This window comes from Streptosporangium pseudovulgare (assembly GCF_014648055.1).
Taxonomy (GTDB): domain Bacteria; phylum Actinomycetota; class Actinomycetes; order Streptosporangiales; family Streptosporangiaceae; genus Streptosporangium; species Streptosporangium pseudovulgare.
The window spans coordinates 168,907-225,267 of sequence record NZ_BMQJ01000013.1 but is presented as its reverse complement, the minus strand read 5'-3'; the positions used below and the strand labels follow the sequence as shown (position 1 = coordinate 225,267).

Genomic DNA, 56,361 nt, shown 5'->3' with positions numbered 1-56,361 from the left:
TGGAAGGCGATGTGCTGATCAGATGCTGCGCACGACGCCTTGCAGACGGGTTGGGAACGGCTGCAGAGGCCCCGGCAGCACCTCTGACCTGCGGATGTCCGGGCCGGGCCGGGGCGTCGTCCCGCGCCGGGACTTCCTCGCCCCCGCATCCGCGACCGGCTTCAATACGGGCCATGGGTGTGTCGGCCCGGAGGGTCGTTGACACGGGTGATGGGCGGCCGTCCGCCGGGGGCGGCGCGGCGGCTCCCGCAAGGCCCGTCCGCCCCCGGCCGGCGGCCACCGGCGTCGCCCTGTCCGCGCGATGCCCGGCCGCCTCGTACGCTCAGGGACGATGATGGGCGAGACGGCACGCCCGTCCGGGGGCCGCACGGCGGGTGGGTCAGCGCTTGCGGATCTTCCAGACCTGCTCAGGGGCGTTGCCCCGGTAGCAGCGCCACTGAATGGCGATGGCCCCCTTGGTCGTGCTGCCCTCTCCGATCGCCAGGCATCGGCCGGAGGCCAGATTCCTGATCCGCGACGCCTTGATTTTCCAGACCTGCTCGGGCGCCTTACCCGAGTAACACGGCCACTGAATGGCCCGCTTGCCTTCCTGAGTGGTCCCGCGGGCGATCGCCATGCATTGTCCGGAGACCGCGTTCCGGAAATTAACGCCGCCTTCGGAATCCTTGACGACGTACCATCGCTGGCTCTTGGAACCGTTGCAGGGCCATTGAATGACCGGGGCCCCGTCCTTCTTCATCTCGGTTCCGGCCACGGTGAGGCACTGGCCGGACGCGCCGTTGACGAGGTTGACCCCCTTCACGGACGCGGCGTGCGCGGGAGCGGGCAGCAGAATGGCCGCCGCGCCGGCAGTCAGCGCTAACGCGCGAAAACGAGACACGTCATCCTCCATCTTCCTGATCAAGAATGAGCGGTCAGTGTAATGCGGCGGCTCACTACGCGGCCACCGTCGAAACCGTTCGCCGCTCACCACGAGTCGGTCCCGTGGTGATGGAGGTTCGGGTGCGGGACCACGGGTTCTCACCGGTTCGGCAAGACGAGATACGACGGCGGTGGCGTGCGGGTGATCCGGCCGGCTCGATGGGGCGCGTGCCGGGTGCAGGGAGCCTCACACACAGCGGAAGGCGCCCCGCGGCGCTCTGCGGCGCCCCGCGGCGCCGTCTCCTGCCCCGGCCGGCGCGGGGCACCGGTACGCGCCGGCCCGTCGGCTTGCATAGTCATGCAGTCCTATGTATATACTTCTACTCGTGTCCAAGGTGCTCACTTCTCTGCCTGTCGGTGAACGGGTCGGTATCGCCTTCTCCGGCGGCCTCGATACTTCTGTTGCGGTCGCGTGGATGCGCGAGAAGGGTGCGGTGCCATGCACCTATACCGCTGAGATCGGCCAGTACGACGAACCCGACATCGCCTCGGTGCCCGGGCGTGCCACCGCGTACGGCGCGGAGATCGCCCGGCTGGTCGACTGCCGGGCCGCCCTCGTGGAGGAAGGGCTCGCGGCCCTGGCCTGCGGGGCGTTCCACATCCGCTCCGGCGGCCGCGTCTACTTCAACACCACCCCGCTCGGGCGGGCCGTCACCGGCACCCTGCTGGTGCGCGCGATGCTCGAGGACGGCGTGCAGATCTGGGGCGACGGCTCCACCTTCAAGGGCAACGACATCGAGCGGTTCTACCGCTACGGCCTGCTTGCCAACCCTGCCCTGCGCATCTACAAGCCGTGGCTGGACGCCGACTTCGTCACCGAACTCGGCGGCCGCAAGGAGATGTCGGAGTGGCTGCTCGCCCACGACCTCCCCTACCGGGACAGCACCGAGAAGGCGTACTCCACCGACGCCAACATCTGGGGCGCGACCCACGAGGCCAAGGCGCTGGAGCACCTCGACGCGGGCATCGAGATCGTCGAGCCGATCATGGGCGTCCGGTTCTGGGACCTGTCCGTTGAGATCCCCACCGAGGACGTCACGATCGGCTTCGAGCAGGGCCGCCCGGTCACGATCAACGGCAAGGAGTTCGCCTCCCCCGTCGACCTGGTCCTGGAGGCCAACGCCATCGGCGGCCGGCACGGCATGGGCATGTCCGACCAGATCGAGAACCGGGTCATCGAGGCCAAGAGCCGGGGCGTCTACGAGGCGCCGGGGATGGCGCTGCTGTTCGCCGCCTACGAGCGACTGGTCAACGCGATCCACAACGAGGACACCCTCGCCAGCTACCACAACGAGGGCCGGCGGCTGGGCAGGCTGCTGTACGAGGGCCGCTGGCTGGACCCGCAGGCGCTGATGCTGCGCGAGTCGCTGCAGCGCTGGGTCGGCACGGCGATCACCGGCGAGGTGACCCTGCGGCTGCGCCGCGGCGACGATTACTCCATCCTGGACACCTCCGGGCCGGCGTTCAGCTACCACCCGGACAAGCTGTCGATGGAGCGGACCGAGGACTCCGCCTTCGGCCCGGTCGACCGCATCGGCCAGCTGACCATGCGCAACCTCGACATCGCCGACTCCCGCGCCAAGCTGGAGCAGTACGCCCGGCTCGGCATGGTCGGCAGCGGTCACCCGCAGCTGATCGGCGCCGCGCAGGCGGCCTCGACCGGGCTGATCGGCGCGATGTCCGAGGGCGGCGCCGAGGCGATCGCCTCCCGCGGCGAGGCCCCCGCCGACGAGGTGCTGCTCGACCAGGCCGCGATGGAGTCCGGCACCGACTGACCGGCCACGGCGCGGGGCGGCCTCTCCGGACACCGGGGAGGTCGCCCCCGCCGAACCGCCGCGCCCGGGGGCGTGGATCGTGACCGGCCCGGGCCCCCGCTTCCGGGCCGGCCGGTATGACGCCGGGCTCCGGACGCGGCCACGGACCACCAGCGGGTACGGATCACCGGCGGGTACGGACTACCAGCGGTTGCGGGCCTCCTCGGCCCAGCCGGTGAGGCCGTCGAGGTCCACCCAGGTGCCGTCGTCGGCCCGCGCCCGCCCCGAGAAGTGGCCGAAGCACTGGTGGGTCTCGCTGCCCACCAGGCCCAGCTCGGTGCGGGCCACCTTCTCGTGGAAGGGGTGGAACTCCACCTCCACCTGCGGGCCGGTGATCCGCCAGGGCCGCAGCCAGTCGGCCCGATCGTACGACCATTCCAGCTCGTCGCCGATCTTGTGCAGGCGGCCGTCGACGAACAGGGCGTTCTCCGTCGAACCGGTGCCGTCGGTCCACTTGCCGCCGAGCTGGATCGCCCGGCCGGGCCCGCTGCCGGCCGCCCAGTTCCACGTGACCGAGTACGGCCACTTGCCCCGGCCGTGGTCGAGCACGGCGAACGAGTCCGTCTCCTCGAAGGCGAACTCGTCCGACCCCAGCCGCAGCCGGCCGCGCGCCGGGCGGCCGACGTCCTTGACCGTGTACTGGAACCGGCCGCGCCCCCATGGCACCACCACGCCGAGCGACTCGTGGCCCTCCGGCAGCGGGACCTCCAGGTCGAGCTCGATGCCGGACGAGACGGCCCGGATCACGGTGCCGGAGACGCCCTCCTCGATGTCGATCGCCAGACCACCGCCCCGTACGGATGCCGTCCCGGCGCCGCTGCGGTCGGGGAAGACGGCGCCGCGGGCCAGCGGCACCACGACGTCCTTGGCGGTCTCGACCCGGGTGTCCCGGTCGAGCACGTACACCCCGTTCACCGCCGCGTAGTCCAGCGACGACGCGACCAGGCCGATGATGTGGCGCGGGGTGACGACGCCCCAGTACTCCCAGCGCTTGCGCCGCCCCCAGCCTCGCAGGTTGCCCCGGTGCAGCGGCCTCCGGGTCCAGCCGACCGCTTCGGCGTTGAGCCGCCCGTCGGCCAGGCACAGGTCGACGGGCGCGGTGATCTCTCGCTCATGGGTGGTCATGGGAGCCTGAGCCTTTTCGTGATCGAACGTACGAGGTCATCGGGGAGCTTGAGCACCGCCCGGTCGTAGGTGAGCAGGCCGTTGATCTCGTCCTCCACATCCGACAGCTGCGTGTAGACGGTCGCGCTCAGCCCGCGCGCGATGGCCGGGATGATCTGCTCCTCGTGCAGCCGGACGAACGCCTCGCCGAGCGCGTCCACCGTACGGTACCGGCGGTAGCCGAACTCCTTCTCGCCCCAGGTGTGTCCCACGGCCGGCAGGCTGTACCCGCCGTACTCGGACAGCACGAGCACCCGTCCGTCGGGCCGGGGCGGGCGGAACCGGCGGAAGTAGACGTGCAGGCTTCGCAGGTCGCCCGCGCCCTGGTCGTGCCAGCCGCTGGCGTGGTCGACCGTACGGGTCGGGTCGAGCCGGGCGAGCTCGGCGGCGATCCGCGCGGCGTCGAACTGGCCCCAGCCCTCGTTGAACGGCACCCACACCGCCAGGCTCACCACGTTGCGCAGGTGCTCGACCGTGGCGCGCATGTCGGTCTCGAAGGCCGTACGGCCCGCCGCGTCGGCCCGGCCGAACCGGTGGTGCCGGCGGTCGTCCAGCCGTACGAACGGGAGGACCGCGGGTGCGGTGATGACCCATGGACGGTACGGCTCACCGCCGTTGACCATGTCCTGCCAGACGAGCATGCCGAGCCGGTCGCAGTGGTGGTACCAGCGCAGCGGCTCGATCTTGATGTGCTTGCGCAGCATGGTGAAGCCGAGCCGCTTCATCGTGGCGATGTCGCGGATCATCGCCTCGTCGCTGGGCGGGGTGTAGAGACCGTCCGGCCAGTAGCCCTGGTCGAGCACGCCCGCGTGGAAGTACGGCCGGCCGTTCAGCAGCAGCCGGGGGACGCCGTCGGCGTCGGGTCCGACCGAGAAGGAGCGCATGCCGAAGTAGCCGCGCACCCGGTCCGTGCCGAGCGACACGGTGACGTCGTACAGGAAGGGGTCCTCGGGGCTCCAGGCGCGCACCTCGGGCAGGGGGACGCGGACCGGCCGCCCGGCCGGCGCCGTGACCCGCGCGACCGTCTCGCCTCCGGCCGAGATCTCGACGTGCGCCTCCCCGCCGGCCGCGTGGACCGTCACCTCCACGCAGGAGTCGTCGAGCAGCGGGGTCAGCGTGAGCCGTTCGACGTGGACCTCGGGCACGCACTCGGCCCAGACCGTCTGCCAGATGCCCGACTGCGCCGTGTACCAGATGCCGCCGCGCCGCAGACGCTGTTTGCCCCGCGGCCCGTTCCCGGTGTCGTCCTGGACGGCCACGACGAGGGTGTTCCCGGACGGGCGCAGCGCGTCGGTGACGTCGAACGAGAACGGCAGGTAGCCGCCGGTGTGACCGCCGGCCTCGACGTCGTTGACCCACACCCGGCAGGTCTGGTCGACCGCGCCGAAGTGCAGGATCACCCGGCCGCCGGCGAAGTCGGCCGGCAGGTCGAACGAGCGCCGGTACCAGAGGGTCTGCCCGGGGAGCAGCTGCCGGTTCACCCCGGACAGCGGCGCCTCCGGCGAGTACGGCACGACGATCTCGCCGTCGTACGTCTCGGGGGGATCGTCGCTGATCGCGTACCGCCAGCGGCCGTTGAGGTTGAGGTGGCTGTCCCGGACCAGCTGGGGCCGCGGGTACTCCGGAAGCGGGTCATCCGACACGCGTGAACCTCTTCAGTTCGCTGACTCCCTCGAACGGCCACGGCCGGGGCAGCCCGTGGCTCATCAGCAGGGCGCCGTGACGGATCTCCCCGGTGTCCTCGTCGCGGTAGCGGCCGTCCGGGTCCAGGCCCTTGAGCCGTAGGGGGGCCGTCGCGCGGACCAGCGTCGTCGGCCGCCAGGAGAGCACCACCACGTCCGCGTCGAGGGTGTACTGCACGGCCCAGTCGGCGAGGCGGTCCAGCCGGCCGCCGTGAACGACCGGGCGGATCTCCTTGTACCGCGCGACCAGGTGTCTCGCCTCCTCCAGGTCTTCCGGGCTCCACCGTCGCAGGTCGCCGCCGATGCCGAGCGCGCCCGCCATCGCGACGTGGAAGCGGAAGGCGAGCGGCGTCCGCCCGCCGGTGATCGCGTTCGGGCTGTCGGTCACCCAGGCGCCCATCGTGCAGGCCGGATACATCTGGCCGTAGCCGTGCTGGATCGCGATCCGCTGGGCGGCGTCGGTGTTGTCGGAAGTCCAGATCTGGTCGGTGCGGGCGATCATGCCGAGGTCCGCGCGGCCCCCGCCGCTCGCGCAGCCCTCGATCATCAGGTGCGGGTGGGCCGCGCGCAGCCGGTCGATCACGGCGTACACGTTCCGGATGTAGGGCACCCACACCTCGTCACCGGCCTCGGTGACCGGCCGGTTCATGTCCCACTTCAGGAACGCGACGTCGTCGCCGGTCACCAGCTCGTCGAGCCGGTCGTACGCCCAGTCGGCGACGTCGTCCCGGGAGAAGTCGAGCAGGAGCTGGTTGCGCACCTCGGTCGAGTGCCGGTTCGGCTGGCGCAGCACCCACTCGGGGCGCGTGCGGTAGAGCTCGCTGTCCGGGTTGACCGACTCCGGCTCCACCCACAGGCCGAACTGCATGCCGAGCCGCTTCACGTGCTCGACCAGCGGGGTGAGGCCGTCGGGGAAGCGTTCGGGGTTCGGCCACCAGTCGCCCAGGCCCGCCGTCTCACCCGTACGGCCGCCGAACCAGCCGTCGTCCATCACGAACAGCTCGACCCCGATGCCGGCGGCCAGCTCGGCCAGCTCCATCTGCTGCGCCTGGGAGATGTCGAACTGGGTCGCCTCCCACGAGTTGAAGACCACCGGCCGCACCCGGCGGGGTGCGGGCAGCACGTGGCGGCGGACGTGGTCGTGCCAGCGGTGACTGATCCCGCCGAACCCCTGGGCCGAATAGACGCCGGTGAACGCGGGCGTCTCCAGGGCTTCGCCCGGTCCGAGCCGCCAGGTCACGCCCTCGTGCCCGAACCCGCCGCTCCAGCCCGCGCGGCCGTCGTGGTCGCGTTCGACCGTGATGCGCCAGCTTCCGCTCCAGGCCAGCGCCGCGCTCCACACCTCGCCGTGGTCCTCGGTCGCGTCGCCCGCGTCGAGCATCACCCACGGGTTGGCGTGGTGGCCGCTGTGCCCGCGCCTGCTGGTCAGCACGGTCTCGGCCGTCGCCAGCGCCGTACGCCGGACCTGGAACTCCGCGCCCCATCCGCCGGTGACGTGGGTGAGCCGGTAGTCCTCGCGCTGCGGGACCGTCCAGGCCGCCGAGTCGCAGCGCGGGATCGTGATCGGCTCGTCCCCGGTGTTGCGCAGGGTCGTCCAGCGGTCGATCGCGTCGCTGCCGGACCTGACCCGGTAGTGCAGGTCGATCTCCAGCGGGTAGTGCCGGTCGGCCATCCTGATCACCAGGTGGGCGGCCGCACCTTCCCCGTCCCCGTCACCGCCGCCGGCGGTGCCGGTGTCGGTGTCGGTGTCGGTGTCGTGGCCGAGGTGCCGCCACTCGACGCCGCGTACGGCGTCGCCGTACCTGACCTGCAGGCCCGCCACGCCGAACCGCTCGCCGCCCTCGCCCGGCAGTTCCTCGCGTCCGGCGGGCAGCGCGCGGGCCTGGCCGGGCGTGAGCCGCGGTCCCCAGTGCGCGCAGCGCGGCGCGCCGTCCGGCCCGAGTCGCACGACGTACGCGCTGGACGGGGTGGTGAGCAGCCACGACCCGGGTTCCTCATAGGTGATCAAGACAGCCACACTCCGGTGTCGGGCGGCAGCAGGTCGCCGTCGAGCGGCCCGCTGGCGAGCAGCACGTCGTGGTGCCGGGTGAGCGGCACCGGTACGGGGCCGAAGTTCACCATCAGCGTGAACCCCGGGTCGCGGGCGAAGGCCAGCACGCCCGGAGGCGTGCCCAGCCAGGTCAGGTCGCCGTCGCCGAGCGCGGGGTGGTCACGCCGGATGGCGAGCGCGGCCCGGTAGAGGTTCAGCGTCGAACCGGGATCGGCCCGCTGCGCGGCCACGGTCAACCCCGCCCAGTCCTCCGGCTGCGGCAGCCACGTGCCCAGGGTGCCCAGGGTGCCCAGGGCGCCCGGGGAGCCTTCGGAGCCCGGGATGCCCACGGTGCCGAAGCCGTACGGCGCCGCCGTGCCGGACCAGGGCAGCGGCACGCGGCAGCCGTCCCTGCCCATGAACGTGCGCGACGTGCGCTCGAACATCGGGTCCCGCCGGGCCTCGTCCGGGATGGCGAGATGTTCCGGCAGGCCCAGCTCGTCCCCCTGGTAGATGTACGCCCCGCCGGGCAGGGCGAGCAGCAGCAGCGCGGCCGCGCGGGCCCGCCTGGTGCCCAGCGCGACGTCCACGTCCATCCGGCCCAGCAGCACCTCGGGGGTCGGCGCGCGGACCAGGTCCTGGTCGACGCCGAACCTGGTCACCATGCGCGGCACGTCGTGGTTGCCCAGCACCCACGGGATCGACCCGCCCGTCTCACGGGCCAGCCGGTGCGACTCGTCGATGACCGTGCGGAACTCCTCGGCCGACCACGGGGTCGGCATCAACCGGAAGTTGAACAGCTGGGCCAGCCCGTCTCCCGCCAGGTACGGCCTGGCCTGGTCGGCGTCGAACCACATCTCCGCCACGGTGCCCCGGTCGCCCGGATAGGAGTCGAGGATCTTCCGCCAGGAGCGGTAGAGCTCCAGCAGCTCCGGCTGGTGCTCGTAGGGCACGGCCGTCTGGCCCGGCGTGAGCGGGCCGCTCTGGCTGCCGGGGACGACGTCGGGCAGGCCGTCCTGCTTGAACAGCATGTTGGCCACGTCGATCCGGAACCCGGCCACGCCCCGGTCCAGCCAGAACCTCAGCACCCCCTCGAACATGGCGACCACGTCGGGGTGCCGCCAGTTCCAGTCGGGCTGGGCGGAGTCGAACAGGTGCAGGTACCACTGCCCGTCGGCCACCCGGGTCCAGGCCGGGCCGCCGAACACCGACTGCCAGTTGTTGGGCTCGTCGCGGAAGACGAACCGCTCACGCTCCGGACTGCCGGGACCGGCGGCCAGCGCCGCGCGGAACCACGGATGCTCGGCCGAGCAGTGGTTGGGGACGATGTCGACGATCACCTTGATGTCCTTCGCCGCGGCCCCCGCCACGAGCGCGTCGAAATCGGCCAGCGTGCCGTACCGGGGATCGACGTCGCAGTGGTCGGCCACGTCGTAGCCGCCGTCGGCCAGCGGCGAGGGATAGAACGGGCTCAGCCAGATCGCGTTCACCCCCAGGTCGGCCAGGTGGTCGAGCCGGGACAGCACTCCGGGCAGGTCCCCTTCGCCGTCGCCGTTCGCGTCGGCGAAGCTGCGCGGATAGACCTGGTAGACGACCGCGTCCCGCCACCACGCCCCCCGATCGTACGGGCGGGCGTCTCCGGCAGGCCTCCCGACGGCCGGATCGCTCTGGAACCGGCCCTTCGGGGACGGGAGTTCGGGAGATGGCGTTCCAGCGGTCGGGCTTTCGGCGAGCGGTCCCGCGGCGGACCGGTTCTCGGCCGGCGCTCCTTCAGCGGACCGGTTCTCAGCGGACACCGCGGATCCTCCAGATCAGACAGGCTCCGAGCGTGGCGAACCCGGCCGCCACGCCGTACATGAGCGGATAACCGCCGGCCGAGGTGACCAGCGGTGCGGCGATCACCGGGCCGAGCGTGTTGGACGCCGAGTTGGCCAGGCTCACGATGCCGAGGTCCTTGGCCCGGTCGGCGTCGGCGGGCAACAGCTGGGTGACCATCGCCTGGTCGACGGCGGTGAACATGCCGTAGCCCGCTCCGAGGAGCACGGACGCCGCGATGGCGGCGGGCCAGCTGGTCAGAAACGTCAGCACCAGCCCGGAGGCCGCCATCGTGAGGCCGCCGGCGCAGACGGCGGGCCTGCGGCTGCCGTACCGGTCGGACAGCCAGCCCGCCAGCAGGGTCGGCACGACGCTGCTCAACGTGAACACCGCCACGAGTGCCACGACGCCCTGCTCGACGGTCGAACCGGGGAAGAGCCGCTCGTAGTGGACCGCGTCCCGCAGGTAGTACTGCAGATAGCCGATCGCCATCGCGAGCGTGAGGGTGATCATGAGCCGGCTCACCCAGGCCCAGGCGAAGTCGGGATGCCTGCGCGGGCTCACCCACAGGCCGCGCAGGAAGGCCCGCAGGTCGAACGGCGCGGCCGTGCCGACCGCGGGCCCGGCGGCCGCGACGGCGGGCCCGGTGGTCACGGCGGCGGTTCCGGCTGCGGCTCCGGCTGCGGCTCCGGCTGCGGCTCCGGCTGCGGCTCCGGCTGCGGCTCCGGCTGCGGCTCCGGCTGCGGCGACGGCGGTTTCGGCGATGGCTCCGGCTGCGGCGGCGGAGACCTCCGCAGGCCCTTCCGCGGGTTCTTCCGCGGGTTCGCGGGTGAACAGGCCGAAGGGCAGCACGAGCAGCAGGACCAGGACCGCCATCGAGAGGAACGCGGCCTTCACCCCGGTCAGCAGGACGGTCGCCACCACCCCGCCCAGCAGCGGGCCGGCCAGCTGGCCCACGCCCGCCAGCGCCGACACCTTGCCGCGCTGACGGATCGGCACCTGGTCGGGCACGGTGGCGATGGCGGCGGCCAGGGCGGCGGTGAACGCCAGCTGGGCGACCGCCCAGCCGACGACCAGCCCGGCCAGCGACTCCTGCCAGGCGAGGAACGCCAGGGACGCGGCGCAGACCAGCGCGCCTCCCACGATCCACGGACGGCGCCGGCCGAACCGGGACCGGGTCCGATCGGACATGGCGCCGAAGAGCGGGTTCGCGATGATCGTGCAGACGGCGCCGACCGCGAACACGATCGCCAGCGACGCCTCCTTGTGCGCCGGATCGATGCGCGCCACATGGGAGGGCAGCAGGATCTGGTTGCCGACGGTCATCGCCATGATGACGCCCATCTGGGCGAGTGCCAGCAGTGTCATCCAGCCGGCGGAGACCCGTTTCACGGGCGTGGTGCGCACCTCGTGCATGTGTTTCCTTCGAGGCGAAACATGAGTGGGTGACACGTTAGAACATGACAGGGCGTTATGTTAAGACTGGATCGTGGAGAATCCCGGGATCCGGCGCCGACCGGTCCAGAAACGGAGCATCGACCGGGTCGAGCGCATCCTCGACGCCTGCGCCCACCTTCTGGACGAGGTGGGTCTCGACGCGCTGACCACCGTCGACGTCGCCAGGCGGGCCGGGGTGCCGAGTGGCACCATCTACCAGTTCTTCGACGGCAAACCCGGCATGCTGCGCGAGCTGGCGCTGCGAAACCTGGATCTGCTGCTGGTACGGCTACGCCACCGGGTGGCCGAGGAGGGGCCGCTCACCTGGCCGCGGGCGGCCGAGCTCGTGCTGGCCGTGACCGTCGAGATGCGCCGGACCGTCCCCGGTTACACGGTGGTCGACTTCGCCGACACCCGGCCCGGCGGGCAGACGTTCCTGCCGCCGGGCGAGTCGAAGGAAGGCGGGGACGTGCTGGCCGAGCGGCTCTACCACTTCGCCCTCGACGAGGCCGGGCTGCCACCGCTGCCCGACCCCTATCACGTCATGCGGCTGGCCATCCAGGCCACGGCCGCCGCTCTCCACCTCGCCTTCGCGGCCTCCCCCGACGGTGACCCCGTCATGATCGAGCAGGGCCGTACGCTGCTGCGCGCCTACTTCGCCGCCGTGTCCTCCGCCGGTTGAGAACCGGGACGGGAGCCCACGGGACGTCGGCGCGGTCAAGCGACGCGGCGTCCGGCGACGCGGCCGGCCACATCCCGTCGCCGGTGGCGGTGGCGGGGGCGGGGGCTCACCCGGAGGCCGCCGGGAGCTGCGCCCGGGTCAGGCGCGCGTACAGACCGCCGGTGGCGACCAGCGTCTCGTGGGTGCCGCTCTCCGCGATCCGGCCCCCGGCCAGCACCAGGATCAGGTCGGCGTCCCTGATCGTGCTCAGCCGGTGGGCGATCACGATGCGCGTCTGGGGCAGGGAGTCGAGGCCGGTGCTCAGCGCCGCCTCGGTGTCGGTGTCGAGGTGGCTGGTCGCCTCGTCCAGCAGCAGAATCTCCGGACGGGCCAGGATCGCCCGTGCCAGCGCGATGCGCTGGCGCTGGCCGCCGGACACTCCCCCGCCCTCGGTCAGCTGCGTGTGGTACCCCAGGGGCATGGCGGCGATGTCGTCGTGGACGCAGGCCAGCCGGGCCGCCTCCGCCACCTCGTGGAGGGAGGCGCCGGGGCTGCCCAGCGCGATGTTGTCCGCGATCGAGCCGGTGAACAGGGCGGGCTCCTGGGTGACCACCCCGAAGCGGCGCCGCAGCCGTCCGGGGTCCAGGCGGGAGACCGGCACGCCGTCGTGCAGGATCTCCCCCTCCGTGGGCGGGAACAGCCCCAGCAGGAGGCGGGCGAGGGTGGTCTTGCCGGACCCGGACCGGCCGACCAGCGCGACCTTCTGCCCGGGGGCGATCCGCAGGTCGATGCCGCGGACGATCCACGGGCTCTCCGGCGCGTAGCGGAAGCCGACGCCCCTCATCTCGATCACGCCCGGCCCTCCCCCGCCGCCGGTACGGCCGGCCGCGCCGGGTTCGGGGTCGGTCTCCCAGATGTCGGCGAGCCGTTCGGCCTGGGCGCGGGCGGTCTGCAGGCCCCGCAGGCTCGCGGTCAGCGACGCCAGCGGCGCCAGGGCCGCCGCGGCGAGGGCCAGCACCCCCAGCATGGCGCCCGCGGTGAGCCGGTGGCCGGCCACCTCCTGCGCGCCGGCCCACAGCAGGACCAGCGGGGCGGCGAACCGCAGCGCGGCCAGCGCGGTCTCCTGCGCGCCCTGGGCGAGCGCGCTGCGCCGTACCCGCCGGGTCTGCATGGCCAGCAGGCGCGTCCAGCGCTCCAGGACCTGGGCCTCCGCCCCCGACGACTTGATCGTCTCGATGCCCTTGACCGCCTCGATGAGCCGCCCCTGGGCGTCGTTGCGGGCCTCGTGCTCGCGGTGGACCAGGTCGCGGATCCGCTGCCGCCCGGTCAGGAGCACCAGGAACTGGGCCGCGGCCAGTACGGCGAGCAGCCCGCCGAGCAGCGGCGAGCGCACGGTGACCGCGACCAGGTAACCGGCGGCCAGCGGGGCGTCCAGCAGGGCGGACAGCACCTGACCGGTGAGGATGTCGCGCAGCAGGCCGGCCCCGGTGATCCGGGCGACCAGGTCGGCCGAGCCCCGGTGGGCGAAGAAGCCGAACGGCAGGGTGAGCAGCCGCCTGGCCAGCTCGTCCAGCAGGGCGGTGTCGGCCCGGGCGCGCAGCACGACCAGCGCCCAGGCCCGCAGGCCCCCGGCCACCAGGAAGGCGGCCGCCGCCGCGGCCGCGGCCAGGCCCAGCAGCGGCAGCAGGCCGGTCTCGCCGCGGCCCAGCACCCGGTCCACGACGGCCTCGGTGGCGGCGGGCAGGACGAGCCCGAGCCCCTGCAGCAGGAGGCTGAGCGCCACCAGGACGGCCAGCAGGCCCCGGTGGCGCAGCACGCCGAGGCGCGCGTACCGCGACCACCAGGATCGCCGTTCACCGAAGCGGCCCCGCCGGAAGTCCGGGCCGGGGGCGACGGTGAGGAGCACTCCGCTGTAGTCGCGCGCGAACTCCTCCGGGGTGAGCCGCAGCCGTCCGGCGCCCGGGTCGATCACCGTGATCCGGCCGCCGCCGGCCCGCTCCACCACCACGAAGTGCCTGGAGCGCCAGTGGGCGACGGCCGGCAGCGGCGCCTCGGGCACGTGCGCGGCCGGCAGCGCCAGGGCGCGGGTGGTCAGGCCGCGCGCCCGCGCGGCGCGGACCAGGGTGAGCGCGCTGACGCCGTCGCGGCCCACGCCCATCTCGCCGGACAGGACGCGCACGGAGGTGTGGTGCCCGTGCGCGCCGAGGACCATCGCGAGGCAGGCGGCCCCGCACTCGACCAGGCTGTGCTGGCGTACGACTGGAACCCGCATGGGACCGCAGTCTCCGCTCCGCGGCTGGCAATCGGCTTGCAGCCGACATGGGAACCCCGGATCCGCGGGGTCTTCCGGTGGATCGGAGGGACCGGACTGCAACCTTTCGCCCGGTGGGTCGCGTTGGGAACGGGCGAGAGGAGATCACATTGGATCGTCATGACGGCTTCCGCGAGTTCGTGCTCGCCCGCCAGCAGGCGCTGATGCGGACCGCGTACCTGCTCGTGGGAGACGCCCATCTCGCCGAGGACCTGTTGCAGAGCGTGCTGGTCAGGATCGCGGGCAAGTGGCCCGGGCTGGCCCGGGACGGCAACCCCGAGGCGTACACGCGCCGGGCCCTGGTGAACCAGTACATCTCATGGCGGCGCCGGCCGCGGCCGGAGGCGCCGAGCGCCGACCCGCCCGAGCACGGCGTCTCCCACGACGAGGAGACGCTCGACCGGATCATGCTGCGCCAGGCGCTGGCCAAGCTGACACGCAAGCAGCGGGCCGTGATCGTGCTGCGTTTCTGGGAGGACCTCACCGAGGCGCAGACGGCTGAGGCGCTCGGCTGCTCGGTCGGCAACGTCAAGAGCCAGACCCACCACGCGCTGGCCCGTCTGCGTGCGCTCGCACCCGAGCTGGCCGGCCCCGACTCCCTTTCCGACCTTCAGGAGGTGGCGCGATGACGAGACTGCGCAGGGCGTTGAACGGCGTCGCCGAGGAGGCGCCCATGGTGGACCTGGCCGACCTGGCCCTGGCGGGCCACCGGCGCCGGCGGCGCGTCACGGCGCTGCTGGCCGCCGCCACGGTGGTCACGGTGGCGGCGGGCGCGACGACGGCCGCCGTGGCGTCGATCCGGTCCGACGGCGTGGCCGCGGCGCGGCAGACGGAGGCCGCCGCGGCACCGCTCCGGTCCCACGACGCGGCCGCGACGCCGCAGCCGGAGGCCGCCGTGCCCGACCTGCCCGGGGGCCGGGTCGGACCGCTCGCCTACGCCTACCCGACGCCCTGCGAGGTCGACCGGGAGCGGAAGACGGTCGACTGCGCGGCCGTCGAGTGGCGGGTGGTCACCCGCTCCGGCACGACCTACCGGTTGCCGCAGGCCCTCGCCTTCAACGACCGGGCACGCCGTGTCCCCGTCGCGATCAGCCGGGACGGGCGCATGCTCGCCTACTACAGCCGGCACGCCCAGGCACATGTGGTGCGCGACCTGGTGGACGGCTCGGAGGTGACGTCTCCCGTGACGGTGAAGGAGGAGCGCATCGGCATCGGCTCCATGCTCGTGGTCTCCGACGACGGCCGTCACGTGGCGTTCGACCCGCGAGAGGGCAGCAAGGAACCCGGGCTGCTGATCGACGTGCGCACCGGGAAGACCGTCCGGATACCCGGCAAGTACGAACCGGTCAGCATCAAAGACGGCGTCGCCGAGCTGGTCCGGTACGTCAAGACCGATCTGTGGCTGATGCCCGTCACCGGCGGGGGCAGGCCGGTGCGCTTCGCCGGCACGTACATCATATTCAGCGAGCTCGCCCCGGACGGCCGTACGGTCGCCGCCGTCGAGATGAAGGACTTCAGGAAGAGAAGGTTCACCCTGCTCGACACCGCCGGCGGGCGCGCGCCGCGGAAGGTGACCGTCCGCGGTCTGCCGGAGAAGGCGGGCGTCATCGGCACCGGCCCCTGGCGGAGCGGATCGGAGCTCACGCTTTTCGCGCTGGACGCGAAGGGCACGCACGTCTACGGCGTCGACATCGGCACCGGGCGGGCCCGCCGACTGGCCGATCATCCGGGCAAGCCCGGGGGATTCCTGGTCCTGCCCGGGGTCGCGAGCGGCTGAGCGCGCGGCTCCCGGCCGCGTCCGCGGCGGGTACGGCACGCTTTCGTCAGGCTGACTTGACGTCAAGCCAGCCTGACGAAATACTCGGAACCATGACTCCCGAGGAACTCGAACGCCGGTTCACGCTGCTGAACGCGGTCGCGCGGTACGACGCGCTGCGCACCCGCGAAGCCCTCGCGTCGCCGCCGGAGGAGGACGACGACCCCGAGACCGCACCGCTCGACCCGGCCACGGCTCCCCTGGCGCGGGAGGAGGCGCTGGAGCTGCTCGCGCTCGGCGAGGTGATCGCCCGCAAGGCGGGCCAGGGACGCCAGCTCACGGTGCGGTCGGCCCGCCGGGTCGGCGCCTCGTGGTCGCAGATCGGCGCCGCGCTGGGGGCCACGAAGCAGGCCGCCTGGGAGGCGCACAACCGGTGGATCGACGAGCAGGCCCGCCAGGGGGACGACGGCCACTGGGGCTGGAGCGACGACGAGGCGGCGGCCGCCCGCGCGCTCGCCGGCGACCCCGCGGACGAGGAGACCCCGGGTGGGCGCGCGCGGCGGAGCGGCGCCATCGCTTGTCAGGATGTCCCTGACGCTCTAGAGTCGCGATCAACCGTCAGGAAAAACCTGACAACCGTCGCCCCGGAGGACCGCATGACCGCTCCATCCCTGGCCGACGAGCGGATCTGCTGCTCGTTCTGCGCGAAGCCGAAGACCGACGTGGACAAGGTGATCGCCGGCCCCGGCGTCTACATCTGCAACGAGTGCGTGGGGCTGTGCAACGCCATCCTCGACACGCCGGCCGAGCCGTCGGCGGACGCCGAGATCCCCTGGCCGGACCGCATGACCGACGAGCAGATCCTCGAGTTCCTGCCGCGCGTCGCCACCGTGAGCGCCCAGGTCGACGCGAGCCTGCGGGTCTGGGTGGACCGGCTGCGCGACCGGGGCGTCACCTGGTCCAGGATCGGCGCCGCCCTGGACATGACCCGGCAGTCGGCCTGGGAGAGGTTCTCCGGAGAGGACTGAGGACGTCACACGCGTGGAGGCTCCCGCCGTCCACGCCGCACCGGGCCACGCCCCCGCCGTCCCGGCGGGGGCGTGGCCGTTTCCGGCTGCGGGGCGAGCGCTCCGCCCCGTCGGCGGACTACGGCTGCGACGCCTCGGAGGTCAGCCGCCGGGCCTGCTCGCGGCCCACTTCGGCGGTCCGGTGGAGATAGTCGGCGATGATCTCCAACTGCTCGTCGGTGTAGCGCTCCAGCACCGCGCCGAACGCCCGGCCCGGGGTGTCCCACGCCTCCTCAAGCCGCCCGGCCGCGTCGGGGGTCAGGGCGACGAGGGCGCGCCTGCGGTCGTTCGGGTCGGGAAGACGCCGCACGAAGCCCGCCTTCTCCAGGCGGTCCACCAGCCGGGACGCCGATCCTGACGCCAGCCCGGTGAGCCGGGCGATCTCCCCGGTCGTCACCGGCCCGGGCTCCAGGTCGAGCAGCGCGATGCACTGCACGTCGGTGGGGTGCAGCCCGATCCGGTCGGCCATCGCCTGGTTGAACAGCGTGTAGGCGGCGTAGTGCCGCTGACTCTCCCCCACGACGCGTGCGAGCAACTCCGATCGGTTTGACACCCGGCACCTCCATGCCCCACATTTATCTTCGTCACGAAGACTATTCGTCACACAGACTCTTCTCAACGAAGAGTCTGCGTCGCGTCGCATTCTATGCGCTTCCCGAAAAGGGACACGCATGTCCTCACTCCCCGGCACCGGGCCCGCCGCCCGGCTCTCCGGGGACGGCGACGCGCCGCCCCCGTCCGCCGCGGCCTCGTGCGGCCCACGCCGCGCACGACCCCGGCGCACCGTCACCGAAAGGAACCACCGAGATGACCGTTCTCGTCACAGGGAGCCGCGGCGCCGTCGCCCGGACCCTCGCCGGCCTGCTGCGTGAGCGCGGCCTCACCGTCCGCGCGGCGTCCAGCCGGCCCGACGGCCCGGACACCGTCCGGTGCGACCTCACCGACCCGTCCACCTTCGCCGCCGCGCTCAAGGGCGTGACCTCGGTCTTCCTGTACGCCGAGCCGTCGCACGCCGACTCGTTCGCCGAGGAGGCCGCCCACGCCGGCGTCGAGCACATCGTGCTGCTGTCGTCCTCCTCGGTCCTCGTCCCGAACACCGAGGACAACCCGCTGGCGAAGTCCCACCTGGACGCGGAGAGGGCGCTCGACGCCTCCCCCATCCGCTCGACGTCGCTGCGGCCGGGCTCGTTCGCGGGCAACGCGCTCGCGTGGAGCTGGAGCCTGCGGTCGGGCCGGCCGATCAGCCTGCCCTTCCCCGGATCCCACAGCGACCCGATCCACGAGGCCGACGTCGCCGAGGCCGCCCTCGCCGTACTCACCGATCCCGGCCTGGGCGGGCGCCCGTACACCCTGACCGGCCCGGAGTCGCTCACCTTCGCCGAGCAGATCGACATCCTGAGCCGGGTGACCGGCCGGCCCATCCCCTTCCGGCAGGTCACCCGCGAGGAGTGGAAGCAGGAGACGGCCGAGCACATCCCCGCCTCCTACGCCGACCCGCTGCTGGACTGGTGGCAGTCCAACGACGGACGCCCCGTCGAGCTCACCCGGGCCGTGCCGGAGCTGACCGGCCACCCCGCGCGCACCTTCGCCACCTGGGCCCGGGACCACGCCGGCGACTTCCTGGCGGACCACCCGTCGCCCGGGAGGTAGGACGCCCGGCGCCGGCCTGCTGATCGGGCTGCTGATCGGGCTGCTGATCGCCGCGGTGACCGCGTACCGCAACGCGGTCGCCTCCGCGCAGCCGGAGACGGCCCGGCCACGGGCGGCGCGCACGGTCGAGGCTAGCCTCTCGTGAGCCGGGCCAGCCGGTCCCAGGCCGGGGACGTGGCTCCGTGCTGGGACTGCGCGGCCAGTCGCGCGATGGCCGGGTTGTGGACAGGGCCGGTCTCGGACCGGCTGGGATGCTCGGTGAACCAGTTCCGGGTACGGTCCGCGAGGGCGGGAAGGCGGGGATCGTCAGGCGACCAGCCGTAAGCGGCGTCATGGTCGAGATAGAGGGCACGGAACTCGGGATCGGTCAGGAGCTCGCGCTTCTCGGTGACCCACAGGCAGGCGTCCTCGGGCGAGGCCGTTTGCATGAGGATCCAGCCGTCGCGTTCCACACGGATCGCACGCTCGCTGACGCCGAGTTCGCGCAGGTCGTCGAGATAGGCGGCGACCTCGGGAGCGACGAAGAGCCGATCACCGCCGCGCAGCTGGGCGAGTTGGTCACGGGTTCGCCGCAGCTGCGCGATGCGTTCCTCGAGGTCGTGATCGATCTCGGCGATGGCTGCGACGAGCGTGTCCGGGTCGGCTCCGAGGAGGTCTTTGACGCGGGCCAGTGGCACGCCCGCGTGTGCCAAGGTCCTGATCTTGACGAGCTTGATGGCATGCTCGGCGGTGTAGCGCCGGTAGCCGGACGAGTCGCGGTCGGGCTCGGGCAGCAGACCGCGCTCGTGATAGTGGCGGATGGCTTTGATGGTCACTCCGGCGTAGTCCGCGAGCTGGCCGATCGTAAGCATGCCGGATATCCTTCCACCCCGGCGGGCAATGGTCAGACCCGGCGGGTCAGGCGGCCGCCGCCGTTGCGGAAGCACGCCTGGCCATCGCGGATGTCGTGGTAGGAGACGAGCAGCAGCCGCAGGTATCCGTCGAACACCTCCAGCGGGTAGCCTGCGGGCGCGAACAGGCCCGGCCGGATCGGCACGTAGCGCTGCGGCGGGCCGGAGGTCACGCCGCCGGTGAACTCGGTGAAGATCCGCTCCTGTGACTCGTCCGCCGGTTCGTAGGTCGTGCGCTCCTCGAGCAGGCCGTCGACGATGCTGACGTCGATGCGGAGCTGGTTGGAGCGGTAGATGCCCATATACGGGGTGAGGTCGACATCTTGCTCCGTTTCGGTGACCAGCCTGGGGATCCGGACACCGAGGTGCTCGCTCAGCAACCACCGCAGGATCTGGTCCTGCAGCATGATCGCCCCCGGGTTGTTGCCGTAGGCGGCGAAGACCAGGTCGTGCTCGGGGAGCACGCACAGGATGGAGACACCACCGGGTGAGGCGCCCGACATGGCCAGGACGGTCGTGTCGCCGAACGGGTACAGCACCCAGCCCAGGCCCATCGGCGGGGTGTTCGGGCTCTGTGTGTCGTACGAGACCCGCTGCATCAGGGCGGTCGACTCGGCCGACAGGACGCGCGTGCCGGAGGGGGACACACCACCCGCGAGGTGGGTGCGCCCGAAGGCGAGCAGGTCGGCGATGGTGCCGATCGGCGTGCCGCCGGCCGGTCCCCAGGTGTCGGGCAGCGTGAACATGTTCGTGGGCTTGGCCGTCATGGTCTCGGGGTCCAGGAAGTGGCCGATCGCCGTGCTGCGGAGGATGGCCTGCTCGGCGGAGGTGCTGGAGTTCCGCATGCCGACCGGTCCGTAGATGTCGCGTGCGAGCAGGTCGTGGAAGGGCAGGCCGGTCACCTCTTCCAGCAGGCGGCCCGCGACGATCATGCCACCGTTGGAGTAGCTGAGCTGCTCGCCGGGCTCGAACAGGGTGCCGCAGTTGCTCGCGAGGCCGGTGACGTAGGCCTTCAGGGCGTCGTGGCCCTTGGCGTCGGGGAAGAACAGGTCGGCGTCGATGCCGTTGGTGTGTGAGATCAGGTGCCGGACCAGGATCTTGTCCGCCGCGCCCGGTGCGGTCAGGGCGAAGTCGGGAAGATGCTTCACCACCGGCGTGTCGAGGTCCAGCAGCCCGCGGTCGACCTGCCGCAGGACCAGCGTGGTGGTCAGGACCTTGGTGACGGAGCCGAGCAGGAATCCGGTGTCGTCGAGCATCGGTGCACCGGTGGCGACGTTCGCGGTGCCCTGGGCGACGACGATCTGCTCTCCGGCGTGGTAGACGCCGGCGACGAACCCGGGGACGTTGTCGGACTCGCAGTAGGCGGCGGCCTGCTCACGGATCCGGGCCGCGACGGTGTGCAGTGCGTTGTCGTTCATGCAGAGCATCGTCGGACCCTGCCCCTGGGGCAGGGTCAAGCCCCGCGACACGGAGAATCAGCGGGCTTCTCCGGCCGTCGGTGCGAACGCCGATGACAGGCCCGGCCATCGGCGCCTCCTGATCAACGAGTTGTCCGTCATGGAGACCGGCCCGGTCGGCAGGATCCGGATCAAGCCGGCCTCGGGCATACGGGCATACGCGAAGGCATGCTCCTGGCCCGGAAGAACGGCGGGCTCAGGGCACAGCCCGTGCGACCGGCGCGGGGTCCGCGCCTCCGGGGAGGACGGGCGAGGCGGTGGGAGCGACGGCCTCCGGTCCGCGCGTGCGTGTTTAGGCGGCCCTTCCCCGGAAAGGTGCGTCGGACTCCGGGGAATCCGCGCGGGCGCCGTCCGATGCCGGTCGCCTCTCCCCGAGGGAGGCGACCGGCATCGGACTTCGCCCGTGGCGCTCCGGGGCCGGGGGCGTCTCGACGAGTCCCCTGTCCCGAACAGGGCTTCGCGGCCTTCCCCTAGAGTGCTTACGTCCCCTGCGCGCGCCCGGGGTCCCCGGCCCGGCGGCGCGTGCCGACCCCCGCCCAAGGGCCCGCGGGCCCGACCGAGGAGCCACCGTGACCGATCCGGCCCCCATGTCCCTGCAGCAGGAGATCGCCCGGGATCTCCACGTGAGCGCGTCCTTCGACGCGCAGCAGGAGATCGAGCACCGGGTGGCCTTCCTCGCCGCGCAGCTGACCTCCACGGGCCTGCGCGCGCTGGTGCTGGGCATCAGCGGCGGGGTGGACTCCACGGCCGCGGGCCGGCTGTGCCAGCTCGCCGTCGAACGGGTCCGCGCCGCCGGGCACGAGGCGACGTTCTACGCGATGCGGCTGCCGTACGGTGACCAGGCCGACGAGAAGGACGCGCAGCTGGCGCTGGAGTTCATCGAGCCCGACCGGGTCCTGACCGTCGATGTGAAGCCCGCCAGCGACGCCGCGCTGGAGGCGCTGCTGGCCGGTGACATGGTCTTCCGCGACGCCCATCAGCAGGACTTCGTGCACGGCAACATCAAGGCGCGGCAGCGCATGATCGTTCAGTTCGCGGTGGCGGGCGCGTACGAGGGGCTGGTCGTGGGAACCGACCACGCCGCCGAGGCCGTCTCCGGCTTCTTCACCAAGTTCGGTGACGGCGCGGCCGACGTGGTGCCGCTCGCCGGTCTCACCAAGCGGCGGGTGCGGGCCGTGGCGCAGTCCCTGGGCGCGCCGCCGGAGCTGGTCGGCAAGGTCCCGACCGCGGACCTGGAGACGCTGAGCCCGGGCAGGCCCGACGAGGAGGCGCTCGGCGTCACCTACGACGACATCGACGACTTCCTGGAGGGCAGGCCGGTCGACGGGACCGCCTTCGAGACGATCGTCCGCCGCTACCGGCTCACCGAGCACAAGCGGCGGCCGCCGATCGCCCCCTGAGCCGGTCCCCCGGCGGACACGGGCCGTGGCCGTGCCCGCCGGGGCCGTCATCGGGAGCGCCGCCGTGTGACTCAGGCCGGAGGCGCCCCTTTCGCCCCTTTCGCGCCGTCCTCCGTTCTTCGCCGGCGCCGCCCCCGGAGCCGGGCCGGGGGCTTCGCGCGCCTGACCACGCGGTGCGCCGGACGCCGTGCCGAAGGCGGACCACGCCGCCGCCGAACCACCGCTCGTCCGGCGGCTCCAGGTCGGCGCGCCCCCGTCCGGGAAGGACGCGTGGCCGCCGCCGGTGATCGCCGGTCCGGCGAAGAGCCGGCACCCGTCGACCGGCCCGGCCCGCAGCGCCTGCGCGGCCAGAACGGCGGCCGGTCCGGGACCGTGTGCGCGGTCTCCCGGTAGGCCGTCGTCTCGTGCGTCGGGCGGCCGTAGCGGTACGTGCCGGTCGAGCGCGCGCCCTCGTCGATGAATTCGTGCGGCTCCTCCTCGGGGGCGCCCCGGCCGAAGCGGCCGTCCAGATCACTCACGCAGCCGTCGAGCGACACGCTCATCGAGCAGATCAGCCTGCCCGTCGCGGGCCTCCTCGCCGGATCACCCGGGTCGTCGCCGTGCCCGTCGCGCGCTTCCCCGACCGGCGGCTCTCCGTCCTCGCACCGGGACCGGCCGGCGGCTCATCGCCTCCGCGGTGTGGTCCCGGCCACCGTACGGCCTCACCGCGGGAGCCGCCCCGGCTCCGCACGATCGTCCCGCGCGGGAGGGGGCGGCGTTGACGGGCGTGCCACCGAATGCCTATCCTCACATCCCTAGGAAAAAACTAGGAACATTAGTTTCAGTCGACCATCTCTAGGAAAAGAGCGGAGTGCCATGGTGCGGGCCGGGTTGACGGCGGAGCGGGTGACGCTCGCCGCCGCCGAACTGGCGGACGAGGTCGGGCTCGACCACCTGACCATGTCGGCGGTGGCGCGGCGGCTCGGGGTCAAGGACGCCAGCCTTTACGCGCACGTCCGCGGCTTGGAGGACCTGCGCGGGCGGATCGCCCTGCTGGGGGCGGACGAGAAGACCATCCGCATCGCGGAGGCCACCGCCGGGCGGGCCGGCAAGGACGCGCTGGTGGCCTACGCCGACGCCTGGCGGACCTACGCCCACGACCACCCGGGCCGCTACACCGCGACGCAGATCCCGATGGAGATCGACCCCGAGCTCCTGGCCCGGGCCCCCGGGCCGCGCCGCGCGATCGAGCTGACCTACAGCATGCTGCGCGCCTACGCGCTGACCGAGCCCGACCTGACCGACGCGGTCCGGCTGATGCGCAGCACGCTGCACGGCTTCGTCAGCCTGGAGGCCGCGGGCGGGTTCGCGCACGCGCGCCCGGCGCAGGAGTCCTGGGTCCGCTGCCTGGACGCCCTGCACTCGCTCCTGAAGCACTGGCCCGCACCCGACGAAGGAGACCCGCGATGACTCCCCCCACTATCGGCCGCCTGCGCGTGGACGGCGCGACCCTGCACTACGAGGTGCGCGGCGAGGGCCCGCTCCTGCTGCTGATCCCCGGCGGCACGGGCGGCGCGGCGTCCTTCGACGACGTCGCCGACGACCTGGCCGCCGACCGCACGGTCGTCTCCTACGACCCGCGCGGCCTGTCCCGCAGCCCGCTGGACGACCCGGAGGCGCCGCAGCACGTCGCCCGGCACGCCGACGACGCGCTCCGGCTGCTGGACCTGCTGTCTCCGGAGGCGCCCGCCCGCGTGGCCGGCTGCAGCTCGGGGGCGATCGTCGCGCTGCACCTGCTGGCCACCCGCCCCGACCGGGTCGAACGCGTCGTGGCGCACGAGCCGCCGGTGGTGGAGGTGCTGCCGGACGCCGCCGAGCACCGCGCCATGCTCGCCCGCGTCCAGGACACCTTCCGCAGGGAGGGGCTGATGCCCGCGGCGGCCGTTTTCGCGGCCGGCCTCAGGCCGCCCGGCGCCGCACCCACCGCGACTCCGGCGACCCCGCAGGCCCCGCAGGCCCCGCAGGCCCCGCAGGCCGCCGGGCTGACGCCGCGGGCGGCGGCCCGCGTCGAGCGGACGATGGCCGACATGCCTTACTTCCTCGGACGCGTCGTGCCGGGTTTCATGGCCTACACCCCTGACGTGGAGCGCCTGGCGGCCCTGTCGGACCGGCTCGTGCTCGCGGGCGGAGCCGACTCGCGCGGCGAACTGCCCCACCGCTGCGCCGCCTTCCTGGCCGAACGGCTCGGCACCGAGTTCGTCCGTTTCCCCGGCGGGCACACTGGCCTCAGCACGCACCCCGCCGAGTTCGGTGAGCTGCTGCGCAAGCTGCTGGCCGGCTGAGTCCCGTCGGGCGCGGCGCGTTCCCCGGCCATGGCGCGCCCGGCTCGGCCTGGCCTGGCTCGGCCTGGCCGGGCCGGGCCGGGCCGCCCTGTTGTCCAGTGGACAATAAACTGCCGGTCATGGCACCCAGACGCAGGCGCGCCCCGGAGGAGTCACGTGCCGAGCTGCTGGCGGCGGCCGCCGAGCTGATCAGGCAGCGGGGTCCGGACAACGTCAGCCTGCGGCAGATCGCCGAGGCCGCCGGTGTCGCCCACGGGCTCGTGTCCCACTATTTCGGCACCTATGCCGCCCTGGTGCGGGAGGTGCTGCGCGTCGAGAACGACCGCATCGAGTCGCGGGTGCGCGAACGCATCCGCGCCGAGGACGGCGTGCCACTGGCGGCGTCGATCATGGACGTGGTGTTCGACACCCTGGCGGACGAGCGTTACCTTCGCCTGTTCGTCTGGGCCGAGATGCACGCCGACTACCGGGGCGCCGCACGACTGGAGCTGGTGGAGCTGATCGACACGATCGAGGCCGGGATACGCGACGCCCTCGCGGGGCGGCCCGCGCCGAGCCGGTCGCGCGTCGAGGCGGTCGTGCTGGTCGGGCTGTCGGCCGCGTACGGGTTCGCCATCGGCGGCCGGTCGTGGCTGGCGGGCCTGGGCCACGACCCCGACGACCCGGCGCATGCGGCGGAGTTCCGCGTCCAGCTCGCACGGATGATGGCCGCCCACATGGTGGAGGAGTCCGGGCTGGAGCCGGCCGGCCGAGTTGTTCTCCATCCGGAGAATAAGATGGTCCCGCCACGCCGATCACACGAATAGGACCGCGAGCATGTCCGAGCACCCCCATCTCACCTCGGCCCAGCAGGTGCGCCCCTCCGACGAGGACCGCGACCAGGTGGCCCGGCGACTCCAGCAGGCCGCCGCCGTGGGCCGGGTCGAGCTGACCGAACTGGACCAGCGGCTGAGCGAGATCTACCAGGCCCGGACCCGGGACGAGCTCGCGCACGCCGCGCGAGGACTGCCCGAGCCGGCCCGCACGGACACGCTGGTGGTGCACGACGAACCCGGCTCCCGCTTCGCCTTCAGCGTGTTCGGCTGGTTCAGCCGCAGGGGCCGCTGGGTCGCCCCGCGCGTGTTCACGTCGTTGTCGATGTTCGGCGGCGGTGAGATCGACCTGCGCGACGCCCGCTTCGCCGCGCAGGAGATCCAGGTGCGCGCCTTCGCCCTGTGGGGGTACACGGAGGTCGTCGTGCCCGACGACGTGGAGGTCGAGGTCAAGGGCTTCGGCCTGTTCGGCGCGTTCGACCGGAGCGCCGTCCGCAGCAGGCGGGGGGCGCCACGGGTCGTCGTCAGCGGTCTCGCCCTGTTCGGCGGCGTCGGCACGAAGACCAAGGCGGCGCGCAAGGCGGCGCCCGGCCGTGACTGACGGCGGCGTCGTTCCCGGTCGGCGCGTCGCCTCCGGCAGGCGGAATACGGCGGGCGGCCACGAGCCCCGAAAGCCGCTGCGGCCCGTCGGCGGCATGCGCGGCCGCCGGCCGGATCGGGCCGGTGACGCCCCGGGCCGCGTCAGCGCGCCGCGGAGCTGGACCTGACGACGAGGGAGGGCGACACGACGAGCCGCTCGCGCTCACCGGTGCCCGGCGTGTCGATCCGCCGCAGCAGCACCTCGATGCTGTGCCGGCCCACCGCGGCGAAGTCCTGCCGGATCGTGGTGAGCGGGGGCGAGAAGAACTCCGCCTCGGGGATGTCATCGAAGCCCACGACGCTGATCTGCTCGGGGACCCGCACCCCCTCCTCGGTGAGCGCCCGCAGCAGGCCGAGCGACATCTGGTCGTTGGCCACGAACACCGCCGTCACCCCGCCGACCCCGGCCAGCCTCCGGCCCGCCTCGTACCCCGAGCGGGGGCTCCAGTCACCGACCAGCGGCTCGGGCACCGTACGGCCGGCCTCCTCCAGGGCGGCCCGCCAGCCCTCGGTCCGGCCCTCGCTCTCCAGCCAGTCGGCCGGACCGGCGACGTGCCAGACCGTCTCGTGGCCCAGCTCCAGCAGGTGCCGGGTGGCGAGCCTGGCGCCCTCGGCCTGGTCGATGCAGACCACGGGCACGTCGGTCATGTGCGAGCCCTCGACGGCCACCGCGGGCAGCCCCGGCGGCAGGCTCTCCAGGGCGCGGGCCGCCGAACGCTGCGGCGCGACGACCACGACGCCGTCGACGCCCTGCTCGGCGAGGTAGTCGATGGCGTCGCCGACGCTGGAGGCGTCGATCGACTTCAGGCTCACGATGCTGACGAAGTACCCGGCGGTCCTGGCGGCCTGCTCGATGCCGTAGACGGTGCTGGCCGGGCCGTACAGGGTGGTGTCGAAGCTGACCACGCCGAGCGTCCGCGAGCTCCTGGTGACCAGGGCACGGGCGGCGAGGTTGCGGCGGTAGCCGAGCCGGTCGATCGCCTCCAGCACCCGGGTGCGGGTGGCCGGCCGGACGTTGGGGTGGTCGTTGAGCACCCGCGAGACCGTCTGGTGCGACACACCGGCCTCCCTGGCGACGTCGGCCATGATCGGTGGGCGGTGCCCGAGGGGCGGTGCCACGGTCTCTCCTTTCGGCCGGTCACCCGGGTCAGCGAGCGGTTCCGGCCCGGCGTTTGGTCCAGACGTCGAACGCGACGGCGGCCAGCAGGACGGCGCCCTTGACGAGCATGACCCGCTCACTGGGTGAGCCGATCAGGGACATGCCGTTGTTGATGACCGCCATGATGAGACCGCCGGTGATCGCCCCGGCGACCTTGCCGACGCCGCCCTGTACGGCGGCGCCGCCGATGAAGGCCGCGGCGATCGCGTCGAGCTCGAAGCTGCCGCCCGCCGTCGGACCGGCCTGGTTGAGCCGGCCGGCGAAGATGACGCCGGCGACGGCCGACAGCACCCCCATATTAACGAAGATCCAGAAGACGACCTGCTTGACCTTGACCCCGGACATGACGGCCGCGTGCAGGTTGCCGCCGATGGCGTAGATCCGGCGGCCGAAGACCGTACGGCCGGCCAGCAGCGAGTAGCCGAGCACCAGCGCCGCCAGCAGCACCAGCACCCAGGGCAGGTTCTTGAACCGGGCGAGCTGCACGACCAGGAAGAGGATCAGCGCCGCCCCGGCCGCCATCTTCAGGGCGAACAGCGGCACCGGGTCCACGGCCTGGCCGTAGCCGGCGCGCGAGCGGCGGGTACGCCACTGCGCCACGACCATGCCGGCGACGGCGAGCAGACCGACCAGCAGGCTGAACAGGTCGGCGCCGCCCAGCGGGCCGAGGCCGACGTTGCCGAGGTAGCCGTCGGTGAAGCCGTTGGCGAGGGTGCGGACCGCGTCGGGGAACGGGCCGATGCCCTGGTTGCCCAGCACGGTCAGGGTGAGCGCGCGGAACAGCAGCATGCCGGCGAGCGTCACGATGAACGCCGGGATGCCGAAGTAGGCGATCCAGAACCCCTGCCAGGCGCCGACGAGGCCGCCGGCCACCAGCGTGACCGCCAGCGCCGCCGGCCACGGCAGGCCCATGTCGACCATGAGCACCGCGGCCAGGGCGCCGGTCACCGCGACCACCGAGCCCACCGACAGGTCGATGTGCCCGGCGATGATGATCAAGATCATCCCGATGGCGAGGATGAGGACGTAGGAGTTCTGGACGATGATGTTGGAGATGTTCTGCGGCTGGAGCAGAGCGCCGTCGGTGAGCACCGAGAACAGCGCGATGATCAGCGCGAAGGCGATGTAGATGCCGCTGGAGCGCAGGTTGAGCGACAGCCCGCCCAGCGACACCCGTCCCGGCCGCCGCGGCTCCCCCGGATCCCCGGCCCCTGCCCCGGTCCCGGCCGCCACCTCGGCGGGGGTGATGCTGCTCATGGGGGCTACTCCTGTCCCTTGGTCATCAGGTGCATGAGACGTTCCTGCGTGGCCTCCCGGCGCGGCACCTCACCGGTGACGCGGCCCTCGCAGAGGGTGTAGATGCGGTCGCACAGGCCCAGCAGCTCCGGCAGCTCCGAGGAGATCACCAGGATCGCCCGGCCCTGGTCGGCCAGCCGGTTGATGATCGTGTAGATCTCGTACTTGGCGCCGACGTCGATGCCCCGGGTCGGCTCGTCGAGGATCAGCACGTCGGGCTCGGTGAGGATCCACTTGGACAGCACGACCTTCTGCTGGTTGCCGCCGCTGAGCTTGCCGACCACGCTGGACACGCCGGGGGCCTTGATGTTCATGCTCCGGCGGTACTCCTCGGCGACCCGGTACTCCTCGCGCTCGTCGACCCAGCCGCGGCGCGCCAGCCCGGCCAGTCCCGCGGCGGAGACGTTGCGCCTGATGTCGTCGATGAGGTTGAGGCCGTAGCGCTTGCGGTCCTCGGTGGCGTAGGCCAGGCCGTGCTCGATGGCGTCCTGGACGGTCCGGATCCGGACGGGCCTGCCGTCCTTGAAGATCCTGCCGGAGATGTCGGTGCCGTAGGCCCGCCCGAACACGCTCATCGCCAGCTCCGTACGGCCCGCGCCCATCAGCCCGGCCAGGCCGACGATCTCACCCCGGCGCAGGGTGAGGCTCGCGCCGTCGACCACCTTGCGGCCGGGCTGGGTGGGGCTGTGCACCGTCCAGTCCTCGATGCGCAGCGCCTCCTCGCCGATGGACGGCTCGTGGGGCGGGAAGCGGTTGTCCAGGGCGCGGCCGACCATCCCGGCGATGATGCGGTCCTCGGTGACGTGGCCGCCCGCCATGTCGAGCGTCTCGATCGTCCGCCCGTCGCGGATGACGGTGACGGAGTCGGCGACCGCGGTCACCTCGTTGAGCTTGTGGGAGATGATGACGCAGGTGATGCCCTCCTCCCGCAGGCCCCGCAGCAGGTCCAGCAGGTGCGCGGAGTCCTCGTCGTTGAGCGCGGCGGTCGGCTCGTCGAGGATGAGCAGTCTCACCCGCTTCGACAGCGCCTTGGCGATCTCGACGAGCTGCTGCTTGCCCACGCCGATGTCGGCGACCGGCGTCACCGGGTTCTCGCGCAGGCCGACCCGCCGCATCAGCTCGGCGGCCTCGTGGTTGGTGCGGTTCCAGTCGATGATCCCGTGCCTGGACCGCTCGTTGCCGAGGAAGATGTTCTCGGCGATCGACAGCTGCGGGCTGAGCGCCAGCTCCTGGTGGATGATGACGATGCCCGCGCGTTCGCTGTCGCGGATGCCGCCGAACTCGCAGCGGGCGCCGTCGAAGACGACCTCGCCCTCGTAGTCGCCGTGCGGGTGGACCCCGGACAGCACCTTCATCAGCGTCGACTTGCCGGCGCCGTTCTCGCCGCAGATCGCGTGGATCTCGCCCCGCCGCACCGACAGGGTGACGTCCTGCAGCGCCCTGACACCGGGGAAGGTCTTGGTGATCCCGCTCATCCGCAGGATCTGGTCGGTCATCTGGTCGGCCATCGTGGGAAGGAAACCCCTCGGTCCCGGCGCCCGGGGCCGCGGAGGGCCCCGGGCGCGGCCTTCGTCAATTGAGCTGGTCTTCGGTGTAGTAGCCGCCGCCGACGATGACGTCCTTGTAGTTGTCCTTGTCGACGATCACCGGGTCGAGGAGGTAGGAGGGGACGACCTTGTCGCCGTTGTCGTAGTCCTCGGTGTTGTTCACCTCGGGCTTGCCGCCCTTGAGGACGGCGTCGGCCATCTTGACGGTCGTCTCGGCGAGCTTGCGGGTGTCCTTGAAGATGGTGGAGTACTGCTCGCCGGCGATGATCGACTTCACCGAGGCCAGCTCGGCGTCCTGGCCGGTCACGACCGGGTACGCCTGGCCGCCGGTGCCGTAGCCGTTGCTCTTGAGCGCCGACAGGATGCCGATGGACAGGCCGTCGTAGGGCGACAGCACGCCGTCGACCCTGGTGTCGCCGGTGTAGGTCTTGGTGAGGATGTCCTCCATGCGCCGCTGCGCGGTGGCGGGGTCCCAGCGCAGGATCGCGGCGGTCTTGAAGTCGGTCTGGCCGCTCCTGACCGTCAGCGTGCCGTCGTCGATCTTCGGCTTGAGCACCGACATGGCGCCGTTCCAGAAGAAGGTGGCGTTGTTGTCGTCGGGCGAGCCGCCGAACAACTCGACGTTGAACGGGCCCTTCTTGCCGTCCTCGACGCCGAGCCCCTTCAGCAGCGAGGTGGCCTGCTGGACGCCGACCTTGAAGTTGTCGAAGGTGGCGTAGTAGTCGACGTTGGGGCTGTTGCGGATCAGGCGGTCGTAGGCGATGACCGGGATCTTGTTGTCGGCGGCCTGCTGCAGCTGGGAGGTCAGCGCGGTGCCGTCGATGGAGGCGACGATCAGCAGCTTGGCGCCCTTGGTGATCTGGTTCTCGATCTGGTTGGCCTGGGTGGGGATGTCGTTCTCGGCGTACTGCAGGTCGACCTTGTAGCCGAGTTTCTCCAGCTGCGACCTGACGTTGTCACCGTCGTGGATCCAGCGCTCGGAGGACTTGGTGGGCATGGTGACGCCGATCAGCGCGCCGGCGGCCCCGCCCGCGACGGAGGCCTGGGCGTCCACCGTCTTCTGACTGGAGCCGCAGGCCGTCATCGTGGCGGCGAGCGCGACGGCGGACAGCGCGCCCGCGATTCGTCCCAACCTCATCGTGCACATCTCCTTGCGGATCGGGGGGTCATCCGGAGGGTCACGGCAGCGCTCGTTCCGACCGCCACCGAGGCATATGAAGCGCTAAACAGTCACATAACGTGATGACCGGAATGAAAGGCGTGTTCGCTGTGCCGATTGTTATCGCTAACAAAGGTGGTGTCAATGCCTCCGGCCAACCTCCCGGAAACCCGCCCGTAACGCTCCCGCCCGCTCCGCCCGCCGGTGGCGGCGGGCGGAGCGGGCGGGAACCGGGCGTCCGGCGCCGCGACGGACGGGACGGGAGCCGCGCCGGGGCGAGGTCAGCCGAGGACGGGGAAGTTGCTGCGGATGACGCCGCGCGGGTCGTGGCGGTGCTTGATCTCGCGCAGCCGCTCCAGCGTGGCGGGGGTGAAGGCGTCGGCCGCGCTCTCGCGGGGGCCCAGGAAGGTGAAGGGCTTGCGTCCGCTGACGGGCAGGGCCTCGGCGAGGGCGCGCTGCCTGGCGGTGACGGCCTGGGCGGTGGCCGGGTCGGCGGGGATGCCGAACAGGTAGAGCGCGTACGGTTCGCTCAGCGGGCCGTGCGGGCTGTCGGAGGGGCGGGCGAACGCACCGCCCAGGTGGCGGATCTGCGCGCTCAGCAGCGGGGTGATCGGGTCGGCCAGCAGCGTCTTGGCCGCGGCGTCGTCGAGGCCGGTGAGCAGTTCGGCGCGCGACAGACCCGGGCCGGGGTCGGTGGGTTCGGCGGTGATGGAGCCGATCTCGGCGACCGACATGACGCGCCGGCCGTCCGACAGCGGCCGGGGCAGCCGCTCCAGGGGAGCGAGGAGGTCGCGGGCCTCGTCTTCGCCGCCGAGGTGGGTGACGTCGACGGCGACCATGGGGTCGGCGCCGGGGAAGTGCAGCAGGTCCAGCCAGGCGGTCAGCTCCTCGGGCGCGGTGGCGGTGATCCGCCGGTAGGCCTCCAGGACGGCCGGGGCGTGCTCGGCGGTCCACAGCATCCGCCCGCCGTACAGGTGCGGTGCGGGGTGCAGGGTCAGCTCCAGGGCGGTGACGATCGCGAAGTCGCCGCCCGCGCCGCGCAGCGCCCAGAACAGGTCGGAGTCGTCGGTGGCGGTGACGCGCCGTGAGCGGCCGTCGGCGTCGATGACGTCGAGGGCGGTGACGCTGTCGGCGATCCAGCCGTGGGCGCGGCCGAACCAGCTCAGCCCGCCGCCGAGGGCGGCGCCGGTGACGCTGACGACCGGGGAGCTGCCGGGCAGGCCGGTCAGTCCGTGCGGCGCGGCGGCGGCCTGCAGGCGGCCGGAGGGAACGCCGGCGCCGACGCGGGCGCGGCGGGCGGCCGGGTCGATCCGCAGGGTGTCCAGCCGGGTGGTGCGCAGCAGGATCAGCCCGTCGGTGCGGCCGGTGGCGCCGTGCCCGTTCGGCTGCGCCGTCACGCCCAGTCCGGTGGCGCGGGCGTGGCGGACCAGCGCGGCGACGTCATCGGCGTCGGCGGCCTCGGCCACGGCCGCCACCGGCTGCTCGATCGCCAGGTTCCACGGGCGGCGGGCGGCGTCGAAGCCGGGGTCGCCGGGCAGCCAGACCCGGCCGCGGACGACGGAGCGCAGGGCGGTCAGGGAGTCCATGGTCTTTCTTCCTCGCACATCAGGGGGTTCTTGAACGGCTCCACTCTCGGCCGGGGCGGGCGGGTGATCAATGCGGTCCTGTGCAAGGATCGTGAAGCCCCGGTTAACGATGGGAGGATCATGCTGGAGCGGCACGAGGTGGAGGCGTTCCTCACCCTCGCCGAGGAGCTGCACTTCGGCCGGACCGCCGAGCGGCTGCGCGTGTCCACCGCCCGGATCAGCCAGACGATCGCCAAGCTGGAGCGCCGTACCGGCGTCCCGCTGTTCGCCCGCACCAGCCGCCGCGTGGAGCTGACGGCGGCGGGACGGCGGCTGTACGAGGGCGTGCGTCCCGCCTGGGACCAGATCACCGACGCGTTCGAGCAGGCGGTCGCGAGCGGTCGCGGCCTGACGGGCACGCTGCGGGTCGCCTTCGTCGGCGCGGCGGGCGGGCAGCTGCTGGTCGGGGCCGCCGAGCTGTTCCGGCGGCGCCGGCCCGACTGCGACGTCCTGCTCCGCGAGGCGCAGATGACCGACCTCATGCCCTGGCTGCGCGACGATGAGATCGACGTCGCCCTGGCCACCTTCCCCGTCGACGAACCCGGCATCGCCACCGGGCCGGTCCTGGTGTCGGAGGCGCGCATGCTCGCCGTCCCCGCCCGGCATCCCTTCGCCCGCCGCGCCTCGGTCAGCCTGGAGGACCTGGCCCGGGTCACGCTGCTCCAGCTCCCGGCCACGCTGCCCGAGTCGCTGCGCCGCGACCGCACCCCGCACACCACACCGTCCGGACGGCCGATCGCCCCCGGCCCCCAGGCCGCCACGTTCAACGAGGCGCTCACCCTCGTCGGCGCCGGCCGCGGCGTCTTCCCGGTCGGCGCGCAGGCCGGGCGCTACTACGTCCGTCCCGACGTCGCCTACGTCCCCTTCGAGGACGCCCCGCCGCTGCGGTGGGGCCTGCTGTGGCGCGCCGACAACGCCACCGCCCGTCTCCGCGCCTTCGCCGAGGCCGCCCACGACCTCGCCGGCACCGCCTGAGGACGCCCCGCGGGTTCGGCCACGTCGCCGCGGGTAACGGGGATGACACGGGCGGGTGCGGCGGCGCGCCGCCGAAGACGGGAGGAACGCGTGAGGCAAGGGCCGGTGACCTCCGCCGTGAGGGCGGGACTCGCGGCGGTCTTCGGGACGGCGGCGCGGATCCGCCGCGGCCGGCCCCTGCATCCGGTGGGGCTGCTCTTCGACGCCGCGCTCCACCTGCACGGGGCGCCGAGTCCCAGGGGCGCGGCGTTCCTGGACGAGGCGATGGAGCTGCACGGAATCGCCCGGCTGTCACGGTCGGCGGGCCTCCCCCATCCGTCGCCGGACGTGCTGGGCCTGGCCGTACGGTGGCGGCAGCCGACGCCCGGTGGCACCGCCGGCGCGGAGGACCGGGCCGGCACGGAGAACCGGGCCGGCACGGAGAACCGGGCCGGCACGGAGAACCGGGCCGGTGCGGAGGGCGCCGGGAAGGCCGCGAGCGGCGTGGAAGCCGCCCCGGGAACCACCGCCGAGCTGCTGCTGGCCACCACCGGGCGCACCGTGCCCGGCCGCCGGCTGCTGCGGCCCGCCGTCCGGTGGGCGCCGGGCCTGTACGGCTCGCTGCTGCCGTACGGCGCGGGTGGCGGCAGGGTGCTGCTCGGCGCGGTCGCGCGGCCCTCCTGGGCCTCCCCCGCCCGGCTCGGCGCGCTGGCCCGCGTCGCCGCCGCGCGTCCGCTGATGTTCGACCTGGTGGTGGCCTCCCCCACCGGGCCGTGGGAGCGCTTCGGTGTGCTGGAGCTGACCGGGCCGGCCCGCACGGACGCCGACGAGCCGGTCCGCTTCGACCCGCTCAGGCACCCGATCACCGGGCTGGAACCGGCCGGGTGGATCCAGCGGGTGCGCGAGGGCGCCTACGCCGCCGCGCAACGGGTGCCCGACGCCGAGTCGGTGGGCCTCAGTGGTCGCAGGGTCCGGAGCGTTTGAGCGAGGAGTCGAGCAGGCCGGTGGCGGCGGGGCCGGGCAGCGGGTCGGCCGAGGGGCGCGTCCCGGCCAGCAGCAGGGCGAGGTAACGGCGGGGGTCGGCGTGGCCGGCGTCGTCGGCGTGCACCGTGGCCAGCACCATCACCACCATCGCCGCGAGGTCGCGCACCATCAGGTCGGAGCGGACCAGATCGCGCCGCTGGGCGTCGGCCAGCACGTCGCCGAGAGGGCCCATGAACCGCTCGGCGATGTCGACGGAGAACGCGCCGGACTCGTGGGCCGCGGCGAGCAGGGGCCGGTGCGCGGCCAGGGTGTCCACCGCGGCGGCCAGGGCGTCGGCCAGCCCCCGCCGGGGGTCGGCGGCGGCGCGGGCGGCCAGCGCGAGCGGTTCGACCTCCTCGGCGAAGTAGGTGTGGAACGCGGCCCGCACCACGCCCTCGCGGTCGCCGAAGCGGCGGTAGACGGTCGCGATCCCGACCCCGGCCCGCCGGGCGATCTCCTCCAGCGGCGCCGCGGAGCCGGTCTCGCACAGCGCCGCGATCGCGGCGCGGACGATCCTGTCGGAGTTGCGGAGCGCGTCGGCCCGGCGTCCCTGCCCTCGCACACGCCGAACGCTAGCAGTATTCACATTGTCGCCGACAGTGCGGTCGGTGGCCGGGGCGCGCGCCCCGGCCACCGCGCCGGAAAAAGCGGATCAGTCCTCCACCAGGGACAGCGCGCCGGAGGGGCAGGCACGCACCGCTCGGCGGGCGAGGTCGGCGTGCTCTGCCGGGGGCTCCGGCTCCAGCAGCACCACCACGCCGTCGTCGTCCTGGTCGAAGATCTGCTCGGCGGTCATGACGCACATGCCGGCCCCGATGCACACGTCGCGGTCGGCCCGGATGCGGACGGGCTTCTGTTCTTCGCTCACCAGGCCACCTTAAAAGAACTGAGGCCGTAGACGACGTTGAAGGACCGGAAGGCGGGCTCGGGACCGGCCTCCCGCAGGCCGGGGAAGCGCTGCAGCAGGGCGGGGAAGGCCACGCGCATCTCCATGCGCGCCAGCGGCGCCCCCAGGCAGTGGTGCACGCCGTGGCCGAAGGCGACGTGCCCCAGGCTGTCGCGGCCGATGTCGAGCCGGTCGGGGTCGGCGGCCAGGGCGGGGTCGCGGTTGGCCGCGGGCAGGGCGCAGATCACTATCTCGCCCGCGGGGATGTGCTGCCCGGCCACCTCGACGTCGGTGGTGGTCACCTTGGTCATGCCGGAGTGCACGATGCTGAGCCAGCGCAGCAGCTCCTCCACCGCGGCGTCGATCCGCTCGGGCTCCTTGCGCAGCAGCTCCAGCTGCTCGGGGTTGCGCAGCAGGGCCAGCGTGCCGAGGGAGAGCATGTTGGAGGTGGTCTCGTGGCCGGCGAGCAGCAGCAGGCTGCCGATGCCGGCGAGCTCGGCGGGCGTCAGGTCCTCGCCGTGCTCGCGCACCAGCATGCCGAGCAGGTCGTCACCGGGGTCGGTCTTGGCCCGGGCGACGAGCTCGCCCATGTAGACCCGCGACTCCAGCGACGCCGCCGCCCGCTCCTGCGGGGGCAGCGACAGGTCCAGCATCCGGCCGCTGCGCCGCTGGAAGTCGGCCCGGTCGTCGTACGGCACGCCCAGCAGCTCGCAGATGACCAGCGACGGGATCGGCAGCGCGAAGTCGGTGACCAGGTCCGCCGGCGGGCCGGTGCGCTCCATGGCGTCCAGGTGCTCGGTGACGATGTCGTGGATGCGCGGCTCCAGCCTGCGCATCCGGCGGACGGTGAACTCCGGCGTCAGCATGCGCCGCAGCCGGGTGTGCTCGGGCGGGTCGAAGGCCAGCAGGTTGCCCGCCCGCAGCTCGGCGATCTCCTCGTCGGTGCGCTGCGGCATGCCGGGTATGCGGAAGACCATCTGATGGGCGTTGCTGAACCGTTCGGCGTCGCCCAGCACCGCGCGCACGTCGGCGAAGCGGGTGATGAGCCAGCCGTCAACGCCGAAGACCGTCCTGACCTTCCGCACGCCCTCCTCGTCGCGGACCGCCGCCAGCTCGGCGGCGGGGTCGAACTCCGCCCGCCGCATGTGCAACGGCAACGTCATGGACTCGCTCATGTGCCATCTCCCCGGGACTCGTCGCGAGTGATCATCCGCCGAAAAAACGATAGCAACCTATCGTTTATCCCTCCAGGGTACGCGCGAAACCGGCCCTTCGCCTGGATTCGCGTGATCGGCCGCAAATTAGCCGTACGCAACATTCAAGAATCCCTACGCCGAGGCCGCCGTCCGCGGGCAGACCGATCTCGGCCTGGCCGGCGTGACCCACCCGGCCCGCCCTTATCGCCGGCCACGTGGATGACATCGGCCGTCCGTTCCGCCTACGCGTCCGGACGCTCCCGGCCGTCGGCCGGCCCGGCGCCCCCGAGGGGACCGCGCGGCCGCTCCGCCCCTCGGCCGGCCCGGGCCGGAAATCCGGATCCTGGCCGCCCTCGAGCCGTGCTCGAAGGTCCTCGCAGAAGCCCTGACCCGCATATCCGTTGTTTCCCGCGCCGTTATCACCGAGACCCCGAAATATGAAGGCGGAGCTATCGCCTAATTCGCTCCATTTGGTCCCATGTGTTCCGTCAGTCACAACCGGCAGGCGATCCGCACACGCCGGCGACCTCGCACGCCGGCCGCGGGTCTTCGCGGAGCCACCGACGAACCTCACCCGACGTCCGCCGCCGCCCCCGCCGCCCTCGACGGACGCCGCGCACCGCGCACCGGCGGCACGCGACGTCCCGCCCAGCGTCTACCTCGCCACGTTCCGCCCCGCCGCCGGGGCGGTGCCGATGACGGCGGTGGCGTCGAAGTCCTCGCAGTAGGCCACCCGGGCGTCCAGCCCGGCGGCGGCGACGGCCTCGGCGGCGGGCGCGGCCTGCCGCTCACCGGTCTCGATGAGCAGGCATCCGCCCGGGGCCAGCCACCGCGGCGCCCCGGCGGCGACCCGCCGCGCGACGTCGAGCCCGTCGGCGCCGCCGTCCAGCGCCACCGCCGGCTCGTGCAGCCGGGCCTCCGGCGGCAGCAGCCCGATCGACGCGGTGGGCACGTACGGCGGGCTGGCGATCACGACGTCGACGCGGCCGCGCAGCGCCTCCGGCAGCGGCCCGTACAGGTCGCCCTGGTGGACCCGGCCGCCGAGGGGGGCGAGGTTGCGGCGGGCGCAGCGCACCGCGGCGGGCTCGACGTCGACGGCGTGCAGCTCGGTCCGGCCCAGCGCGGCGGCCAGCGCGGCCCCCAGTGCGCCGGAGCCGCAGCACAGGTCCACCACCACCGCCCCGGGACGGGCCAGGGCGGCGGCCTGGCGGATGAGGAACTCCGAGCGGGGGCGCGGCACGAAGACCCCCGGCTCCACGGCGAGGCGCAGGCCACAGAACTCCGCCCAGCCCAGGACGTGTTCCAGCGGCAGCCCGGCGACGCGCCGCTCCACCATGGCGGCCAGGTCGCCCGGGGTGCGGGCGGTGGAGATGAGTAGGTCCGCCTCGTCCTCGGCGAAGACGCAGCCGGCCGAGCGGAGCCTGCCGGCGACGGCGGAACGGGACAGCGAAGCGGAATAGGGAGAGGAAGGGGAAACCGACACGGTACAGCCTTTCGGGACGCCGATGGGCGCTCCCGCGGTCACCTCGGTGCGGAGGGACCGTACGGCGTGCGAGGGGAGCACCCAGCCTTCAACAGCGGAATGGGTCTCACCTCCTTCAGTCGATCACCGCCGGGGACGGCCACCGTACCAGACGCCGCCCGGCGGGCCGGACACCCCCTCGGCAAGGGCCGCACGGTTCCCCGACGGTTCCCCAGCGCGCGCCGGCGCCGGCATGGTGGAGCCGTGGTGTCGCGGGCCGCCCCGATCCAGGCCCGCGACGGCGTCGCGCGGTGCGGCACGGCGAGGAACGCCGGACGGGGGCGAAGTCCATGCCGGCGAAACCGGCCGGGCCGGACGGGGTGACGTCACGTCCACGGCGGTGGAGTTGTTAGGGTGTGCGGCAGAGTGCCGGGAAGTCTGGCCGGTGTGCCCTCACTCTGTCCTCCCCCTGGAAGGCCACCCATGGTGTTGCTGCCGGCGTTCGCCGCCTTTGCGCTGCTCGCGGCCCTGGTCCGCGGCCCGGCCGGGCGGGTGGTCCTGCCGCTCTCCCCCGCCGGCGCCGTCGTGGCCCGCCGGTGCGGCGACGAACGCGACGCTCCCGCCCGGTACGGCGCGGCCCGCCGGGTCCGCGCCCGGTTCTCCGGGGCGAAGAGCCCATGACGCACTCCGGTCTCACCCGGGCCGTCCTGGCCGGCTTCCGGCACCCGGCGCAGGTCGTCGCCGCGGCCTTCGCCGTCGCCATCACGGCCGGCACCGCCCTGCTGTCGGCGCCGTTCGCCACCACCGACGGCCGGCCCGCCGACCTCCTGGACGCGTTCTTCACCGCGACCTCCGCCGTCTGCGTCACCGGGCTGGCCACCGTCGACACCGCCGCCCACTGGTCGCCCCTTGGGCAGATCGTCATCCTGGCGCTCGTCCAGGCCGGCGGGCTGGGCATCATGACCCTCGCCACCCTGCTGGCCGTGCTGGTCACCGGACGGCTGGGCCTGCGCGCCCGGATGCTGGCCCAGGCCGAGACCAAGACCATGCAGCTGGCCGGGCTGCGCCGGCTGGTCGGCCAGGTGGCGGCGTTCAGCCTGACGGCCGAGGCGATCATCGCGGTGGTGCTGGCGGCGCGTTTCTCCGCCGGCTACGGCGAGCCGTACGGCCGCGCGGCGTACCTGGGCGTCTTCCACGCGGTGACGGCTTTCAACAACGCCGGGTTCGCCCTGTGGCCCGACAGCCTCGTCCGCTTCGCCTCGGACCCGTGGATCTGCCTGCCGGTCGCGGCGGCCGTCATCGTCGGCGGCCTGGGCTTCCCGGTGGTGTTCGAGCTGGCGCGCTCCTGGCGGCGGCCGCGGACCTGGTCGGTGCTGACCCGCCTGACCGTGACGATCACCGCGCTGCTGCTGGTCTGCGGCACGCTGACGATCACCGCCGCCGAGTGGTCCAACCCCGCCACCCTCGGCGCCCTGAACCGCGACGACCGCCTGCTGGCCGGTTTCTTCACCGGGGCGATGCCGCGCAGCGCCGGGTTCAACAGCCTCGACATCACCCAGCTGCACCCCTCCAGCCTGCTGGTCATCGACGCGCTGATGTTCATCGGCGGCGGCAGCGCCGGCACCGCCGGCGGCATCAAGGTGACCACCCTCGGGGTGCTGGCCTTCGTCGTGTGGACCGAGCTGCGCGGCGAGAGCCGGGTCAACGTCGGCCGCCGCCGGCTGGGCGAGGGCGTGCAGCGTCAGGCGCTGGCGGTGGCGCTGCTGGGGCTGACGCTGGCGGCGACGGCGACGTACCTCCTGATGCTGTTCACCCCCCACCGCCTGGAGCTCGTGCTGTTCGAGGCGATCTCGGCGTTCGCCACGACCGGCCTCTCGGTCGGCGTCACCGCCGAGCTGGCCCCGCCCGGCCAGGTGCTGATCGCGCTGCTGATGTTCATCGGCAGGGTGGGGCCGCTGACGTTGTTCTCCGCGCTCGCGCTGCGCGAGCGCACCCGCCATTACGAGCTACCCGAGGAGAGGACCATCGTTGGCTGACAGCAGGAACGACGCCGTGGTGGTGATCGGCCTGGGCCGCTTCGGCGGCTCGCTGGCGCTGGAGCTGTCCAGGAGGGGCACCGAGGTGCTGGCCATCGACAGCCGCGCCAAGGTCGTGCAGTCCATGGCCGGCCGCCTCACCCACGTGGTGGCGGCCGACTCCACCGACCTGGAGGCGCTGCGACAGCTCGGCGTCGCCGACTTCCACCGGGCGGTGGTGGCCATCGGCACCCACCTGGAGTCCAGCATCCTGACCACCTCCCTGCTGGCCGAGCTGGAGGTCGACGACATCTGGGCCAAGGCCGTCAGCCGCGAGCACGGGCGCATCCTGCAGCGCGTCGGCGCCCACCACGTGATCCTGCCCGAGCACGACATGGGTGAGCGGGTGGCCCACCTGCTCAACGGGCGGATGCTCGACTTCATGCAGGTGGACGACGACTTCGCGCTGGCCAAGACCCGTCCGCCCCGCCAGTACGTCGGCGTCCCGCTGGGGCAGACCAACCTGCGCCGCAAGCACGGGGTGACGGTGGTGTGCGTCAAGAGCCCGGGTGAGGAGTTCACCTACGCCGGCGCCGACACGGTGCTGACCTACGGCGACGTCATCGTCATCGCGGGCCGGACCGGCCAGGTGGAGCGGTTCGCCGACCTGCCCTGACCCGCCCTGACCTGCCCTGACCGGCCCCTGCCCGTCCTCGTCCGGAGCCGCCCGGGAACGGGAAAGGCGGTGGTCGCGGGCGCGGACGAAGGACCTGTCCTTTTGGGACCTCCGGCCTTTGTGCGGTCCAGGCGGGGCGGCGTGCAATTGGGATGAGAGAAATCCCGATCAGCCAGGGAGGACCAGATGAGCATGCTGATGCGCCAGGAGCGGGGTCTTTTCCCCGAGCTGCTCGACTTGCTGGACGCCCCGTTCGCCGCCACGCGCGCCCAGAGCCAGGGCATACGGTTCGAGGACTACATGCACGGCGACCGTTACGTGCTGCGGGCCGAGCTTCCGGGCATCGAGCCGGAGGACATCGAGATAGACGTGAGCAACGGGGTGCTGACGGTCCACGCCGAGCGCCGGGTCGAGGAGAAGGAACGGCACCGGACGGAGTTCCGCTACGGCTCCTTCACCCGGTCCATCGTCCTGCCGCCCACGGCTGACGAAAAGGACGTCGAGGCGGTGTACGACAAGGGCGTCCTTGAGATCAGCCTGAAGCTCGCCGCGCCGGAGGAGAAGAGCAGGCGCATCCCGGTCCACGCCAAGAAGGCGGTCCAGGCCAAGGCCCAGACCGGCAAGCAGGCCGGCAAGCGGTAACGGCCGGGAGAAGGCGGCCGCCCGGGGCCGGGGCCTCCCGCGCGGCCACCCGCCCCGCGGGCGCGTCCGGCGCGGGTGGCGGTTTCGGGAGGGGATATCCGTCTCCGGCGGGGTATGCCGCCTGCGGCAGGGAGAACGGCGAGAGCAGGGCGGCCGGGCGCCGGCGACGGACGCCCGGCCGGCCGGTGCCGTCCGCTGCCGGCCGTAAGAGGACCTCAGTTGGGAGGACGTAAATGAGTGAACGCCCAGCCGCCCCCGGTGACCTGGGCCGGCGGGTGGCACAGCGCCGCGGGGAGCTCGGCCTGGACCGCCGGCAGCTGGCCGACCGGGCGGGTATCGACCCGGGATACCTCGACTACCTGGAGGCGAGCGCGGCGTCGGCGTCCACCGAGACGGTTCACAAGCTGGCCGCGGCGCTGGAGACCAGCAGCGAGGAACTGCTCGGCGGGACGATGGACCTGCCGCCCGGCCGTGGCCGTCCCGGCCCCCATCCGGTGCTGGAGAAGCTGGAGCCGGCCGAGTGCCTGCGGCTGATCACGCCGGGCGGTGTGGGGCGGGTGGCCTTCAGCGGGGCCGACGGCCCGACGATCCTGCCGGTGAACTATGTGGTCCACGACGGCGCGGTGATCTTCCGGACCGCCTCCGGCGGCCCGCTGGACGACACCCTGCGCACCGGCGTGCGGGGTGTGGAGTTCAAGGTGGCCTTCGAGATCGACCGGCTCGACGAGGCGGGCCGGGAGGGCTGGAGCGTGCTGGTGCGCGGCGGCGCCCACCATGTCTCCGACGAGGAGCGGGCCGCGGTCGCCGAGGTGGACGTCCGGCCGTGGGCGGGCGGCGAGCGCGAGCTGTTCATCAGGATCGTCCCCACCGAGATCAGCGGGCGGCGCATCCGGCACGCCTCCTGACCCGCGCCGCGCGCAGGCGGGCCGTGTTCCGGGGATGCCGGGGCGCGGCCCGCCGCCTTCTCCCCTCCGCACCGCCCTTCACGGCGTTCTCTCCCGCTTCGCCGCCTCCTGTGGTGCTCCCCGCCTTCTCCCCCACGCCTTCCTCGCGCGCCCGCCGAGATCATCCAATTCTTATACCGGTATTAATATAACGGCACGGCTGGGATTAGTATCGCAGGCATGGTGAGAACCCCATTGACCCCGTGGGAGCGGCAACGCGGGGAGCGGTTCGGCGCGATACTGCGCCGCGCCCGCGGCGACCGCAGCATGGTGGAGGTCGCCGCGGCCGCCGGGGTGTCGGCGGAGACCCTGCGCAAGATCGAGACCGGCCGGGCGCCGACCCCCGCCTTCTTCACCGTCGCGGCGCTGGCCTCGGCCCTGGGGATGTCCCTGGACGAGCTGGCCGCCGCCTGCGCCTCCGGCGCCGGCGACGAGGGGCGGGCCCTGTCGGCCTGATCCCGCCACGCCCTCGTGACGCCGGGACGCGGCGCGGCGGTTCCGAAGGGGTCGGTACCGCGCCGCCGGTGACCGGCGGTGCGGGCTCCCTCGTCACCGGTCACGGCGCCACGCCTTGGAGCGCGCTCGAAACCAGGCCGCGGGGACGGCGGCTCAGCCGGCGCCGAGCAGCCGCCGGCCCCGCCGCAGGAACCGCACCTCGGCGGCGTTGCCGCACCGGGTGATCGCCGCCTCGTACGCCGCCGCGGCCTCCCGTCCCCGTCCCAGCCGCTCCAGCAGGCCGGCCCGTACGGCGTGCCACAGGTGGTAGCCGTCCAGGCCCAGCCCCTCCACCAGCGTCAGCGCCGCCTGCGGCCCCTCCACCTCGGCGACGGCGACCGCCCGGTTGAGCGCCACCACCGGCGTCGGCGCCACCTGCGCGCCGGTGGCCAGCGCCGGATGGCAGCAGGTGAAGATCAGCCGCAGCCGGTCGTCGGGCACCCCGTCCCAGTCCCCGTCCCCGGGCGTCTCCCGCTGGTGATCGCAGGCGTGCAGCAGGGCCGCCTGGGCGTGCCGGTCTTCGCGCAAGGCCTCCCGGCGCAGCCGGTCGATCGCCCGGTTCCGGGCGACGGTGATGATCCATCCGGCCGGGCTGGGCGGCACCCCCGCCGACGGCCAGTGCCGCGCCGCGGCGGCGAACGCCTCCTGCACGGCCTCCTCGGCGACGTCCAGGTCGCCGAACAGGCCGGTCAGCACCGCCACCGCGCGGCCGTGCTCGGCGCGGAAGAGCCGCTCCAGCTCGCTGAGGACGGGACCGGTCACGGACGGCCGGCGGGCTCGTCGTACAGCGGCCGTACCTCCACCGGCAGGGTGGTGGCCCGGGCGTAGCGGCGGCCCCACTCCAGGGCGGCGTCCAGGTCGGGGGCCTCGATGACGGTGAACCCGCCGAAGTGCTCCTTGGCCTCGATGAAGGGGCCGTCGCTGAGAAGGGTCTCGCCGTCTTCGACGCGCACCACGGTGGCGGTGGCCGGCGGGTGCAGGCCGCCGGCGAACACCCACGCCCCGGCGGCCCGCAGCTCCTCGCGCAGCGCGTCCATCTCCCGCATGATCGGCTCCAGCACCTCCGGCGGCGGGGTGCCCTCCGGCTGGTACATGCTGATCAGGTATCGCCTCATCCGGTCTTCCTCCTCGGGAATCCAGGGCCGACCCCTTTCCGGGCCGGCCCCCTCATCCTCTACACGAACCGGCCGCGCCGGAATCGACAGGACCGGCTGCCGGAATCGGGATCAGGCTCCGCGCCGATGGAGGCGGTCCAGTACGGCCAGCTCCTCCTGCGACAGGCGCAGCGCGCCGGCGGCCACGTTCTCGGCGAGATGACCGGGATCACCGGTGCCGGGAATGGCCAGCACATGTGGCCCGCGGTGCAGCGTCCAGGCCAGCCGGACCTGCGCCGGGCTCACCCCCCGCGCCCGCGCCACGGCCAGCAGCTCGGCGTCGTCGCCGCCGCGCGCACCCGCTTCGCGGCCGGTGCCGGCGATCGAGTAGAACGGCACGAACGCCACCTTCTGCTCGCCGCAGAGGCGCAGGAACTCGTCCTGCCAGGACGCGGCGCCGATGCCGTACAGGTTCTGCACGCACACCACCGGCGCGATGGCCTGGGCCTCGGCCAGGTGCTCGGGCCGGACGTTGGACAGGCCCAGATGGCGGATGAGCCCGGCGTCGCGCAGCTCGGCCAGCGCGCCGAACCGCTCGGCGATCGAGTCGGTTCCCACGATGCGCAGGTTCACCACGTCCAGGTGGTCGCGGCCCAGCTGGCGCAGGTTCTCCTCCACCTGGCCGCGCAGCAGCCCGGGCCCGGCGTGCGGCAGCCACTCCCCCGACGGGTCGCGGCCCGGCCCGACCTTGGTGGCGATGACCAGGTCGTCCGGGTACGGGGCCAGCGCCCGGTCGATCAGCTCGTTGGCCGAGCGCAGCGAGGAGAAGTAGAACGCGGCGGTGTCGATGTGGTTCACGCCCAGCTCGACCGCCCGGCGCAGCACCGCGATCGCCTCCCCGTGGTCGCGCGGCGGGGAGCCGGGGGCGAACGCCGCGCCGCGCTGGGGCAGGCGCATCGCGCCGAATCCGATTCGGTTGACCGTCAGGTCGCCGAGCGTCCAGGTGCCCGACGCCGCGGCGGTGATCGTCTGTGAGGTCGAAGTCATACCCGGATGTTCCGCGCTCGGTAGGCTGGCCGCGATCGATTCACACATGCTGGAATCCTGGAGGTGGCCACCCTGGCTGAGCTGGCGTTCTCGGCCGATGATCTGGCGCAGATGCGCTTCGCCGTCTCGCCGATGTGGGAGGTGGGGACCAGCTTCAAGCTGCTGGGCTCACACCTGGATCACCCGGTGCACCGCCGCTGGCTGCGCCAGGTGAGGCCGCGCGTCACGGTGGCCAGGCTGGAGCGGGGCTGGCTCGCCGAACTGATCGGGCCCGGCGGTTACGTCCCCGACTTCCTCAACCCGGCGCCGACCGGACCGGCCCCCGACCTGGCCGGGGAGCTGGCCGCGATCCTGGCCACCCCCACAGGGCGGGTGCGCCACGACCTCGATCGCCTCGCGCACCGCCGGGGAGCCCTGGGCCCCCGGCTGCGGGCCCTGTACGCCGACCCGCGAGCCCACCTGCCCGCGCTCGCCGAGGAGGTCGAGACCTACTGGGAGGTGGCGCTGGCCCCCTACTGGGCGCGGATCCGAGCGGTGCTCGACGCCGATGTCTTCCATCGGGCCCGGCAGTTCGCCGAGCACGGCGCGGGCCGCCTCCTCAACGAGCTGCACCTCTCGATGAGCTGGGACGACAGCACGCTGCGGCTGACGCGCAGGCGGGCCCTGCCTCGCGAGGCGGCCGGAGCCGGGCTGCTGCTGGTCCCCTCGGCGTTCACCGGGCCGGGCCCGCTCACCCGGGTGACGCCGCCGGAGCCGCCGCAGCTGGCCTATCCGGCGCGAGGCGTCGGAACGCTGTGGCGGCCCCGCCCCGCCGCCAGGTCCGGCGCCGTCGCCGCCGTGCTCGGCCGCTCACGGACCCTGCTGCTGACCGAGCTGGAGGCGCCGGCCTCCACCACCGAGCTGGCCCGCCGTACCGGGCTGTCGCCCTCGGGGGTGTCGCAGTACCTGACCGCGTTGCGCGACGCGGGCCTGGTCAGCGCGCACCGGGCCGGCCGCTCGGTGCTCTACGCCCGCACCGCCGTCGCCGAGTCCCTCCTCGGTGACGGCTCTTGACCCGCCGCCGCGGGGCCGCCCGGAGCACGCCGGAGCCCCGGGGTCGTCGGTGCTCACCGATGACCCCGGGGCTCCGGCGGTCCTTCCCCCGCCGCCCTCACCCGGCCACGGGCTGGGGCACGGCCGCGCCCTCGGCCGCGGTCCCGGTTCCGGCCGCGGCGGTGGTCTCGGTTCCGGCCGCGGCGGGGGCCGCGTCCGGGGCTCCGTCGCGGCGGAAGGCCAGTGCCGAGACGATCGCCAGGACGGTGAAGACGGCCGCCCCGAGCCAGGCGACGGTGGTCAGCCCGCCGGTGAAGGCGGTGCGGGCGCCCTCCAGCAGCTCGGCGCCCGCCGCGGCGGGCAGCCGGCCGGCCGCGGCCACCGCGCCGGCGACGCCCTCGCCCGCGGCGTCCGCGGCACCGGCGGGGACGCCGCCCGGCAGGGCCTCGGCCAGCCGGTCGCGGTAGACGAACGCCGCCAGGCTGCCCAGGGTGGCCACCCCCAGGGCCACACCGAACTCGCCGCTGGCCTCCGACAGCGCGGCCGCCGCGCCGGCCTTCTGCGGCGGCGCGGCGCCCAGCATCAGGTTCATCGTCATCGGCATGGGCAGCGCCACGCCGCCGGAGGCCAGGATGAGACCCGCCACCAGCAGCGCCAGCCCCCCTGTGCCGGAGATCTGGGTGTGCAGTGCCAGCCCGCACGCCGCCACGGCCAGCCCGGCCGCCATCACGTACGCCGGGCGGATCCGGCGGGCCAGCACCGGCGCCAGCAGGGAACCGGCGATCATCGCGATGTTCTGCGGCACCAGCCACAGCCCCGCCGCGAACGGCGACAGCCCCTCGACGGCCTGCAGGTACGTGGTCGACATCAGCGTCACCCCGGCCATGACGATCCCGGCCAGCAGCATGACGCCCAGCGCCGTGCTGAAGGAACGGCTGGACAGCAGCCGCAGGTCCAGCAGGGGGTCGGCCAGGCGGCGCTGGCGGCGGACGAACAGCACGGTGAAGACCACCCCGGTGGCGACGGCCGCGGCAGGCAGCGGCTGCCAGCCGCCGCGGGCCACCTCCTTGAGGCCGTAGATGACCGGCAGGATCGCCGCCAGCGACAGCGCGACGCTGACCAGGTCCACCCGGCCGGCGCCGGGGGCGCGGTACTCGGGCAGCAGGCGGGGACCCGCGGCCAGCAGCAGCGCCATCACCGGGACGGCGGGCAGGAACACCGAGCCCCACCAGAAGTGCTGCAGCATCAGCCCGCCGGCCAGCGGGCCCAGGGCCATGCCGCCCATGAAGCAGCTGAACCACACGCTGACCGCCAGCTGCATCTGGCGCGGGTCGGTGAACATGTTCCTGATCAGCGCCATGGTGGAGGGCATCATCGTCGCCCCGGAGACGCCCAGCAGCGCGCGGGCGGCGATCAGCATGGCCGGGGTGGTGGAGAAGGCGGCCAGCACCGCGGCGGCGGCGAAGACGGCCGCGCCGATCAGCAGCAGCCTGCGGCGGCCGATCCGGTCGCCGAGCGTGCCCATCGTGACCAGGAACCCGGCGAGCATGAACGAGTAGATGTCCAGGATCCACAGCTGCTGGGTGGCGTCGGCCCCCAGCTCGGCGCTCAGGTGCGGCAGCGCCAGGTACAGGATGCTGACGTCCAGCGACAGCAGCAGCGTGGGCAGGGCCAGTACGGCCAGCGCGGTCCACTCCCGGCGCGTGGCGCGGGCGCCGGGAGTGGGGCGGGAGGTGGTGGTCATCGCCTCATCCTTGGGGGGAGTCCGTGTCGTCGGGAGAAAGCCCGTGCCGACCGGCGGGAACGTGCCCCGCGGCCGCCCCGGCGGGTCCGTACGGCGGCCGGCCGGCCGCCCCGTCCCTCCGGGGTACCTCCACCCTCTTACCGAAAATTTTTTTTGTCAATACCGTCATAGTTGTCGGTGCTCGCTGGAAGCGACTCCGAGGCGATCGACCCCGACCCTCGCCCGCGGCATGCGTTCCTCCTTTCGGGGTCCCGGTAGCAATGAAGAAATTTCTAAAGAAGTAACGCCCGACCTGCACTAACGACGCGTTTGCCGGGTTGGTGATCACTGCCGATACGTTCGTTCCGGTTTCGTCCGGTACGGCAGGTAGAGGTGGTGCGTTGTCCGAGAAGATGTTCTCCGAGGAGCAGCTGGAGCAGCTGCGCTCGTACCCGGAGATCACCGACGATGAGTGGAAGCCGCTGCCCCGCGACCACGGCCGACTGTCGGAGCTGGAGCCCTCCTACACCCACCTGCGCCAGTTCACCCCGAACGTGCTGGCCGTGATCGACCTCCAGGGCGGGCCGGGCACGGCCGAGCTGATGGAGGCGGTGGCGGTGTTGAAGGAGATGAACCGACTCGGCGGCCGGAAGGTGCACGCGGGCGCGCCGACCGGGTTCGTGCCCGCCAAGTACGCCGACTACCTGGCCAAGGCCCGCAAGTCCGGTGAGGACACCGCCTACCGCCATTACTGGGAACTGTGTGTGATCTTGTGCCTGCGGGACGGGCTGCGCTCGGGGGACGTCTTCGTGCCGGGCTCGCGCCGCTACGCCGACCCGGCCACCTACCTGTACACGCCGGAGCAGTGGGCGCCCTGGAGCGGCGAGTACTGCCGCCTGGTGGGCAAGCCGCCGAACGCGACGGACGCGCTGGAACAGGGAAAGGAGGAACTGCACGCCGCCCTGGAAGAGCTGGAGACGACCCTGGCCGGCGCCGCTCCCGATGACACCGGCATGGTCCGGCTGGATGAGGACGAGCATCTGGTGGTGCCGCCGCTGTCGGCCGAGGGCGTACCGGCCGAGGCCAAGGCACTCAAAGACGAGCTGGCCGCGATGCTGCCGTTCGCGCCGATCGCCTCGCTGCTGATCGAGCTGGACGCGCGCACGCATTTCCTGGACTGCTTCACCCACGCGGGCGGCCGAAAGCTGAGCACATCGACCGAGACCAAGCGCAACATCCTGGCGGTGCTCATCGCGATGGCCACGAATCTGGGCCTGGCCCGGATGTCGGAGGCCTGCGGGGTGTCCTACGACGTGCTGGCCTGGACGATGGAGTGGTATGTGCGGGAGGAGACGCTGCGCGAGGCCAACACGGTCATCGTCAACCACCACTACGGCCTGGAGCCGGCCAAGGTGTTCGGCGGCGGCACCATGTCCAGCTCGGATGGGCAGCGTTCCCCGTGCGCGGCAAGGGCGCCACCGCCCGCACCATGGTCATTCACGGCGGTCAGGTGCTGTCCACCTACACCCATGTCTCGGACCACTGGTCCACGTACGGCACGAAGATCATCGTGCCGACGGCGCGGGAGGCGCACTACGTCCTGGACGACTTCCTCGGCAACGCCACCGACCTTCCGATCACCGAGCACGCAACGGATACGCACGGCGCCACGTTGATCAACTTTGCGCTGTTCGACCTGGTTGGCAAGGCCCTGACCCCGAGGATGCGGGATCTGACCCGGGTCACCCTGGTCCGTGACGACACCCCGACCGAGATCGCCAAACGCTACCCGCACGCCGGGCCGCTGCTGGACGCGCGCTGGAACGAGGACCTCATCACCGCCTGCTGGCCGGACCTGCTGCGCATGGCCGGATCGCTGAAGTACGGCCAGGCCACCGCCTCGCTGATCGTCGGCACGTGGTCTGCCGCCTCCCGGCAGAACACCCTGGCCGCCGCGCTGAAGGAGTGGGGCGTGTTGCGAAGGACCGTGCACCTGGCCAAATACCTCTCGGCCCCGGCCTCCAGGCGGAAGATCTCGCGACAATTGAACAAGGGGGAGAGCCTGCACGCGCTGCGCCGCGACCTGCACTACGCCCAGCAGGACACCATCACCCGGCCGCATCTGGAACAGCAGACCGAGCAGGCGTGGTGCCTGACCCTGCTGACCAACGCGGTGGTCGCCCGGACGACAGAATATTATTCTCGTGCGGTGCTGGAGCCGCGTTCCCAGGGCCGGGACGTGCCGGACGAGATCCTGTCGCACATCTCGCCCGGCCACAGCGACAACATCAACTTCTTCGGTGTCATCAACGTGGAAGTGGAACTGGCCAAGCTCGACATCGGCGGGTGGCGGCCGCTGCGGCCCGCGCAGCTTCGTGAGCTGGGCCTGGCGCCCTGACAGGCATGCGCCGCGCTCCACACAGGAAGATGGCCTAGGCGGCTGATCTCAAGGGGGTGACCGCGGCGTACGTGGGTCTCCCCCCTTGAGATCACGGTCCGATCCGGTGAACGCGATGATGAGGTGGAGCATGCCGTAGGCAGCCGTCTTAGTCTCGGCGTCAAGCACGACGGTGCGCCCGCTTCTGGTGGCACCGGGCATGTTCGCCAGGGGTTTGCAGGCCGGTGGAGACCGAGTCGGGTCATCGATCGGGACCCGCTCGAGGAGCCCTGGGCGCTGAGGTCGGCGGCGGTCACGGCCCCACTGCTACTGCGGATTGATCAAGATGCTGGGGAAGCGCCCCGGCGATCGTCGAGGTGGCTGGCGGCGGCACACTACCTGCTGTGCGTTCCTCTTCGTTGATCTCCCTGACCGCTCTGCTGCCGGTGGCCTTGATCGCCCTCGTCGTGCTGGGCACGTTGGTGGCCTGGCGCCTCCCGGCTCGGCGGTTCGGTGGGGTGGGGTCGGCGATGCGCGTGGGCTCATGCCTGGGCCGCAGGAGGAGCGGCCGCCCGGGTTCCGAACAGGCCGGCGGCGAGCTTCTGCAGCAGGCTGTAGGCCAGGATCGGCAGGAGGACCTGCGGGCGGTGCGCGAACCAGCTTGCGGCCAGGACCGCGGCCGCGCTGGTGTTGTTCATGCCGGTGGCGAAGGTGAGTGAGATGCCGTCGGGGGTGTCGCATCGGGTCCATCGGGATATCCATCGGCCGGCGAGGAAGGACAGGCAGCAGACCACGCCGGCCACGCCGACGGCCAGGATCATGAAGTCGGGGTCGGGGTGGGACAGCGCCTGCCCGAGCGCGCCGGAGGCATTGACGTAGCACAGCAGCAGGATGTTCACGAGGTTGACCAGTTTGACGACCGGGGCGGCGCGTGTTGTTCGGCGCTCCCCGACCACGGCCCGCGCGATGATCCCGGCCAGGCACGGCAGCACGATCAAGGCCAGGGCGAACGCGGCCGCGCCCGCCGTCCCGGCCAGTCCGTCGATCCGCGCCGTGTCGTCGAGGCTGCCAACGCCCGCCGGACCGACCAGGGCGGCGGACACGGTCAGCCCCCACGGAACCGTGACAGGGCTGAGCATCGTCGAGCCCACGACCATGGCGACCACCAAGGGAACGTTGCCCCCCGCGTTCTGCCCCCATGACGCCGCTCCGTCGGCGATCGGCATCGCCAGCACCAGCAGCAATCCGACCGCCAGGCACTCCACCTCCGCGGCGTCGGGCCAGGCCCGCAGGCACAGCGCGGCGACCGGCAACAGCACCACCGGCAGGAGCGCGTTCACCGCCACGCCCGACGCCAGCCGCACGGGCCTGCCCAGCACGGTGCGCAGATCCCGCACCCGCACCCCAAGACCGGCGGTCGACAACGTCACGGCCAGCAAGATCATGGGCATCGTGACCGAACTACCCGATCCGAGCACGGGCAGCGCCACCGTCCGCAGAACCTCGCCCGGCCGCGGCACCACCGCGGCCAGCAGATAGCAGACGATCATCAACGCGAGCAGCCATCGCTGCACCGTGCCTACCATCCGGATCATCACTTAAGCAACCTATCGATTACTTTCAGTGAAGACGTTGAGTGGGGAGGAATTTGGCGCGACCCTTTGCCGAGGCCGCCCCGGTCGGCCAGGAGCCCGCGGGTGCATCGCCTCGCGAAGGTCTGCAGTGTCCGTGGCTGCCGCGACCGCGGGCGTAGAGTCGAAGGCTCAGGAGTGAGCCGGGCACCCCAGCACAGCGAATTTCAGGGTGCCCGGCGCTTGGCTCAGCCGTCCTCGATCTCAGTCGGCGTCGTGCTCAGCCGTCCTCGGGCTCGGAGGTGTCGCCCTTGCCCTCCTGCTCGTGCTGGTCGCCCGCCTGGCCCTGCTTGCCCTCCTGGGTCTCGGAGCCGGCTTCCTGCCCCTTGTCGTCCTGGCCGTCCTCGGCTTCGGCCTTCTCGGCGCCCTGGTCGTCGTCGCCGTCCTCGGCCTCGGCCTGCTGGCTGACTGTGTCGTCCTGGCCGTCCTCGGCCTCGGCCTTCTGGCCCTGCGCGTCTTCCTGCATACCTTCGCTGGGCTCCGCGTTCTCCGCAGGCGTGGCGGCCTCGGTCTCGGGGGCCTGCTCGGAGGGGGCGGCGGAGGACTGGGAGGAGGAAGGGGCGGGGGTGGGGCTCTGGTCGAGGGAGGAGGCGTACGCGGCAGCTCCGCCGCCCGCCACGAGGACGGCCACGGCGGCGAGTCCGGGGATGATCACAGACTTACGCATTGACATATCTCCGATGCATTGACGTCGTACTGACGCCATCAGCCTGCGGAAACGCGGGATAGCGGCAGGTTCGGCCAACCATAACGTCAGGTTAATCCTGGCCCGAATCACGGCTGCACGCTTGCCCACGCGTGCGCGAAGGTTAGCGCCGCACTAACCGCGTGCTGAGCGGACGCTGTCCCGTCCTTCCCTACCGTTCGTTCATGAGATCAGGCAGCACAACGACCGTCCCGGTGCCGGTTTCCGCCGTGTTCCTGGGCGTGGGGGTGGTCGTCGGCTTCGCCGCGCGCACGCCGGCGTGGACCGCGGCGGACACTAGCGTGAGCCAGGCGGTGCAGGCGCTACGCGGCCCGTGGCCGACCACCGTGGCGCAGGTCCTGAACGTGGGCTTCGGCACCGTCGTGGGCACGGCCTTGGCCGCACTCCTCGTCGTGGGTGTCGCCGTGTCGGGACGGCGGCGCGCCGCCGCAGGCGTGCTGCTGATGATCGCCGCGGGGTGGGGCGTGGGCGCGCTGGTCAAGGTCGTCGTCGCCCGTCCCCGGCCCCCGGCCCTCCACGCTCTGGTGCGGGAGCTCGGCCCCGACAGCTTTCCCAGCGGACACGTCTGCCTGACGTTGTCGTTCGTAGTCGCCGTGGCGCTGCTGGCCAGGAAGACCCGCCTCTTTCGGCCCGTTGTGGCGGCGGGTGGTGTGCTGGTGGCCGCTCAGATGACGGCGAGGGTCTATCTCGGGGCGCACTATCCCACCGACACCCTGGGATCGATCATCCTCACGCCGGCCGCCATCCACCTGGCCGCCAACGCGCGACGGCCAGTACGACGGCTCACTCGACGGCTCGGGGTGTTCCTGCTGCGCGCGGACAACCGCTTCAGGGCTCGCAGGGCCGGCCCGCGCAGCACCCGGCAGGTGAAAATCCTCCTGCTGCACGCGTACGGCATGGGCGGCACCATACGGACCACCTTCGACCTCGCCAGGACGCTGGCGGCCCATCACGACGTCGAGATCGTCAGCGTCACCAAGACCAAGGACAAGCCCTTCTTCCAGGTGCCCCCCGGCGTGCGCGTCACCTTCCTGGACGACCGCACCGGCCGCCGATCCCGCGCCGCCTTGCTCGCGAGCCTGCTCCGCAGCAGGCTCATCCCGCGACAGGAGGCCGCCTATGACAGGTTCGACCTGCGTACCGACCTGGCCCTGCTGCGTTTCCTGCGCGGGCTGCGCACGGGCGTCCTGATCACCACGCGACCCGGCCTCAATCTGGCCGCCGCCTTGCTGGCTGCGCCCGGCGTGATCACGATCGGGCAGGAGCACACCGGCTTGGGTTCCCACAACCCGGCCGTCCAGGACTTGATCGCCCGCAGGTACGGCAGGCTCGACGCGCTCGTCACTCTGACCGAGGCCGATCTGGGCGCCTACCGCGCGGCCCTGGGCCCGCGTGCGCCGCGGCACCTGCTGCGCATTCCGAACGCCACGCCGTCCCTCACCGGCGGCCCCTCCCCACTGAACGCCGAGACCGTCGTCGCGATCGGCCGCCTGTCCAAGGTCAAGGGCTACGACCTGCTCCTGCGCGCCTGGGAACAGGTCAGTGCCGCCCGCGCTGGCTGGACGCTGCGCATCGTCGGCTCTGGGCCTGAGCGCGCCCGCCTGGTCAAGCTGGCCGGTGATCTGGGTCTGGCCTGCTCGGTCGAGTTCCCCGGCCCCTGCCGGGATGTCGGCGCCGAGCTCGACGGCGCCTCGATCTTCGTGCTCTCCTCCCGCCGCGAAGGATTCCCGGTGACGATCCTGGAGGCACTGAGCAAGGGCGTGCCGGTGGTCGCCTTCGACTGCCCTCACGGGCCGGGCGAGATCATCACTCACGGCCACGACGGGCTCCTCGTCCCGCGGCAACACGTCACCGCCCTGGCTGCGGCGATTGGGCTCCTCATCGACCACGAGGCCGGTCGCCATACGATGGGCAGGACCGCGCTGACCACCTCACAGCGCTACACGCCCGAGGTCGTCGGCCGGTGCTGGGTCGAGCTGCTGGCCGAGCTGGAGGCGGGCCGCTGATGGGTCACAGGTCGCGCAGCACCGTCATCGGCGGGCGGCGCGCCCCAGCGAGGCCCGCGCACGAGTCAAAGCAGGACGTCAGCCGACGTAGACCTGTGCTCAGAACCTCTGGGAGGGGTGTGTCCGGCATACGGCGAAGCGCGCTGGGGCTGGTAGCGGCCGAATCGGTACCGGTGGGCACCCAGGAGTGCGACATTTCCTGAGACGGTGAGGCTTCCTTCAAGGACGGCGACATCAGGGGCGCGATCATAAGAACGGTTGCGCCCGCGGTGAGCGTGACGGTGGCGGTGGGTGTGGTTCAGCCCAAGGCCGGGCAGCGAGTACGCAGCCGGGACACGGCGTGGGTGAGCGCCTGCGCCTGCTCCACCTCATCGCGCGCGGTGCTGGTGAACAGGCCCGCCACGGTGTGATCGCCGACTCTGGCGCCTTGCCTGGCATAGCCGGGATACATCTGCCGACCGCTGTAGATTCCACCACCGGTCGCCTCGCACGCGTTCGCTCTGGTGTCGTGGACCAGGCCGGCAAGCCGGGTCTCCTCGGCGAAGTGCCCTGTGCGCTGAGCACCGGCCATGCTGCCGAACAGCATGGCCGGCCTCGGCTTGCCCGTCTGCAGGACCCGCTGAGCGTCGAGGGTGTACTTGGCGTCGGCGAATGCCTCTTGCATCAACGCGGTGACCAGATTGCCCAGCGTGCGGGCAGCCGATGCGGCAGGACCGCCGGTTCGGGTCCTCTCCCGTGGGACGGGCACCGCCGCCGGGATCTCCGTGCCCGGCGCGGGGTGGACGATCGCCTTGAGCGCCTGCGTCAAGGTGTCGTGGCGGGCGGCCACGTTTCGACCCTGATCAGTGAACACCCGGACCGCGTTCGTCTCGCCGTCGTGCTCAGCTTCGGCGGCGAACCTCCTGTAGAGGCTCGCCGGGTAGGAGTTGCGGGTGATGGCGTCGCGCAGGTTTGCGGCGTTGTCACCGACCAGCCCGATCAGCTTGGCCTGGCCGGTGAAGTGCTCGTGCAACTCGGTGCGTGCCGCCTGGTTGAGCAGGTCCCGCACCTGCGGAAGCCCTTCCTGGACAGCCTGGGCGGCGCAGACACGGTACATCGCGTGGGCAAAGGCCGCACTGCGCGCTGACTCCTCCAGGTTGGCGCGCGTTTGGGGATGTACGTCGTTGCGGGTGCGGACGTCCGCCACGCTCGCGGTGCTGACCGGCACGGTGCTGAGCATCGCGGCACCGGCTACCGCGAAGACGGCCCTGCGATAGGCGCAACTTGGCGATCCCATGTGCCCCCCGGTCGATGTGGCGATCCAAGCTCGGATCTAGCCTTGCCCGCGCTCGTCGGCCCGACTCCTACACCGCCTTCATGTGTCGTCATGCTGTGTGCCGGCCTTGCAAAGCACCGCCCCGGGTGTCGATGGCGTGGCGCGCCGATGGACCTACGCTCGGGCCCCCGTCGCCGAAGAACGTGCGGCCGGGTGGGATCCTCCAGCAAACGGGAAGTGGACCGGTCACAGGTCGCGCAGCACCGTCAACGGCGGGCGGCGGGCGGCCCGTACCGTCGCGGTCCCGGCGGCCAGCAACGCCGCGACGCCGAGGATTGCCAGCACGGCCAGGTAGGCCCACGGCACGGCCAGCGCGTCGGGAGGCGGGTCGAACACCCCGCTGAGCACGGCCACCAGCATCCTCGACAGCGCCCACCCGCACAGCGCCCCGAGCACGGCCGCGGCCACCCCGACCAGCGCCACCTCGGCCCACACAAACGAGCCCAGCTGCCGCGGGGTCGCCCCCAGCACCCGGGCCAGCGCGTAGGTACGGCGCCGCTCGGCGAAGCCGAGGGCCAACAGCAG

General features: G+C 72.7%; 49 protein-coding genes and 1 pseudogene (1 of these 50 only partly in view). 23 read left to right on the top strand and 27 right to left on the bottom strand.

All coding sequences use genetic code 11. From position 1 onward, the window contains the following. Positions 1-379 precede the first annotated feature (379 nt). Positions 380-892, bottom strand: a complete 513-nt coding sequence (locus IEZ10_RS25120; RefSeq protein ID WP_189248965.1) for an RICIN domain-containing protein — start codon at positions 890-892, stop codon at positions 380-382. Positions 893-1,247: 355 nt separating this feature from the next. Here IEZ10_RS25120 and argG point away from each other — a divergent pair, with 355 nt between their 5' ends. After that, a complete protein-coding gene (gene argG, locus IEZ10_RS25115; protein ID WP_189248964.1) occupies positions 1,248-2,696 on the top strand; it encodes an argininosuccinate synthase in 1,449 nt (482 codons plus the stop codon). A gap of 180 nt (positions 2,697-2,876) precedes the next feature. Here argG and IEZ10_RS25110 read toward each other — a convergent pair whose 3' ends face one another. Genes IEZ10_RS25110 through IEZ10_RS25090 form a run of 5 tightly spaced genes read right to left on the bottom strand, consistent with a single transcriptional unit; the run spans position 2,877 to position 10,841 of the window. Continuing rightward, entirely contained in the window at positions 2,877-3,860 is a 984-nt protein-coding gene (locus IEZ10_RS25110) for a DUF2804 domain-containing protein (protein ID WP_189248963.1), read from the bottom strand. Then, on the bottom strand, positions 3,857-5,542 hold the full coding sequence (locus tag IEZ10_RS25105) for a glycoside hydrolase family 2 protein (RefSeq protein WP_189248962.1): 1,686 nt from the start codon (positions 5,540-5,542) through the stop codon (positions 3,857-3,859). Before IEZ10_RS25105 ends, IEZ10_RS25110 begins: the two co-directional genes overlap by 4 nt. Beyond that, complete coding sequence (locus IEZ10_RS25100) at positions 5,532-7,589, bottom strand: alpha-galactosidase (RefSeq protein ID WP_229811623.1); 2,058 nt, start codon at positions 7,587-7,589, stop codon at positions 5,532-5,534. The genes IEZ10_RS25105 and IEZ10_RS25100 overlap by 11 nt, the downstream gene beginning before the upstream one ends. Next, positions 7,586-9,406, bottom strand: coding sequence for a glycoside hydrolase family 13 protein (locus IEZ10_RS25095; RefSeq protein ID WP_189248960.1), 1,821 nt, complete (start codon positions 9,404-9,406; stop codon positions 7,586-7,588). The genes IEZ10_RS25100 and IEZ10_RS25095 overlap by 4 nt, the downstream gene beginning before the upstream one ends. Then, entirely contained in the window at positions 9,396-10,841 is a 1,446-nt protein-coding gene (locus IEZ10_RS25090) for an MFS transporter (protein WP_189248959.1), read from the bottom strand. Before IEZ10_RS25090 ends, IEZ10_RS25095 begins: the two co-directional genes overlap by 11 nt. 73 nt (positions 10,842-10,914) lie before the next feature. Here IEZ10_RS25090 and IEZ10_RS25085 point away from each other — a divergent pair, with 73 nt between their 5' ends. After that, positions 10,915-11,544, top strand: coding sequence for a TetR/AcrR family transcriptional regulator (locus IEZ10_RS25085; RefSeq protein ID WP_189248958.1), 630 nt, complete (start codon positions 10,915-10,917; stop codon positions 11,542-11,544). Between the two features lie 106 nt (positions 11,545-11,650). Here IEZ10_RS25085 and IEZ10_RS25080 read toward each other — a convergent pair whose 3' ends face one another. After that, complete coding sequence (locus IEZ10_RS25080) at positions 11,651-13,795, bottom strand: peptidase domain-containing ABC transporter (RefSeq protein WP_189248957.1); 2,145 nt, start codon at positions 13,793-13,795, stop codon at positions 11,651-11,653. A 149-nt stretch (positions 13,796-13,944) separates the two neighbouring features. On the opposite strand from IEZ10_RS25080, the gene IEZ10_RS25075 reads away from it, so the two are divergent. The 3 genes from IEZ10_RS25075 (at position 13,945) to IEZ10_RS39205 (ending at position 16,618) form a co-directional block, all read left to right on the top strand. After that, on the top strand, positions 13,945-14,463 hold the full coding sequence (locus IEZ10_RS25075; protein ID WP_189248956.1) for a SigE family RNA polymerase sigma factor: 519 nt from the start codon (positions 13,945-13,947) through the stop codon (positions 14,461-14,463). Continuing rightward, positions 14,460-15,611: a TolB-like translocation protein gene (locus IEZ10_RS25070; RefSeq protein WP_189248955.1), complete on the top strand. Its 1,152-nt coding sequence runs from the start codon at positions 14,460-14,462 to the stop codon at positions 15,609-15,611. The genes IEZ10_RS25075 and IEZ10_RS25070 overlap by 4 nt, the downstream gene beginning before the upstream one ends. Before the next feature lie 92 nt (positions 15,612-15,703). Continuing rightward, entirely contained in the window at positions 15,704-16,618 is a 915-nt protein-coding gene (locus IEZ10_RS39205) for a ClpX C4-type zinc finger protein (RefSeq protein ID WP_229811622.1), read from the top strand. A gap of 118 nt (positions 16,619-16,736) precedes the next feature. On the opposite strand, the gene IEZ10_RS25055 is transcribed toward IEZ10_RS39205, so the two are convergent. After that, positions 16,737-17,210 carry a MarR family winged helix-turn-helix transcriptional regulator gene (locus tag IEZ10_RS25055; protein WP_229811621.1) on the bottom strand — a complete coding sequence of 158 codons (474 nt, stop codon included), beginning with the start codon at positions 17,208-17,210 and terminating at the stop codon, positions 16,737-16,739. Between the two features lie 254 nt (positions 17,211-17,464). Between IEZ10_RS25055 and IEZ10_RS25050 the strand changes: the two genes are divergently transcribed. After that, entirely contained in the window at positions 17,465-18,307 is an 843-nt protein-coding gene (locus IEZ10_RS25050) for an SDR family oxidoreductase (RefSeq protein ID WP_189248953.1), read from the top strand. Positions 18,308-18,438: 131 nt separating this feature from the next. Here the strand turns inward: IEZ10_RS25050 and IEZ10_RS25045 are convergent, their stop codons facing one another. Both IEZ10_RS25045 and IEZ10_RS25040 read right to left on the bottom strand, forming a co-directional pair. Further along, positions 18,439-19,158: a MerR family transcriptional regulator gene (locus IEZ10_RS25045; protein ID WP_189248952.1), complete on the bottom strand. Its 720-nt coding sequence runs from the start codon at positions 19,156-19,158 to the stop codon at positions 18,439-18,441. Positions 19,159-19,190: 32 nt separating this feature from the next. Next, entirely contained in the window at positions 19,191-20,615 is a 1,425-nt protein-coding gene (locus IEZ10_RS25040; protein WP_229811620.1) for a serine hydrolase domain-containing protein, read from the bottom strand. A gap of 608 nt (positions 20,616-21,223) precedes the next feature. On the opposite strand from IEZ10_RS25040, the gene nadE reads away from it, so the two are divergent. From nadE to IEZ10_RS25015, 5 genes are all read left to right on the top strand, one after another. Continuing rightward, a complete protein-coding gene (gene nadE, locus IEZ10_RS25035; protein ID WP_308426298.1) occupies positions 21,224-22,054 on the top strand; it encodes an NAD(+) synthase in 831 nt (276 codons plus the stop codon). Positions 22,055-22,909: 855 nt separating this feature from the next. Beyond that, complete coding sequence (locus tag IEZ10_RS25030; protein ID WP_189248950.1) at positions 22,910-23,503, top strand: TetR/AcrR family transcriptional regulator; 594 nt, start codon at positions 22,910-22,912, stop codon at positions 23,501-23,503. Continuing rightward, entirely contained in the window at positions 23,500-24,375 is an 876-nt protein-coding gene (locus IEZ10_RS25025) for an alpha/beta fold hydrolase (RefSeq protein ID WP_189248949.1), read from the top strand. The genes IEZ10_RS25030 and IEZ10_RS25025 overlap by 4 nt, the downstream gene beginning before the upstream one ends. Before the next feature lie 119 nt (positions 24,376-24,494). Then, on the top strand, positions 24,495-25,181 hold the full coding sequence (locus IEZ10_RS25020) for a TetR/AcrR family transcriptional regulator (protein ID WP_229811619.1): 687 nt from the start codon (positions 24,495-24,497) through the stop codon (positions 25,179-25,181). 10 nt (positions 25,182-25,191) lie between these two features. Continuing rightward, positions 25,192-25,788 (top strand): DUF1707 SHOCT-like domain-containing protein, encoded by a 597-nt coding sequence (locus IEZ10_RS25015; protein ID WP_189248948.1) that lies wholly within the window; start codon positions 25,192-25,194, stop codon positions 25,786-25,788. Between the two features lie 140 nt (positions 25,789-25,928). Here the strand turns inward: IEZ10_RS25015 and IEZ10_RS25010 are convergent, their stop codons facing one another. From IEZ10_RS25010 to IEZ10_RS24990, 5 genes are all read right to left on the bottom strand, one after another. After that, positions 25,929-26,912, bottom strand: a complete 984-nt coding sequence (locus tag IEZ10_RS25010; protein WP_189249038.1) for a LacI family DNA-binding transcriptional regulator — start codon at positions 26,910-26,912, stop codon at positions 25,929-25,931. A gap of 61 nt (positions 26,913-26,973) precedes the next feature. Then, a complete protein-coding gene (mmsB, locus tag IEZ10_RS25005; protein WP_229811618.1) occupies positions 26,974-28,242 on the bottom strand; it encodes a multiple monosaccharide ABC transporter permease in 1,269 nt (422 codons plus the stop codon). A gap of 5 nt (positions 28,243-28,247) precedes the next feature. Further along, positions 28,248-29,789: a multiple monosaccharide ABC transporter ATP-binding protein gene (gene mmsA / locus IEZ10_RS25000; protein ID WP_373287419.1), complete on the bottom strand. Its 1,542-nt coding sequence runs from the start codon at positions 29,787-29,789 to the stop codon at positions 28,248-28,250. A 64-nt stretch (positions 29,790-29,853) separates the two neighbouring features. Then, on the bottom strand, positions 29,854-30,966 hold the full coding sequence (chvE, locus tag IEZ10_RS24995) for a multiple monosaccharide ABC transporter substrate-binding protein (RefSeq protein ID WP_189248947.1): 1,113 nt from the start codon (positions 30,964-30,966) through the stop codon (positions 29,854-29,856). Between the two features lie 302 nt (positions 30,967-31,268). After that, positions 31,269-32,573, bottom strand: coding sequence for an FAD-binding oxidoreductase (locus IEZ10_RS24990; RefSeq protein WP_189248946.1), 1,305 nt, complete (start codon positions 32,571-32,573; stop codon positions 31,269-31,271). Positions 32,574-32,693: 120 nt separating this feature from the next. On the opposite strand from IEZ10_RS24990, the gene IEZ10_RS24985 reads away from it, so the two are divergent. Next, the gene (locus tag IEZ10_RS24985) at positions 32,694-33,587 is read left to right on the top strand and encodes a LysR family transcriptional regulator (RefSeq protein ID WP_189248945.1); all 894 of its coding nucleotides are present in this window, start codon (positions 32,694-32,696) and stop codon (positions 33,585-33,587) included. A 105-nt stretch (positions 33,588-33,692) separates the two neighbouring features. After that, positions 33,693-34,550 carry a hypothetical protein gene (locus IEZ10_RS24980; RefSeq protein ID WP_189248944.1) on the top strand — a complete coding sequence of 286 codons (858 nt, stop codon included), beginning with the start codon at positions 33,693-33,695 and terminating at the stop codon, positions 34,548-34,550. Here IEZ10_RS24980 and IEZ10_RS24975 read toward each other — a convergent pair. The 4 genes from IEZ10_RS24975 to IEZ10_RS24960 all read right to left on the bottom strand — a co-directional run bounded on the left by IEZ10_RS24975 (position 34,522) and on the right by IEZ10_RS24960 (position 38,154). After that, complete coding sequence (locus tag IEZ10_RS24975; protein ID WP_189248943.1) at positions 34,522-35,151, bottom strand: TetR/AcrR family transcriptional regulator; 630 nt, start codon at positions 35,149-35,151, stop codon at positions 34,522-34,524. The two genes, IEZ10_RS24980 and IEZ10_RS24975, sit on opposite strands and share 29 nt — an antisense overlap. A 90-nt stretch (positions 35,152-35,241) precedes the next feature. Beyond that, positions 35,242-35,457 (bottom strand): ferredoxin, encoded by a 216-nt coding sequence (locus IEZ10_RS24970; protein WP_189248942.1) that lies wholly within the window; start codon positions 35,455-35,457, stop codon positions 35,242-35,244. Then, the gene (locus IEZ10_RS24965; protein ID WP_189248941.1) at positions 35,454-36,650 is read right to left on the bottom strand and encodes a cytochrome P450; all 1,197 of its coding nucleotides are present in this window, start codon (positions 36,648-36,650) and stop codon (positions 35,454-35,456) included. The genes IEZ10_RS24970 and IEZ10_RS24965 overlap by 4 nt, the downstream gene beginning before the upstream one ends. Positions 36,651-37,326: 676 nt before the next feature. Continuing rightward, on the bottom strand, positions 37,327-38,154 hold the full coding sequence (locus tag IEZ10_RS24960; protein ID WP_189248940.1) for a putative protein N(5)-glutamine methyltransferase: 828 nt from the start codon (positions 38,152-38,154) through the stop codon (positions 37,327-37,329). A 462-nt stretch (positions 38,155-38,616) separates the two neighbouring features. Between IEZ10_RS24960 and IEZ10_RS24955 the strand changes: the two genes are divergently transcribed. From IEZ10_RS24955 to IEZ10_RS24930, 6 genes are all read left to right on the top strand, one after another. After that, a complete protein-coding gene (locus IEZ10_RS24955) occupies positions 38,617-38,814 on the top strand; it encodes a hypothetical protein (RefSeq protein WP_189248939.1) in 198 nt (65 codons plus the stop codon). Next, positions 38,811-40,169 (top strand): TrkH family potassium uptake protein, encoded by a 1,359-nt coding sequence (locus tag IEZ10_RS24950; protein ID WP_189248938.1) that lies wholly within the window; start codon positions 38,811-38,813, stop codon positions 40,167-40,169. The genes IEZ10_RS24955 and IEZ10_RS24950 overlap by 4 nt, the downstream gene beginning before the upstream one ends. Further along, on the top strand, positions 40,162-40,824 hold the full coding sequence (locus IEZ10_RS24945; protein ID WP_189248937.1) for a potassium channel family protein: 663 nt from the start codon (positions 40,162-40,164) through the stop codon (positions 40,822-40,824). Before IEZ10_RS24950 ends, IEZ10_RS24945 begins: the two co-directional genes overlap by 8 nt. Before the next feature lie 186 nt (positions 40,825-41,010). Further along, on the top strand, positions 41,011-41,466 hold the full coding sequence (locus IEZ10_RS24940) for an Hsp20/alpha crystallin family protein (RefSeq protein WP_189248936.1): 456 nt from the start codon (positions 41,011-41,013) through the stop codon (positions 41,464-41,466). 233 nt (positions 41,467-41,699) lie between these two features. Beyond that, complete coding sequence (locus IEZ10_RS24935; RefSeq protein ID WP_189248935.1) at positions 41,700-42,371, top strand: helix-turn-helix domain-containing protein; 672 nt, start codon at positions 41,700-41,702, stop codon at positions 42,369-42,371. A 219-nt stretch (positions 42,372-42,590) separates the two neighbouring features. Further along, a complete protein-coding gene (locus tag IEZ10_RS24930; protein WP_189248934.1) occupies positions 42,591-42,866 on the top strand; it encodes a helix-turn-helix domain-containing protein in 276 nt (91 codons plus the stop codon). Between the two features lie 153 nt (positions 42,867-43,019). On the opposite strand, the gene IEZ10_RS24925 is transcribed toward IEZ10_RS24930, so the two are convergent. The 3 genes from IEZ10_RS24925 to IEZ10_RS24915 all read right to left on the bottom strand — a co-directional run bounded on the left by IEZ10_RS24925 (position 43,020) and on the right by IEZ10_RS24915 (position 45,046). Further along, a complete protein-coding gene (locus IEZ10_RS24925; RefSeq protein ID WP_189248933.1) occupies positions 43,020-43,667 on the bottom strand; it encodes a sigma factor in 648 nt (215 codons plus the stop codon). Next, entirely contained in the window at positions 43,664-44,020 is a 357-nt protein-coding gene (locus IEZ10_RS24920) for a YciI family protein (protein WP_189248932.1), read from the bottom strand. Before IEZ10_RS24920 ends, IEZ10_RS24925 begins: the two co-directional genes overlap by 4 nt. Before the next feature lie 111 nt (positions 44,021-44,131). Then, entirely contained in the window at positions 44,132-45,046 is a 915-nt protein-coding gene (locus tag IEZ10_RS24915; protein ID WP_189248931.1) for an aldo/keto reductase, read from the bottom strand. A gap of 63 nt (positions 45,047-45,109) precedes the next feature. On the opposite strand from IEZ10_RS24915, the gene IEZ10_RS24910 reads away from it, so the two are divergent. Further along, the gene (locus IEZ10_RS24910; RefSeq protein ID WP_229811617.1) at positions 45,110-46,099 is read left to right on the top strand and encodes an ArsR/SmtB family transcription factor; all 990 of its coding nucleotides are present in this window, start codon (positions 45,110-45,112) and stop codon (positions 46,097-46,099) included. 97 nt (positions 46,100-46,196) lie between these two features. Here the strand turns inward: IEZ10_RS24910 and IEZ10_RS24905 are convergent, their stop codons facing one another. Next, entirely contained in the window at positions 46,197-47,822 is a 1,626-nt protein-coding gene (locus IEZ10_RS24905) for an MFS transporter (RefSeq protein ID WP_189248930.1), read from the bottom strand. A gap of 392 nt (positions 47,823-48,214) precedes the next feature. Between IEZ10_RS24905 and IEZ10_RS40320 the strand changes: the two are divergent. Together IEZ10_RS40320 and IEZ10_RS39200 are read left to right on the top strand one after the other, a co-directional pair. Continuing rightward, positions 48,215-49,252: pseudogene (locus IEZ10_RS40320) on the top strand (Tn3 family transposase); the annotation flags it as partial. Between the two features lie 38 nt (positions 49,253-49,290). Beyond that, a complete protein-coding gene (locus IEZ10_RS39200) occupies positions 49,291-50,199 on the top strand; it encodes a Tn3 family transposase (protein ID WP_268246363.1) in 909 nt (302 codons plus the stop codon). A 521-nt stretch (positions 50,200-50,720) separates the two neighbouring features. Here IEZ10_RS39200 and IEZ10_RS24890 read toward each other — a convergent pair. Continuing rightward, the gene (locus tag IEZ10_RS24890; protein WP_189248928.1) at positions 50,721-51,773 is read right to left on the bottom strand and encodes a bile acid:sodium symporter family protein; all 1,053 of its coding nucleotides are present in this window, start codon (positions 51,771-51,773) and stop codon (positions 50,721-50,723) included. 256 nt (positions 51,774-52,029) lie between these two features. Further along, positions 52,030-52,476, bottom strand: coding sequence for a hypothetical protein (locus tag IEZ10_RS24885; RefSeq protein ID WP_189248927.1), 447 nt, complete (start codon positions 52,474-52,476; stop codon positions 52,030-52,032). A gap of 203 nt (positions 52,477-52,679) precedes the next feature. On the opposite strand from IEZ10_RS24885, the gene IEZ10_RS24880 reads away from it, so the two are divergent. Beyond that, positions 52,680-54,521 carry a glycosyltransferase gene (locus tag IEZ10_RS24880; RefSeq protein ID WP_229811616.1) on the top strand — a complete coding sequence of 614 codons (1,842 nt, stop codon included), beginning with the start codon at positions 52,680-52,682 and terminating at the stop codon, positions 54,519-54,521. A 298-nt stretch (positions 54,522-54,819) separates the two neighbouring features. Here IEZ10_RS24880 and IEZ10_RS24875 read toward each other — a convergent pair whose 3' ends face one another. Together IEZ10_RS24875 and IEZ10_RS24870 are read right to left on the bottom strand one after the other, a co-directional pair. Continuing rightward, positions 54,820-55,740 (bottom strand): rubrerythrin family protein, encoded by a 921-nt coding sequence (locus IEZ10_RS24875; RefSeq protein WP_189248926.1) that lies wholly within the window; start codon positions 55,738-55,740, stop codon positions 54,820-54,822. A gap of 282 nt (positions 55,741-56,022) precedes the next feature. Further along, positions 56,023-56,361, bottom strand: the final stretch of a protein-coding gene (locus tag IEZ10_RS24870; protein WP_229811615.1) for an ABC transporter permease. The gene runs 2,187 nt beyond the window's last position; 339 of the gene's 2,526 nt are visible here — the last part of the coding sequence; its start codon lies beyond the right edge, outside the window; it ends in the stop codon at positions 56,023-56,025.

Coding starts and splice junctions, on each gene's coding strand:
- IEZ10_RS25120 (WP_189248965.1), bottom strand. CDS start 892: ATGGAGGATGACGTGTCTCGTTTTCGCGCGTTAGCGCTGACTGCCGGC.
- IEZ10_RS25110 (WP_189248963.1), bottom strand. CDS start 3,860: ATGACCACCCATGAGCGAGAGATCACCGCGCCCGTCGACCTGTGCCTG.
- IEZ10_RS25090 (WP_189248959.1), bottom strand. CDS start 10,841: ATGCACGAGGTGCGCACCACGCCCGTGAAACGGGTCTCCGCCGGCTGG.
- IEZ10_RS25080 (WP_189248957.1), bottom strand. CDS start 13,795: ATGCGGGTTCCAGTCGTACGCCAGCACAGCCTGGTCGAGTGCGGGGCC.
- IEZ10_RS25070 (WP_189248955.1), top strand. CDS start 14,460: ATGACGAGACTGCGCAGGGCGTTGAACGGCGTCGCCGAGGAGGCGCCC.
- IEZ10_RS39205 (WP_229811622.1), top strand. CDS start 15,704: ATGACTCCCGAGGAACTCGAACGCCGGTTCACGCTGCTGAACGCGGTC.
- IEZ10_RS25050 (WP_189248953.1), top strand. CDS start 17,465: ATGACCGTTCTCGTCACAGGGAGCCGCGGCGCCGTCGCCCGGACCCTC.
- IEZ10_RS25045 (WP_189248952.1), bottom strand. CDS start 19,158: ATGCTTACGATCGGCCAGCTCGCGGACTACGCCGGAGTGACCATCAAA.
- IEZ10_RS25040 (WP_229811620.1), bottom strand. CDS start 20,615: ATGAACGACAACGCACTGCACACCGTCGCGGCCCGGATCCGTGAGCAG.
- IEZ10_RS25030 (WP_189248950.1), top strand. CDS start 22,910: ATGGTGCGGGCCGGGTTGACGGCGGAGCGGGTGACGCTCGCCGCCGCC.
- IEZ10_RS25025 (WP_189248949.1), top strand. CDS start 23,500: ATGACTCCCCCCACTATCGGCCGCCTGCGCGTGGACGGCGCGACCCTG.
- IEZ10_RS25020 (WP_229811619.1), top strand. CDS start 24,495: ATGGCACCCAGACGCAGGCGCGCCCCGGAGGAGTCACGTGCCGAGCTG.
- IEZ10_RS25015 (WP_189248948.1), top strand. CDS start 25,192: ATGTCCGAGCACCCCCATCTCACCTCGGCCCAGCAGGTGCGCCCCTCC.
- IEZ10_RS25010 (WP_189249038.1), bottom strand. CDS start 26,912: ATGGCCGACGTCGCCAGGGAGGCCGGTGTGTCGCACCAGACGGTCTCG.
- mmsB (WP_229811618.1), bottom strand. CDS start 28,242: ATGAGCAGCATCACCCCCGCCGAGGTGGCGGCCGGGACCGGGGCAGGG.
- mmsA (WP_373287419.1), bottom strand. CDS start 29,789: ATGGCCGACCAGATGACCGACCAGATCCTGCGGATGAGCGGGATCACC.
- chvE (WP_189248947.1), bottom strand. CDS start 30,966: ATGAGGTTGGGACGAATCGCGGGCGCGCTGTCCGCCGTCGCGCTCGCC.
- IEZ10_RS24990 (WP_189248946.1), bottom strand. CDS start 32,573: ATGGACTCCCTGACCGCCCTGCGCTCCGTCGTCCGCGGCCGGGTCTGG.
- IEZ10_RS24985 (WP_189248945.1), top strand. CDS start 32,694: ATGCTGGAGCGGCACGAGGTGGAGGCGTTCCTCACCCTCGCCGAGGAG.
- IEZ10_RS24965 (WP_189248941.1), bottom strand. CDS start 36,650: ATGAGCGAGTCCATGACGTTGCCGTTGCACATGCGGCGGGCGGAGTTC.
- IEZ10_RS24955 (WP_189248939.1), top strand. CDS start 38,617: ATGGTGTTGCTGCCGGCGTTCGCCGCCTTTGCGCTGCTCGCGGCCCTG.
- IEZ10_RS24950 (WP_189248938.1), top strand. CDS start 38,811: ATGACGCACTCCGGTCTCACCCGGGCCGTCCTGGCCGGCTTCCGGCAC.
- IEZ10_RS24940 (WP_189248936.1), top strand. CDS start 41,011: ATGAGCATGCTGATGCGCCAGGAGCGGGGTCTTTTCCCCGAGCTGCTC.
- IEZ10_RS24935 (WP_189248935.1), top strand. CDS start 41,700: ATGAGTGAACGCCCAGCCGCCCCCGGTGACCTGGGCCGGCGGGTGGCA.
- IEZ10_RS24930 (WP_189248934.1), top strand. CDS start 42,591: ATGGTGAGAACCCCATTGACCCCGTGGGAGCGGCAACGCGGGGAGCGG.
- IEZ10_RS24920 (WP_189248932.1), bottom strand. CDS start 44,020: ATGAGGCGATACCTGATCAGCATGTACCAGCCGGAGGGCACCCCGCCG.
- IEZ10_RS24915 (WP_189248931.1), bottom strand. CDS start 45,046: ATGACTTCGACCTCACAGACGATCACCGCCGCGGCGTCGGGCACCTGG.
- IEZ10_RS24905 (WP_189248930.1), bottom strand. CDS start 47,822: ATGACCACCACCTCCCGCCCCACTCCCGGCGCCCGCGCCACGCGCCGG.
- IEZ10_RS39200 (WP_268246363.1), top strand. CDS start 49,291: ATGGTCATTCACGGCGGTCAGGTGCTGTCCACCTACACCCATGTCTCG.
- IEZ10_RS24890 (WP_189248928.1), bottom strand. CDS start 51,773: ATGATCCGGATGGTAGGCACGGTGCAGCGATGGCTGCTCGCGTTGATG.
- IEZ10_RS24885 (WP_189248927.1), bottom strand. CDS start 52,476: ATGCGTAAGTCTGTGATCATCCCCGGACTCGCCGCCGTGGCCGTCCTC.
- IEZ10_RS24880 (WP_229811616.1), top strand. CDS start 52,680: ATGAGATCAGGCAGCACAACGACCGTCCCGGTGCCGGTTTCCGCCGTG.
- IEZ10_RS24875 (WP_189248926.1), bottom strand. CDS start 55,740: ATGCTCAGCACCGTGCCGGTCAGCACCGCGAGCGTGGCGGACGTCCGC.